Source organism: Paracoccus aestuariivivens (genome assembly GCF_009711225.1).
GTDB lineage: Bacteria > Pseudomonadota > Alphaproteobacteria > Rhodobacterales > Rhodobacteraceae > Paracoccus > Paracoccus aestuariivivens.
Map to the genome: position 1 here is coordinate 1 of NZ_WMIE01000018.1, position 57,671 is coordinate 57,671.

The following is a 57,671-nucleotide window of genomic DNA, read 5'->3' on the forward strand; positions in this document are numbered from 1 at the left end:
GATCGAACGGCTGTGGCGATCGCTCAAATACGAATGGGTCTACCTGAACGCCTTCGAGGCCGGCTCGGAGGCACGCAAGGGGATCGGCGCCCGGATCAGCGATTACAACGGAAAACGCCCGCACTCATCACACGGGTTGCTGACCCCGGCCGAAGCTTATGATACCTCCAACCAGAACCTGAAAGCCGCCGCCTGACATGAACCCCATGCTGAAGCTGAGCCGAGCGGCAAACCCGTCCAAATTCCCGGAACATCTCTGACATCGGGGAAGATGAGGCGGGGGTCGTGACCTACAACCGCGCGCTTGTCGCGCTGCCGAACCATTACGGTGCGGTGCCACGCGCGTGCCGCCCCTACCGGGCCTACAGCAAGGGCAAGATCGAGCCCTCCTTCCGCTACATTCGGAAGGACTTTTTCTTAGTGCGGTTCTTCCGTAACCTCGACGATCTCAATCGGTAGTTCGAGACCTGGCGCAGCACGATCGCCAATACCCGCAACCATACCACGACACTGAGGATCGTCGGCGAGGCATTCACCGAAAAGGCCTGCCCTTCGACCGCATCCCGCCGCCCTTCACTATGCGGCGGTCTTGTCGGTGGAGCGCCGTGTGTTAACCGCCACGGAATGGTCGCGGTGGGCGGCAATCTCTACAGTGTCACGAACACCGCGTGGCCCCGGATACTGAAGATCCAGCACACCCCAACCGGTTGCTGATCTTCGAGGATAGCCAACTCGACGCCCACCCTCCAATCCTTGAGGGCGAAGATCCGCCGCGGGTCGCCCCCGGCCCATGGGAAGGCGTCACCGCCGCAACTCTCGCGGCGGCTTCCGATATCGGGATTGCGACCTCCTTTAGAGTTCTACCATGCCGTCGGGCGACGTATGGCAGAGGAATGGGGCAGCAGATGAGCAAGCTTCTTGACTGCATTCGCGGGCGCTGATCGGCTTGCTAATACCCCGGGTGCTCGAATTTTACATATCTTCCGGACAGGTCAGCAACTACACCGGCGCGGCGGCATTTCTGAGCGGTCTGCCCAAACCTGAGGACTGTCGGCCGACAGAGGCGATGATGCTGATTGGTTCCGGGAAGCGCTGAAAGACAAAAGGATAAAGGTCTGCATCCCAAGCCATAAGAACCGCATGTGGCCCATCAAACACGACAAGCAGCGATATTAGCGACGCAACTGCATCGGGATCATGTTCGGTCGCTCAAGGACTGGCGACGGGTCGCCACAGGGTACGACAGATGACCAGAAAATCTCTTCACAGCCATCGCCCTCACCGCAGCGATGATGATCTAGCTATGAACAGAAAGGGGTCCTGAGCCTAAGAACTCACACCCCAAAATAATACAACTTCCATCTTTTCAATTGATCACAAGACACAGAATGCCTTCAACGATTCAATAACAGAAACAAAACTCACCTCAGAAGCAACACTAAAGCAACCGCAAATAGAATATATACATAGATCAATATACCTATCCGCGACAATCAATCACGGCGCGATGATAAATATATACCAAAATGGCATTCTGCCACATTGCTCAGCGGAAGTTTGCCGTAATTTTTAGGGCAAGACGCAAAATGTCGCCTGCGAACCTGCATCGACATTGAGGAGAGTATCATTCGTCAAAAATGCCTGCATATACGCATTGACGACTTCCTCCCCTCAGCCTGACTGGAGTTCAGCATGGCAATCATCAACGGAACAAACAGTAGTAACACGCTACGAGGTACAGCCTCGAATGACGTAATTTCTGGCCTTGGCGGCGCCGATATCTTCTATTGGAGGAGTGGAATAGGCAACGATACAATCCACGGAGGAAATGCGGGCGATAATTACGACGCAAACCCTTATACGCCGGGAAACCCCGGAGGGGATCGCCTCATACTGGAAGGTAATGTCGGGGCTAAGATCACCTTCTCGACGACCGAGGCCGGGACCGTCCAGATCGGCAGTAACAGACTGACGTTCGATGGAATCGAGAGACTAGAGGGCACTTCTGCAAACGACATCGTTCGCGGCGGCAACGCTAAACTGACCGCGGCACATGACGGCACGCCTCAGCATGGCCTCACGCTTTATACCTATGGCGGGAATGACGATATTGTCGCTTCAAATTTTGACGACATCATCGACGCCGGAGCAGGTAATGACACCATTCGCGCTGGAGGCGGCGGTGATGTCATTCATTCAAGCACCGGTAGTGACCTGATTTATGGCGGCGCTGGCGACGAGAATATCCGCTGGGGCTCCGGATCGAATATGCATAATCCCGGAAATGATACAATTTACGGCGGAACCGGAAACGATCTGATTAATATCTGGATCAAAGACGGAGATATCGACAACGAGGCCGTCGGAATTCGCGGCGTATCCGTTACGATTAATAACGTGAGCAACGCCGGCGCTTTCGCGGGAACTGCCTCAACCAATATCGGTGGGGCTTCCAGCCTGCGATTCTCCGAGTTCGAACAGGCTTGGACTCATGAAGGGAATGACACCGTCAACGGAGCAAATGCGACAGTCGCCGCAAATAAAGCCGGTATTATTTTCAACACGCGCTGGGGTCACGATGCGCTGACCGGCACCGGTGGGCACGACATTCTGGTGACCGATGACGGACGGGACACGATCACCGGCGGCAGGGGTAATGACGAACTTTGGATCGGCGAAGACGGCCGTCAAGCCGATGGAGACCGTGACGTCGTCATCTTCCGCGCGGGTGACGGGAATGACACCATATTCGGATTCGAATCGGATCTGGACGTGCTCAATCTTGCAGGCAGAAGCTACAATGCGCGGGAGACGGGTGACGGAACATTGCTGAGCTTTGGCAATGGCGACACAATCCTGCTCTCGGATGTGTTTGATTTCGTCTAAAGCACGCGAAGATGAATCGCGCGGTGTTTGGATATCGAGCATCGCGCGGTTCACTGCGACGATCCAACGGATAGGGTCGGAATCGGATCACTTTCCTTGTAGCAGCGTCACCGGATACTATTGAACGTTGCTATACGCAGCAGCGCAACACGCCCTTGGATCGCGGAATATGGCGCGAAGCTTTATCCCTTCGATTTGCAGGAGTAGTTCGTGCCGAATAAAGCCACAGTCAAAGGCGTCCTTGTCGATGCCACCCTGTCCCCGATCGCGCAAGGGAAGATCATAGCTACCCTAAGCGGGTCGGATGTGTTCGACGACGGCCTGCGGATCGTCACGCAAAAGGTCGAGACGACGACTAATGCGCGTGGTGAATGGACGATGGAACTGATCGTCAACGGCGACGGCCACAATGCTGCAACCAGTTGGACGATCGAGGGCTATAACCAGTTTGTCTCGAAGGTATTCGAGGTCAAATCTCTGTTCATCGCCAGTCCCTTGACGATCAGTCTGGGCGATCTGGAAAAATCGAGCGGCTTGAATCTCAAGGCGGCGCGTGACGGTGGCAACTGCCGATTGCTGAGTGTCTCGGGTTTTGCCGAGTATGCCCAACTGCCCGAAAACCAGCAGCGCGAAACCGATATTGTCCTTGTGACAGGGTTCTAAGCCCGAATGGCGCGGCGAATGGGCCGCGCCTTCTGTTCATGGGATATAGGTTTTTCCAAGGGACGCGACGCCGTTCACTTTCAGCAGGCGACGGTTCGAAGAAATAATGCCCAGTACCGCGATGGTGACCAAATAGGGCAGGCACGCCAGAAGCTGCGAGTTCAGGTTCACCCCGCCCGCCTGCGCCGCAAGTTGCGCCAGCGACACGGCTCCGAACAATACGGCGCCAAAGAACACCCGTCCGGTCATCCAGGTCGCAAATACCACCAATGCCAATGCAATCCAGCCGCGACCGGCGATCATGCCATCGGCCCAAAGCGGTGTGTACACGGTCGACGCATAGGCACCGGCAAAACCGGCCATCAGCCCGCCGAACAGCACCGCACCGTAACGGATCGCGATGACCGGATAGCCCAGTGACCGTGCGGCCGCAGGGTTTTCGCCCACGGCGCGAATGACAAGACCCATCTTGGAAAAACGCAACGCGGCCCAGATCGCAAAGGTCGCAAGCAAGGCGATCCATACTACGAAATCCTGAGTGAATAGCCCTCCGACGACAGGCAGTTCCCCAAGGCCCGGAACCGATAGTTTGGGCAAACCGCTTACGGTTTTGCTTTCATAGTTCTTGCCGAAAAGCGCTGACAGCCCCTGCCCCAGAATGCCGATGGCCAAACCTGCCGCGACCTGATTTGCCCGCAGCGAGATCGAAAGCCACGCAAAGACCAGCGACAGCGCCGCACCTGCCAAACCGGCCAGCAAAAAGCCCAGAGAATGCGTTCCGAACTGATGCACGGTCAGAAAGGCAATAACCGCCCCGACCGCCATCATCCCCTCGATCCCGAGGTTCAGTACGCCTGCCCGTTCGGCGATCAACTCGCCCAAGGCGGCCAACAGAAACGGCGTAGCGGCGGCCAGCATTCCGGCCAGAACGAATGTGATCGCGTTCATGCCCGCGCCTCCGTCGTTACGACACGCACGATGCGATAGCGCACCAGCGTGATAGCCGCGAGATAGCAGACCAGCAGCGACCCCTGGAATACCCGCACCGCAGCAATCGGAAGTTCGGTCGAGACCATCGCGTTGTCGCCGCCGATATACAGGATGGCAATCAGCAGCGACGAGAACAGGATGCCAATCGGGTTGAGCCCGCCCAGATAGGCGACGATGATCGCCGAATAGCCGTAGCCTGACGCGACCGAGCGTTGCAGCTGGCCGATTGGCCCGGCAACTTCGGCAGCGCCGGCAAGCCCTGCGGCAAAGCCTCCGATCAGCAGCGAGATCCAGACCGCCCGTCCTTCGGAGAAACCGGCATAGGCCGTTGCATGTGGCGCGAGACCGCCGACGATCAACTTGTAGCCCTGAAAACTGCGCTGCATGTAGACCCAGCAACCCAACGTCCAGACCAGCGCAAGGATCAACGCGACATTGACCCGCGTCCCCGGGATGATCAGCGGTAGCGTGGCGTCCAATTGGAACATCACCGATTGCGGAAAGTTGAAACCCATCGGGTCTTTCCATGGTCCGACCAGAAGATAGGCCAGCAACTGAGTGGCAATCAGGCTCATCATCAAGGTAACAAGGATCTCGGAGGCATTCAGCCGTACGCGCCAGAAGGCCGGAACCACCGCCCATAGCGCGCCACCGATCCCGCCCAGCAGCAGCATCGCGGGCCAGATCCACCCACCGGTCGCCTGCGGTACCCAGACCGGAATCGAGGCGGCGAAGATCGCGCCCAGAATGAATTGCCCCTCGGCGCCGATGTTGATGACATTGGCGCGAAATCCGATCGCCAATCCCTGCGCGATCAGCAGCAGCGGCGTCATCTTGAGCAGGACTTCGGAAAACGAGGACCACGACACCACCGGTTCGACCAGCATCGCGTAAAAGACCGCAGCGGGAGCTTTGCCCATCGCGATATACAGCACGAAGTTGAGCACAATCGTCACCAGCAGCGCGGTAATCGGCGCAAGGATCGCGACGCGACGCGAAGCACTGCTACGGCGGACAAGTTGATAGCGGGACAGCAACATCAGATCCCTGCCCGTTCTTCCGCGCCGATCATGTACCGGCCGATATCTTCGACCCGTGTCTCGGCTACGTTCAGCGAAGGGGAAAGTCGCCCCTCTCGGATGACCTGAATGCGGTCGCAGATTTCGAACAATTCCTCGATTTCCTCCGAGATGATCAGGACAGCGACGCCATCGTTGCGCAGATCGACCATACGCCTGCGGATCGCGGTCGCAGCGCCGATATCGACCCCCCATGTGGGCTGAGAGACGAACAGAATTTTCGGGGCCAGCATGATTTCGCGACCGACAATGAACTTCTGCAGATTGCCACCGGACAGCGCGCCCGCCTCGGCTTGCGGGCCGGGGGTGCGGACGTCGTAATCCTTGATACAGCGCGCGGTAAAATCGGCCTCTCGGCTGCGGTTGATCAGGCCGCGTTGCACCAATCCGAAACGGTGCGCGGTCAGCAGGCTGTTATCGGCCAATGACATTTCCGGAACTGCACCGCGGCCAAGCCGTTCTTCGGGTACAAAGGCAAAACCGAGCTTTCGCCGCGCGGCAGCGCCAAGATGACCGACGGATTTCCCCATCATCCGGATCTCGTCCGCGGCTGCCGGTCGCGTCGTTTCACCCGAGATCAGACGGGCCAGTTCAGCCTGCCCGTTGCCGGAAACGCCCGCGATGCCCAGAATTTCACCCGCGTGCAGGCGCAGGCTGATCTTTGACAGGGATTGCGCGAACGGATCGTCGGGTCGGTAGTCCAATCCTGCCAGTTCAAGACGTATTTCACCCGGTTCGCGGGCGATGGCAGGACGCGGCGCGGGCATGTCACGACCGATCATCATCTTGGCCAGATCATGCGCATCATGTTCGCGCGGATCGATGTTTCCCGTCACTTGCCCGTCGCGCAGAATGGTCGCGCGGTCACAGATCGAGCGGATTTCTTCCAGCTTATGCGAGATGAACAGGATCGAGACCCCGCGATCACGCAAGCGAGTCAGGGTCTGGAACAACCGCGTCACCGATTGCGGCGGCAGCACCGAAGTCGGCTCGTCAAGGATCAGCAAGCGCGGATCGGTCATCAGGCACCGGATGATCTCGACCCGCTGACGCTCACCTACGGACAAGGAATGGACATGGGCGCGCGGTTCGACCTCTAGGCCGTATTCCTGACCGAGTTCGCGGATACGCGCGGCAAGCTCGGCTTTGCGGCCCGGAACGATCAGCGAGATGTTCTCGACGACCGTCAGCGTCTCGAACAGCGAAAAATGCTGGAATACCATGCCGATGCCTTGGCGTCTCGCCTCGGCCGGAGAGGTCAGCCGGACAGGGTTCCCCTGCCAGATGACCTCGCCCGCATCGGGTGTTTCGACGCCGTAGATCAGTTTCATCAGCGTCGATTTGCCCGCGCCGTTCTCGCCCAGAATTGCGTGGATCGAGCCTTGGGCAACTTCCAGGTCGATGCCGCGATTGGCGCGGACCGTGCCGTAGGTCTTGGTCAGCCCACGAAGGGATAAAAGCGGCGCGGGCATGGGATCAGTTCGGCAGCGGCGTGGTCACGCCTTCGACATGCCAATCCATCGCGACGATTTCCTCGTCTTTCAGGGCAGCCCCTGCAGCTACGCCTTCCGAGCCATCCTGACGGCTGATCGGGCCGGCAAAGACCGGTGCTTCGCCCGAAATGATGCCTGCCTCTTTGGCTTTGATCTTTTCCATCGCGTCGGCAGGAATATCGGCACTCCAGTCGATGACTTTCTCGACTTTGTCGGCCGTGCCGAGGAACGCGTTATGGCCCTTGAAGCTGCCGTCGAAATGGGCGTTCACCGCCTCAAGGAAGAACGGCGACCAATCGGTGGCAGCACAGCCCAGATACTTCGTGGCGGCATAAGCCTTCATCGAAGAGTTGAGGTTACAGACGTAAGCACCTGACTTTTCGCAAACATCAACAACCGAAGGTGTGTCCTGAGCGTTCGAGAAGATGACGTCGCAGCCCTGCGCGATCAGCGCCTTGGCGGCCTCTTGTTCCTTGGCCGGATCGAACCACGAGTTCACCCAGACCACGGCGACTTCAGCCGCCGGATTGATCGCCTGCGCACCCATGGCAAAGGCATTGATCGAGGTGATCAGTTCGGGGATCGCAAAGGCCGAAACCGAGCCCAGTTTGCCGGTTTTCGATACCGCTGCCGCAGCCATGCCCAGCAAATAGGTGCCTTCGAAATTCTTCGCGGCGAAAGGCGTGAAATTCGGAGCGACCATGAAGCCCGAGGCGTGCAGCACGCTGACATCCGCATTGCGGCGTGCGATCTGTAGCGCACCGTTCTGATAACCGAACGAACCCGCGACCAGGAACTTGTTCCCGTCCGCGACCGACTTGGTCATGATGCGGTCGGCATCGGGGCCTTCCATGATGTTCTCGAGGATTGTGACCTTGACCTTGTCGCCATAGGCCGCCTTGACCGGCTCGAGTCCGTCAGCCAACGCACGCCCCCAACCCACATCACCCAGTGGCGAGGGCAGGACCAGCGTGATGCCCAGCGGTGCGTCCTGCGCGAAGGCTAGCGACGGAGCAAGACCGGCGGCAAGGCCAGCGGCAGCGGTCGACCGCAGGAAGCTGCGGCGATTCATGGGGGAGGTCATCGGTTCATCTCCTTGTCAGATATCTATTGTGGCCAGCGCGGCTTCTGCCTCGGCGGCCATTTGGGCCTCATCAAGGCCGGGGAAGGCTTCTCCGTCCCAGACGATCCGGCCATTCACCATGGTCAGGTCAGTCGCCATTCCGATCCCCACCCTTGCGATCAAGCTGGCGGGATCGTGGCGCGTCCCGACGTAATCCATCCGACGGCTGTCGATGGCGAACAGATCCGCCGCCATCCCCGGTGCCAGTTTGCCGATATCGGGACGACCCAGCAGCGATGCACCACCCGAGGTCGCGTAGCCCAGAAAATCGGCTGGCGCAGGGACCGGATGGTTGCGGGTCGAGGCGACAAGGCATTGCAGCATGTAAGCAGAATGGACGCAGTGCATCAGGTTGGAATTGTCGTTCGACGCGGCGCCATCGCAGCCGAGCCCGACCCGCACGCCCAATGCGTGCATCGCCGGAATCGGAGTGACTTCGGCGCCGACCAGATAGACCGGCTCGGGGCAATGCGAGATACCGGTACCCGACGCCGACAACTGCGCAAGTTCCGTCTCGGACAACTCCCAGCCATGGGCGTAGAATGTGTCGGGACCGCAGAAACCCATCTCTTCAAGATAATCGACCGTGCGCATCCCGTGGCGGGCGCGGATGACCTCGCTTTCGCCCTCTCCGGCATGGGTGTGCAGGATCAGCCCGTGCTGACGCGCCAACGCCAGAGATTCCGTGAATGTTTCGCGGTAGCAATTAACCGGCTGACACGGTGCCAGCGCGATCTGGCGCATCGAGAAGCGCGACGGATCATGATATGCGCCGACCAACCGTTCGCAATCGGCCAGAAACTCGTCGGTGGTTTCCAGCATCTCGTCGGGGATGGTCGAGCCTTCGGATTTCGGCAAGGTGTTCGTGCCGCGACCGGCGTGGAAGCGCAGACCGATTTTCTCGGCGGCCTCGAATTGACGATCGACAATGCCTTTTCCTGCCTTACGCGGGAAACAATACTGATGATCGAAAGCGGTTGTGCAGCCATGCTTTGCCAGTTCGGCCAGCGCCGTCACCGAGCTATGATAGAAGCAATCCTGGCTCAGACGCGCAAAGATCGGATAGATCCGGTCCAACCATTCGATCACCGACAGCTTGGTCCAGTCCAACTCGACACGGTTGCGCACGAAGCATTGGAAAAAATGGTGATGCGTGTTCACAAGGCCGGGATAAACAAACCAGCCGCGCGCATCGATGACTTCGGTGCCAGCGGGCATTCCTGCCGCAAGGCCCGCGCCGATACCGCTGATGGCGGGACCGTCGATCAGGATGTCGACATCGCGCAGGACCTGATCTCCGGTGACGACGGCGGCGCAATCCTTGAGCAGATATCCGGACATTCAGGCAGATTCCTTGCGAACGACATCTGGTTGGGGACCGGGTTCCGGCATCAGTTCATGCAGGCGATGGATGCCCGGCATCTCGACAAATCCGGGTAGTCCGCGAACCGCCCGCATCCAGAGCCGGATCGAGGGATAAGCATCCAGCGGCAGCCCCCCATCCGGTGCCAAAGCGACATAAGGGAAGCAGGCAATGTCGGCGATGGTCGGGCGGTCTCCGGCCAGAAAAATCCGGCCGCGACGGCGGGCCGCGCTGATCGCGGCCTCGAGCTCGCGCAGGGTCCGCGTAGCTGCAAGCCGCAGCTTCACGATGTCGCCGGGCATCTGCAGCATGTCATGCAGACGGGCTGCACCGGCAGAATCGGTCAGTCGCTGTGCGAAGGCCAGCCATTGCGCAACTTGCGCCCGCATGGCTGGCTTGTCGTCCCCCAACCATTCGGGAGCGTGGGTCGCGGCGATATAGGTCAGCATCGCTGTCGACTGGGTCAGAACCAGATCGCCCTCGGTCAGAATCGGAATTGTTCCCGAAGGATTCAGCGCCAACAATTCCGGTCCACGATGCTCGGCTCCGGGATGGAAATCGACGGGCCGCAATTCCAGCTTGATCCCGGCCAGCGCCGCCATCAGGCGCACACGATAACAGGACGGCGACAGGATATAATCGTAGAGTTTCATGCCGCCACCAATTGCGCGCCGTAAGTATAGCCGTGCCGTTTCAGCCAGCGCCGATAGGCAATCGAGGTCATATCCGCACGGGTCGGAATTTCCTTGCCGGGGTCCAGCGGCAAAAGCGCCGGAATCTGGTTTTCAAGGATCGAGCGGTCCTGAACAAAGATCATCTGTTGGAAATGGATCATGTCGGTCATCGAGCTATCGTCATCGAACAGCGCCATCCAAGGCCAGACCTCGCAGGTTTCCTCGGTCAGGGGCTGGACGAACAGCGTGATGACGTCCCACTCGCCCGGTCGCGGCGGAGAAGTCTTGTAAAGGATCGAGCAGGTCGGGCTGGGCACGCGGTACATATACTCGGTGGTGATCCCGCCTTGCGCCGATTTCGCCGCTTGCGGCTGGTAGAATTTCACCTTGGTTGCCCAGACCTCATCGACATCGTCGCGGATCTCGACCTCGTAACGCTCGACTTCCGTATGCGGCTCGGACCCCAGAATATCCGTGTGAACAAAGGGGAAATGCGCGATGTCCAGAAAATTCTCGACCGCGCGAAGGGGCGAGCAGCGGACCTTGACGCTGCCCACATCGACCAGCCGGCGTCCCGGTTGATCGGCTTCGGGAATCGGGAACAGATCCTGTTCGGGTTGACCCAAACTCGTCCAGATATGGCCGTAACGCGAGATGATCGGCAGGATGCGCCCTGCCCCGTCCGTGACACGCGCGCCGCCGGTTTCATCGGTCGCGATATGGATCGGTTCGCCCAGCAGCAGGCTGTCGCGGCCCTTTTGCGGCAATTGCGCCGCGATCGCAACCGGATACCACTGGTCTCGCATTGCTCCGCCATTCATGCTGCGAACTCCTGAACTGATTCCGCCTGACGACGCAGGGCTTCGACAGCGACTGAAACCCGATCCAATTGATCCGGACCAGTCCCGTCAGCCGCAAGGACATGCAGGTTGCAACCATCGGTCAGCGGCTGGAGCAAAAGAACGACATCGGTTCCACCAAGCGTACCGCGCAGTTCAAGTCCCGTACAACCGAAAGCCGCCGCCACAATCGAAGCCGGGACCGTCGTCCGGATGGTGCGAAAGCTTGCAAAACCGGCAAATTCCATAGGAAGATCAGCCGGTTCGGCGTCTTTTTCGGCGACCCAGACAATGCCGCCGGATTCAACGACCGCGAATACCGGCACCTTGATCGCCTCGGGCGGGGTCAGTTCCGGATGAGCCGGAATGCGATGGCACTGCCCGCCATCGCCGTAGCGCCAGCCGTGATAGATGCAGGACAGAAACTCGCCGCGAACGAAGCCGTGCGACAGGCGCATGCCGCGATGGGGGCAGCGATCCGACCAGGCTGCAATCCGACCCGAGGCGCTGCGCCAGATCACGATATCCTTATCGCCCAGTTGTCCGGGCGCGGCGCTACCTGAGGGAATATCCTGGGAAAGCGCGGCAGGGGTCCAGTTCATGGCACTCTTATCGTTAATTCGTGTTGAACGGGCCGCTATCATCACAATGAAGCGACAAATGCCATGGCAAATTGCCGCACCGACGTACAAAAAGATGAAATGCCGTTACGGCGCTGCTTAATTTTTATCCAGTCGGCATGTGGCAGCTTATCGCTCAGGCCGCCTCGCGAACAATCCGCTCGACCCAGACATCGATCGGTCCCAGCAGGCAGGCCATTTCCATCGCGTCCAGAAGTGCTGGCGGCCCCTCGACCAGAACCGAGACCGAGTCCGCGCCAGATTCGCGAAATCGAGCCGCGACCCCGATCCGGTCGGCATGGCTGCGCACCCACCCCTCGAATGTCGGGGCAGACAGAACGCCTTCGATCACAAATACTTCGGACAACATCTTCCCTCGCGGTGCGGCTGTGGCGGGATGGTTTGCGCGCCTATATAAAGGCGGGCCAGCAAACGGGAACAACGGCAAGAGCCATCAGGCCCGAACCGCACAAGGCCACCAACGACCGTATCCCGATTGAATTTTCTAGGAAAGATGGTACCGCCTCCCCGGCTCGAACGGGGGACCTCTAGATCCACAATCTAGCGCTCTAACCAACTGAGCTAAGGCGGCCTTCTTGGCGGGTTACTATAACCAGATTCCGGGGGATGCAAGCCCGACTTGCCGGAAAATTTTGCGCGATGTAATGATTTTTTAACAACCCTCAACAGAAGCCGGAAGGGCCACGCATGAGCCTCAATAGTCAAAGCGATATCGCAGCAAATTTGCAGATCGGTCCGACCGACCGTGGCATGGTGCGCATCTATGTCGAAGGTGAAGGTGTCGATCTTCCGCTCGACTTCGATCCCGAAGAGGCCGAGGAAATCGCCGAGGAACTTCTGGCTGCGGCCGAAGCTGCCCGCGAAATTCAGGGCAACGGTGGCAAAGGCGGCTCGGCTAAGAAACCGAAGCGCTGACACCCATCGGATCGGTGACCGCGAGCAACCTCGCGGTCGCAACCCGCGCAATGTCGCGCAAAAGTCGTGTGCGCCGCGCTGCGGCCAGACGGGATTCGGGGGCCATCTGCTGTAGTTCGGCCCCCCAGCTGTCGGCCCGGATCAGACCGCATCCCTCGGGCAGCAGTTCATCGGGAAAGTCGGTATCGACCGCCCAGAAGAAACGGTCGCAGAACTCCAGATATCCCTGCCATTTCCGATCAGCCATGAAATCGGCACGGCTGCTTTTGCATTCGACGACCCAAAGCTCGCCTTTGGGCGAGATCGAGATCACATCAACCCGCAAGCCACCTGTCGGCACAAATTCCAACAGTGGCGCATGACCCAGCGAAGTCAGCATACGCGAAACCCCCCGCGCGAGTCGCTGGCCCGGTTTTCCGAATGCGTCCTGTTCCAAACCGTCAGCGGGCATCGACATTTCGGCAGCATGAACCAAATGGGAACATGCCGCAAGACGCCCCACGCCCGGCTTGCGCATCCACCCCATCAGCCCTATTTACGGACGTGGCGGGTTTCTGCTCTTCGCGTGTGCGGCCTTTTTTTCCACTGGCCTATAATTTCACCGAGGGGGCTGGCTCTGTCGAGGCCCTGGTCTCGTTATCTGGTCCCCACCTGGACATCCAGGCTTTCGGGGAAACCTGCGCTGCCACGGTTGCTGCGGTTCCCGCCACTTCCTTCGCCGCCCTGACTGAAAAAGGGCGGCCCGAAGGCCGCCCCAGATCAAGAGAGAGAGAAGGGAAGTTCGGGACTTAGAACCCGTAAACCAGCGACACGCCCAGCGTGTTGTCGGTGCGGATTGCACGGTCCGAAACATATTCGGTCTTGTACGAGATGCGGGTCGCGAAGGAATCCGCCATCTTGAAGTTCAGACCCAGTTCGTTGGTCGCGGTATCGTTCGCGTCCGACGTCAGATAGTCCGTGTCGTTGGTCAGGAACATCGTTTCGTTGAAGCGATGGTAGAAGCGCGACGACACCAGATAACCCACGCCGGTATCCGAGACGGTTTCCAGCGTTTCGGCAACCGGATCGATTACGTTCACGGCTTTGGTATAACGGATACCCACAGCGGCCTGCATGCGCCATGCGGTGGTCCCGTTGTTAATGATGCGGTAGCCCGGACCGAAGCCGAAATAGGCGTCCCGTTTCATGCGACCATCGAGATCATCGAAAGTGTCGCCTTCATCAAGGCTGACCGGATCGTCTGCCAGCGCATCGGTGGTCAAGCGGCCAAGTGCGAAGCCGTAGAAGCGATCATTGATGCTGTACATGCCTTCATAGATGGTCGAGGTTTTATCGGTGTCTTTCTCACCGTTATTGTCCTCGCCATATTCAAGCAAAATACCGACCGACTGCGAGAACGCGCCTTGGTTGCTTGAAATACGTCCCGAAAGGCTGAAGTCCTGATTTTCGCTGTTGCCGGTACGGCCGACATAGCTCAGCGCAACCGAACCGAACACGCCTTCGGCGCTGTCCGGAGTGCCGAAACGATACGAATCTGCCGAACGGTCGAAGTCGTCGCGAACCGCTTCCTCAACGTCTTTCATGCCTTCATTAACTTGTGAGATGCCGGTCGCGTTCGCACCCGTAGCAATCTCAGACTGGGCAAAGGCGGGCGAGCTAAGTGCCGCAGCCAAGGCGGTTGCACCAGCAAGGTAAGCAAATGCTTTCATCTTCTCAGTCCTTTTCTGAACCGTTTAGTGTCCGTGGCACCTGTATTTATCGCCACGAGCATCTCTGCTGAGACAGAATTAATGCGGCGAGAGAGTCGCTAAAACCCCGTCGAGAAATTGGATTGCGCTCGCAAAATCGTGAATATTTCGTGCGTGATTAATATCAGCGGAAAATAGCGCACTCAGAATCGTGATGAAACCAAATCTACCATTAATATTTATGTTGTGATTTTTGTTTATTGTCAGAAACTAATACGCCGTCAGATTGCTCACGAAATGCGTACCGGATGAAACAACGACGCGGACAGGAAATAAGTGACGCGAGATTAGGCACGGGTCGACCGTGGCATCCGCGCCATGATTGTTGCGCCAGATCCACAGTTTTCAGCGAATGCTGACTTTTGGTCGGGAACCGTCTGGCCAAGCGCCGAAACCGCGCGACTGCTTACCGCCGATTTCCAGCATTTGCTGGGGAAAGCACGGTTGCATTTTTGCCGATAACCAGCCGACCTCGGCCGTGCGGAGGTTGGGCGTTGCGATTACCCATCAGCATAACCGAAATCGCGAACTGCACGCCCGAGAATAAAGCTGCATGAAAAAACATCAGCATGAACAAGCCGATCAGACCCGAGCCGCTACCGGTCAGCAAGTGCCGCAGCCCTGCGACATCAAGTCCGACGAGCAAGCCGGTAAAAACAGCACCAAGTCCCGCTCCGACCAGAATACTGACAAGATAAAGGTGGATGAGCCGGGGCAAGTGATCCTCCGCGCAATGTCTTGCACAGAGGATAACCTGAAAAAGGGCAATACCCAAGCGCCTCAGAAGGCCTCGGGACGTGCCTCATGTGCCATATGGTCCAGTACCGCGTTCACAAATTTGGATTCGCGGCCTTCGGGGAAGAACGATTGCGCGATGCGGACATATTCGGTGATGACGACCCGCGGAGGTACTTTCGACGCGACCAGTTCGGAACCGGCCGCGCGGAACAATGCGCGCAGAACGGGGTCGATCCGGTCGATCGGCCATTTCGCGACAAGCCCGCGATCGGTCAGTTGGTCGATCTTGGACTGCCATGTGACGGCTTCGTCCACGACGCGCCGGAACAGGCCCTCGTCGGCTTCGACCGAGACCATGTCCTCGTCTTCGTCCATGCGGCCAATGCGCCACTGTCCAAATTCGGCCATGACGCGGTCAGCCGACTGGCCGCCCGCCTCCATCTGGAACAGGGCTTGCACGGCATAAAGTCGTGCAGCCGAGGTACGCAGCTGACGCGCTGCTTTTTCTTCCGGATTCAACCGGTTTCCGCCTTGCCCGGTCATTCGCCTCGGGGTCCTTCAAGTTCACCCGCGATGCGGATTACGTCACAATTTAGGCTGCTAGCCTCGGAAGCGGGGCGACCTTCCCAACGGCGCTGCAGCGCAATCAGGTGAAGTGCAGCGGCGGCAGCACCGCCGCCTTTGTTTTGTCCTGCGGGCTCGGCACGGACAGCAGCCTGATCGAAGTTCTCGACCGTCAGGATACCATTGCCGATGCATACACCCTGCAACCCAAGCAGCGTCAGGCCGCGCGAACTGTCATTGCAAACAGTATCGTAATGCGTTGTCTCGCCGCGGATCACACAGCCAAGCGCCACATATCCGTCGTAAAGACCACGTGCCGCCGCCAGTCCGATCGCCGTCGGGATCTCGAGCGCGCCGGGAACCTCGATCAGATCGACGCTTGCCCCTGCTTCGGTCGCGATCGCTTTCGCACCGGCAACAAGGTCATCCGCAATCTGTCGATAATAGGGCGCGACCACGACCAGCAGACGGACGCTGCCCTCGATCTTGGGCAGCGGCAGCTGATAATGTTCGATACTGGCGGCCATGGCTTACTCTTTGGGAATCGGACGCGTGGAATGGATCGAAAGGCCGTAGGCGTCAAGCCCGACAACCTTAACTGGCGCCGAATTCGTCAAAAGAACAAGCTCGGACAGCCCGAGCGAGGAAAGAATTTGCGCTCCGAGACCGTATTGGCGAAGCGTGTGGGGTGAAACCTCGCCCTGCGCCTGAAGCTTCTTCTCGAGGTCGCGGAACAGAACGATGACGCCCCTGCCCTCATTGCCGATCAGGCGCATGGCTGCGGACAGATCACCGGCATCCTCACGACCAACACCCAGCACATCATGCAGCGGGTCCAGAACGTGCATGCGGACCAGTACCGGTTCGGAGGTGGTCAGATCGCCCTTGGTCAGAACGACATGTTCCGCGCCCGTGGTTTCATCCGCGAAAAGCCGCATCATCCAGTCGCCACCGTGAATAGAGCGGACCGGACGCTGCGCCGTTTCGGCGATCAGATTGTCATGCCTGCGACGGTAGGCGATCAGATCGCTGATCGTGCCGATCTTCAGACCATGCTTCTGCGCAAACGCCACCAGATCAGGCAGGCGCGCCATGCTGCCGTCCTCGTTCATGATCTCGCAGATCACGCCCGAGGGGCTAAGTCCGGCCAGACGCGGCACGTCGATGGCAGCTTCGGTATGGCCTGCCCGAACCAACACGCCGCCATCTCGCGCGCGCAGCGGGAAGACATGGCCGGGCGAGGCGATATCGGCCGCACCTTTGCTGGGATCGATCGCGACTGCGACAGTATGGGCGCGGTCGTGGGCGGAAATGCCGGTCGTCACACCTTCACGCGCCTCGATCGACATGGTGAAGGCGGTTTCATGGCGGCTGGAGTTCTTGGGGCTCATCAATGGCAGACCAAGCGCGTCGATGCGCTCGCCGGTCAGGGCCAGACAGATCAGGCCGCGGCCATGCATGGCCATGAAGTTGATCGCCTCGGGCGTGGCCATCTGGGCGGGGATGATCAGATCACCCTCGTTCTCGCGATCCTCGTGATCGACCAGAATGAACATGCGGCCATTGCGGGCCTCTTCGATGATTTCCTCGGTGGTCGAGATCGCATCCGACCAGTCACGTTCGACGGGTCCGGGATTGTCATATTGCATCCGCAACTCCTGCAAAGAAGGCCTGCCCGCTTACGAAACCCGCAAGCCCGCCCGCCGTCATCATCTCGCGCTCATGCGCGGTTTCGCCGATCATCAGAACGGCATCTCCCGGCAGGCCCTGAGCCTTGAGCCAGACTTTCATCTCGTCACGCATCATGCTCCAGCTGCTTCCGAACGGCGCAAGGGCACGACCCGAGACAGCACCGATCTGACGCGCCAACACTTCTGGCGCAAGCCCCGGCGCGCATCCCAGATGGGGTGACGCGGCGATATCTGCAATGCGCGTGGTCAGGACAGGCGGAACGGCCTGGTCGCGCCGGAAGACACCAAGTGCATTCGACGAGTAAAGAAAGGCGACCAGATCCCGCCCCGTCGTGGCCCGAACGCCCGCATAGGTCTTGTATTCAAGGCCCAGTTGCATGGCGCGACGCACCTGCATCCGGACAACTTCGACCGGCAAGCGCGCGCCCAGAAGCTCGCGTCTCGCAACTGTCCAGCAATGGGTGCGGAACCCGCTGCCCAGACCCGGACCGCCGTTGTGTCCGATGCCTGCCATCAGCCCGCCTCGGCCAAACGAGCGACGTAGCGGGCCAGAGTGTCGATTTCGAGGTTCACGGCATCACCCGTCTTGGCGTTGCCCCAGGTCGTGACCTCTTGCGTATGCGGAATGACATTGATCCCGAAGGTCGCGCCCGCGACCTCGTTCACCGTCAGAGATGTGCCGTTCAACGCGACCGAACCTTTGGGCGCGATGAAACGGGCCAGTGCATCGGGCGCGCGGAAGGTGATGCGGGTGCTGTCGCCCTCGGTATGCATTTCCTCGATGGTGGCGACACCGTCGACATGCCCCGAGACGATATGTCCGCCCAGTTCGTCACCGACTTTCAGGGCGCGTTCAAGATTCAATCGCTTTCCAGCGGCCCAACCATTCGCGCCGATATTGGTCTTGGACAGAGTTTCAGCCGAGATATCGACATCGAACCAGTCCGGACCTTTGTCCACGACTGTCAGGCAAACTCCATCGCATGAAATCGAAGCGCCCAGATCAACGCCGCTCATTTCATAGTGGCAAACAACGCGGGCTCGCATATCGCCCCGAATTTCTACGCTGCTGACCGTGCCGATATCGGTTATAATCCCCGTAAACATTGTGCCCCCAATGCGTATATCTGGGCCGAGACGTAGAGCTTTGCTGCGCAATCTTCAAGCGAAGCTGAGCCGAATGCTGCCGGTGCGAAATGAAAGCCCGTGACAGACTCGCTTCTTTGGTGCATTCAAATTTTACATCTTAAATCTTATTTGCGACCGATTAGCACTTCACGACGACCAAAGCTGCCAGAACGATGTCCGGCGCAATGAGGGCGATGACTTGACGATACTGACGCGACCCCCCCAGCAGATCCAGCCGACCGTGCTGGCTGTCCGTGCGCCGGAGCATCGCGTCTTCCTGATGCTTCAAGGCCCGCACGGGCCGTTTTTCAACCGGCTTGCGGGACAGCTTCGGCAAGCAGGCTCAACCGTCTGGCGCGTCAGCTTCAACGCTGGCGACGAATTCTTCTGGCAAGATCCCGAGCATCTGATCCGCCACACCGGCACCCCCGAGGAATGGCCCGAGCATCTTGAACAGATCATCCGCGAGAAAGGCGTGACCGATCTTGTCCTTTACGGCGATGTCCGCCCCGTTCACGCCACCGCCCGCGAGGCCTGTCATCGCAACGGGCTTGTCCTGCATGTCTTCGAAGAGGGGTATCTGCGCCCCTACTGGATCACCTATGAACGCGGCGGCTCGAACGGTCACTCGGCGCTGATCGATATCCCGCTGCGCGACATGCGGCGCGCGATGTATGGTCGCGGCGGAGAGCTCAGCCGACCGCCAGCGCATTGGGGCGATATGCGCCAGCACAAATTCTATGGCGCACTTTACCATTTCTTCGTTCTGGTCGCCAACCAGCGCTACAAGGGTTACCGTACCCACCGAAAAATCGGTGTGTTCCACGAATTCCGGCTGAACCTTCGCAAGTTCCTGCTCACGCCGGTCGATATGCTCGCGCAGATGCGCGAAACGTCACAGATCCAGCGTGGCGGATTCCCCTATGCCATCGTGCTGATGCAGCTCGAACACGATTCGAACTTCGTGGCCCATTCCGATTATTCCACGTTATCGGACTTCACCAATGAAGTGCTTGAAGCATATAGCAAATTCGCACCGCGCCATCACCATCTGGTCTTCAAGGCCCATCCTCTGGAAGACGGACGCGGCGGCATTCGGGGCGCGATCGAACGCAAAGCAACCGAGTTGGGGATCACCGACCGCGTCCATTATGTGCGGGGCGGCAAATTGGCGCGGTTGCTGAACCAGGCCCGGGCCGCAGTCACCGTGAACTCGACGGCCGCACAACAGGCCCTATGGCGCGGCCTGCCCGTCAAGGCAATGGGACGCGCGGTATATTGCAAGCCCGGACTGGTTTCAGGGCAAAAACTGGCGCAATTTTTCGCCGATCCCACGCCTCCGAACGCCGCTTCGTATCGGCGGTATCGCGACTTTCTGCTGGAAAGCAGCCAAGTCCCCGGCGGCTTTTATGCCAATTGGTCGCGCGCACATACTTTACGCTTTGTTGTCGATATGATCCTTGCTGCCGAGGATCCCTATCAGGCTTTGGTAGCCGGACGTGGGAAATATCGGCAACAGATGGAGCGGAATGCTCAGTGATCGAGCGCTAAATCATGGAAAAGCCGAAAAAGCTGCTTTAGGCTGGCCACAAATAAATCTGGGCGAAACCCAGCAGGGGACGAGAGACAGGAGTAACAACTTGACCACATTGAATTTTTCGCGCACCGCCGGTGACGCAGCTTTACGCTCGCGCCGCTCGTGGGCCGGTAGAATGGGTCAAATCGCGGTGATCGGAGCGGTCGTTTTCGTCTCGGCTTGCGGTCTGCCGCGCTCGGGACCGACCCGCGGTCAGATTCTTGACGGGTCCATCGAAAAAGGTGGTTCCTCGCATGTCGTCATGGTGGATGACCGCGTTAACCGCGCGGCAAGCTATTCGCCAGCCTATGGCTTCGGTTCGGATTTCCAGGCCGCCGGACAGGTCGGAGCCGACGAAGTCCGCCCCGGCGACGTTCTGGGTCTGTCGATCTGGGAAAACGTCGATGACGGGCTTCTGGCCTCAATGGGTTCCAGTTCTACGCAATTGCAGCAACTGCAAGTCGACAGCCAAGGCTATATCTTCGTGCCCTATGCCGGTCGCATCCGCGCCGCTGGCAACAGTCCCGATGAATTGCGCCGCATCATCACGCAAAAACTGGAAACCCAGACACCGGACCCGCAAGTCACGGTCACCCGCATCGCCGGAGACGGCGCGACAGTTTCCGTCATGGGCAAGGTGAACGGTCAGGGCGTCTTCCCGATCGAGCGTCCGACCCGGACCCTGTCGGCCATGTTGTCGAAGGCAGGTGGCGTCTCGATCGAGCCCGAAGTTGCCGTTGTCACCGTCAAACGCGGTGGTGCAACCGGCAAGGTCTGGCTGCGTGACCTGTACTCCAGCTCGCGCAACGACATCGCGCTGCGTCCGGGCGACATCATTCTGGTCGAAGAAGACCAGCGCAGCTTCACCGCACTCGGTGCGCTTGGCGGGCAGACAAAGGTTCCGCTGGGCAACGAGCAGATCAGCGCGATCGAGGCCGTGGCGATGGTCGGCGGCCTACTGACCGCGCTGGCTGACCCCAAGGGCGTATTCGTCCTGCGCGACGAACCTCAATCGGTGGCGCGCGCCGTTCTTGGCCGCAGCGATGTCTACGGTACCCAGCGCATCGCTTATGTGCTTGACCTGACCAAGCCCGACGGCATGTTCATGGCACGCGACTTCACGATCCGCGATGGCGACACGGTCTATGTAACCGAGGCCCCGATGGTTCAGTGGACCAAAACGCTCAACGTCATCCTTGCTCCGGTCAACCAGATCCGCACGACCGAAAGCGGGTTCTAAGAGCGTGAGGATAGACAATAAGGCCGCCGGAGATTTCCGGCGGCTTTTCGTATTCAACGGCGGTTTTTTCAAACAACCACGCCTGCGTCGCATTCTGACGCTGTCGGGCTACAGACCGGTGATCGGGCTACCCGCGTCCGACGATCTCGTTGGCGTCTGGGGCGCAAGCCCGACTGCATGGCGCGGCGAGGCCGTTGCACATCGCACCGGCTCGCACATCATCCGGATCGAGGACGCTTTCCTGCGTTCGATCCTGCCCGGGCGGGCAAAGGGTTCCGTGGCACGGCGCGGCCCGATCGGATTGATTCTGGATGATGTCGGCCTGCATTTCAGACCCGACACACCGTCATTGATCGAAAAGACCATCGTCTCGACAGATGCCATCTCGAGGCAAGCTGACGCGGCCAGTGCCATCCAGCGTTTGATCGCGGCAGATGTGTCGAAATACAACGCCCATCTCGAACGCGTCCCGCCGCCCAAGGCCGGTTACGTTCTGGTCATCGACCAGACACGCGGGGATGCCTCATTGCTCGGGCAAGATCGAGACGCCTTCCTGACCATGCTCGCGGCCGCGCGGGATGAAAATCCGGGCTGCCACATTGTCATCCGCAGCCATCCCGAAACGGCGTCTGGGCTGCGACCGGGGCACTTCACTGCATCCGACCTGCGGAAAGGCGACGAGTTCTGCGACACGCCCGTCTCGCCCTGGGCCCTGCTTCGCGGTGCCGAACGGGTCTATGTCATGTCCTCGCAGCTTGGCTATGAAGCCATGCTCGCGGGTCATGTGCCACGCGTCTTTGGCCAGCCTTTTTATGCCGGTTGGGGGCTTTCGTCGGACCAGCACCGCTTTGCCCGCCGAAACCCAGCCAGCATCGAACAACTGTTCGCAGCAAGCCATCTGATCGCTCCGGTCTGGTACGATCCCTGCGGCGACCGCCTGACCGACTTCGAGGGCGCCCTGCGCCAGATCGAGGCCGAGGCAAAGGCATGGCGACAGGATCACAATGGCCATCTGGCCTTCGGGATGCGGCTCTGGAAACGCCCCTCGCTTGCGCGGGTGTTCGGCGGCGGCAAGGGCGTGCGGTTCACAAATACCGCGTCGGAACAGGTTACGCTGGCTTGGGCAGGCAAGGCCGATCAGGTTCCGCAGGCCATTCGGGTCGAGGACGGATTCCTGCGCTCTCGCGGTCTTGGCGCGGCACTGGTCCCGCCGCTATCGCTGGTCGCGGATGATCTGGGGATCTATTACGACCCCACCCGCGAAAGTCGCTTCGAGCGGACCATGGACAGCGATCTTCCCCCACAGGGAGCGGTCCGTGCCGCAAACCTGGCGCAAGCCCTGACCGCATCCGGAGTGACAAAATACAATCTGACCGGAGATTTGCCGCGCCTTCCCAACGGCCATCGCATCCTTGTGCCGGGTCAGGTCGAGGACGACGCCTCGATCCGTCTGGGCGCCGGAACAGAGCGCACGAATCTGGCCTTGCTGGAACGGGTTCGGGCCGAAAATCCCGATGCTGTGCTGATCTACAAACCGCATCCCGACGTCGAGGCCGGCCTTCGCCCCGGGCTTATCACGAATTCCGATTTGCAACGCTTGGCTGATGTCGTGGCCCGTCACAGCAGCGCCGCCAGCCTGATGGCCGAGGTTGACGAAGTCTGGACGATCACATCGACCCTTGGTTTCGAGGCGCTTTTGCGGGGCCTCAAGGTCACTACCCTCGGGGCTCCGTTCTACGCCGGTTGGGGGCTGACCCGTGATCTTGGTCCGGTGCCCGCCCGCCGCAAGGCCAAGGCCGACCTGAACCGTTTGGTCCATGCCGCACTAATCAGCTATCCGCGCTATCATGATCCGATCAGCGACCTGCCCTGCCCGCCCGAGATCGCGGTCGAACGTCTGGCAAATCCCGACCAGAATCTTCGTGGCAGTCCGGCTTTGCGGATTCTGGCCAAGGCTCAGGGCGCGCTCAGCAGCTATGCATGGCTTTGGCGGCGCTAGTCGCGCAGCCAGCGATGCATCACATCCGCGCCGATCCGTCGGTGTTCGACCAGCCGGAAGCGGCGTGCCTCTGCCAGACGACCAAGCTCCATCGCCGCAATCGCGGGGCGGGCATCGCCCCCCAATACCACGCCAGCCGTGTAGCCGATCAACTGGTCAACCAGCCCCGCGCGCATCAGACTGGCGGCAAGGACTCCGCCGCCTTCACAAAAGACGCGCGTCAGGCCCTTGGCACCAAGTTCGGCCATGAAGACGGCAGGCTCGCCACCGACCTGCCATAACGGCCCAAAGTCGCGACCCTCGGCGGGAAGTTCGGGCAGGTCTTGCGAGGAGACGACGATCCGCACCGGCTGCCGCACCGATCCCATTCCCCGCACATTCAACGCGGGCAAATCGGCCCTCGCAGTGCCGCCGCCTACCATAACGGCATCATGGGCCAGCCGCAGCGCGTGGACGTGACGCCGCGCTTCGGGTCCGGTGATCCATTGGCTGTCCCCCGATGCCGTGGCGATCCGGCCATCAAAGCTGTTCGCCAGCTTCAGGGTCAGCATCGGCCGACCTTGGGTGATGCGCGTCAAGAAGCCGCGCTGCTGCTCGCGCGCCTGCGCCGCGCGCACGCCTTGAATGACCGAAATCCCCGCCGATTCCAGCATCGCAATGCCGCGGCCCGAGACTCGCGGATCAGGATCGGTGATCGCGACGACAACCTTCGCTATCCCTGACCTGATCAGCGCCTCGGCACAGGGCGGTGTCTTGCCGTAATGCGCGCATGGCTCAAGCGTCACATGGGCGGTAGCACCTCGGGCCGCATCGCCCGCCTGCGCCAAGGCCATCACTTCCGCATGGGGTCTGCCGCCGGGTTGAGTCCAACCGCGACCCAGCACCCTGCCATCGCGTTCGATCACGCAGCCGACAGCGGGATTGGGCCATGTATTGCCCAAACCACGCGCCGCCAGGGTCAGCGCGTGATCCATATGACGCGGGTCGTTCACTCTTCCAACGGGCCGGGCCGCAGTTCCGAGACAAACTTGTCGAAATCGTCCGCCGCCTGGAAGTTTTTGTAAACGCTGGCAAAACGGACATACGACACCGTGTCGATACGGGCGAGCGTCTCCATGACAATCTCGCCGATCACCTTCGACGGGATATCCGTGTCGCCCATGCTTTCCAGCCGCCGCACGATCCCCGAGATCATCTGGTCGATGCGCTCGGGATCGATCGGTCGTTTCTGCATCGCGATGCGAATCGAACGCTCGAGTTTGGTGCGATCGAAATCCTCGCGCCTGCCGCTGGTCTTGACGACCACCAGATCGCGAAGCTGGACGCGCTCATAGGTGGTGAAGCGCCCGCCACAGGCCGGACAAAACCGGCGGCGACGAATGGCGACATTGTCTTCGGCAGGACGCGAATCCTTAACCTGGGTGTCCACATTTCCGCAGAACGGACAGCGCATCCCTTGTCCTCAATTTAGCCCGAACCTCAGCCACTATAGGCATACCATAACAGCTTGGGTAGCCCACAGATCGAGCTACAAGATAAGCCAAGGCTCATTTGTGAATGTCGCGCAATTTACTTGCGCAGCATCTCGACACAACGGTCCGCCCCGTGCAACATGCCGACGTCAGCCGCCAGGAGAGGCTGACCAACGCGGAGGAAACTATGAACAAAAACAGCAAATTCGACCGGCGCAGCTTTCTGACTCGCGCAGCGGTCGGCGGTGCGACCGCCGCAGCCGGCGCAGCCCTTGCCGCTCCTGCGATCGCGCAGGAAATGCCGGAAGTGAAATGGCGTCTGGCCTCGTCGTTCCCGAAGTCTCTGGACACGATCTATGGCGGCGCGGAAGTCCTGTCGAAATACCTGTCGGAAGCGACGGGCGGCAAATTCCAGATCCAGGTGTTCGCAGCGGGCGAACTGGTCCCCGGCCTGCAGGCGCAAGACGCCGTGACGGATGGCACCGTCGAGGCCTGCCACACCGTCGGCTATTACAGCTGGGGCAAAGACCCGACCTTCGCGCTGGGTGCTGCCGTTCCGTTCGCCATGTCGGCTCGCGCGCATAACGCGTGGCAGTACCACGGTGGCGGCATTGACCTGTATAACGAATTCCTTGCCAAATATAACATCTTCGGCCTTCCGGGCGGTAATACCGGCGCTCAGATGGGTGGCTGGTTCCGCAAGGAAATCAACACCGTAGACGACATCAAGGGTCTGAAGATCCGCGTCGGCGGCTTCGCTGGCAAAGTGCTTGAGCGTCTTGGTGCGGTTCCACAACAGATCGCTGGCGGCGACATCTATCCGGCGCTGGAAAAAGGCACCATCGACGCTTCCGAATGGGTTGGCCCCTATGACGACCAGAAGCTGGGCTTCTACAAGGTCGCGCCCTATTACTACTACCCCGGCTGGTGGGAAGGCGGCCCGACCGTCCACTTCTTCTTCGGCAAGGACAAATACGAGGCGCTGCCCGAACACTACAAGTCGCTGCTGCACACCGCCGCGCAGGCCACCGACGCGAACATGCTTCAGAAATACGATCACCTGAACCCGATCGCGCTGAAGGAACTGGTCGCCGCAGGTGCACAACTGCGTCCGTTCAGCCAGGAGATTCTGGACGCCTGCTACAAGGCCGCAAACGAGGTCTATACCGAGCTCGACGCCTCGAACCCTGGCTTCAAGAAGATCTGGGACTCGATCAAGGAATCGCGCGCGAACTGGTATCTGTACAACCAGACCGCCGAATACACCTATGATACGTTCATGATGATCCAACAGCGCAACAACATGCTGTAATCGCCTGAATATACTACATTAACGCCGCCGTGGCCTTGGCCTTCGGCGGCGTTTTCATGTCTTCCCCACCTGCATGGCCGCCGCTATTCTCGGCCCGTTCCAGAGGAGGAGACAAATGGACAGACGTTCTTTCCTGCGCGCCAGCGCAGTAGGCTCGGTTGCGGCGGGCACCCTTGCAGCACCCGCCATCGCGCAAACCGCACCGAAGGTGCAGTGGCGCATGACATCGAGCTATCCGAAATCGCTCGATACTATCCATCAGGGCGCAGTCACGCTGGCCGAATATGTGCGCGGCATGACCGACGGCAACTTCGAGATTCAGGTCTTCGCCCCCGGCGAGATCGTCGGCGGATTGCAGGCGGCGGATGCCGTGGCCGAAGGCACGGTCGAGGCGGCGCATACATCTTCCTATTACTACTGGGGCAAGGATCCCGTCTGGGCGCTGCCGACCGCCATTCCCTTTGGTCTGAACCCCCGCCAGCAGAACGCATGGTTCTATTACGGCGGCGGCAATGACATGATGAACGAATTCTATGCCACGCAGAACCTGTATGGCCTGCCGCTGGGCAATACCGGCGCGCAGATGGGCGGCTGGTATCGCAAGGAAATCAACACCGCCGAGGATCTCAAGGGCCTCAAGATGCGGATCGGCGGCTTTGCCGGCAAGATCATGGAGAAGCTGGGCGTTGTGCCCCAGAACATCCCCGGCGGCGACATCTATGCCGCGCTGGAGAAGGGCACGATCGACGCGGTGGAATGGGTCGGTCCCTATGACGACGACAAACTGGGCTTCGTCAAGGTCGCGCCCTATTACTATTATCCCGGCTGGTGGGAAGGCGGCGCGACGCTTCATGCGATGTTCAACCTCAAGGCATGGAACGACCTGCCCGAGTCCTATCGCGTGGCCCTGAAGGTGGCCTCGCAGGCTGTGACTTGCGACATGATGGCGAATTACGACTGGAAAAACCCTGACGCACTGCTGCGGCTGGTCGGTGCGGGTGCGCAGCTTCGCCCCATGTCCGAGGCGATCATGGATGCCGGTCTGAAAGCCAGCAACGAGGTCTATGCCGAAATCAGCGCCCAGAACCCGACCTTCAAGAAGATCCTTGATACGATGATCGGGTTCCGCGGCAAATCATTCCAGTACCAGCAGATCTCGGATTACACCTACGACACCTACATGATGATCCAGAAACAGAAGGGCAGCATCTGAGCCAGCCCCGCGAGCGTTGCAAAAAGAAAGGCGGCCCGAGAGCCGCCTTTTTCAGTTCTAGTTTGCAGGCTGGGCCGGCGGGGCCGTAAGCCCCGGAGGCGGACCACCCAGCGGACCACCCAGCGGATCAAGTCCACCGGCCGCGGGCGCTGCCGGAGCGGGCGTCGGTGCAGGTGCAGGTGCAGGTGCAGGTGCGCCGAAATTCGGCACTCCGCCCAGACCACCAAGACCACCCGGAGCCGTTCCGGGGGCTGCTCCCGGCGCGCCGAACGGATTGCCAAGGCCTCCGCCCAAGCCACCCAGACCGCCACCTGCGGGGATCTCGATCTTGACGTTCGAGGTGTCGATCGGCGGGCCTTTATAGTGCATGACCAATCCGGGGAAGATCATCACAACCGCGACCATCACCAACTGGATACAGACATAGGGAACCGCGCCCCAGTAGATCTGGCCCGTGGTCACCGGCTCCATCATCTTGCCCGTGACCTTATCCTGATACGGGGCCTTGGGGGCAACCGAACGCAGGAAAAACAACGAGAATCCGAAGGGCGGATGCATGAAGCTGGTCTGCATGTTCACGCCCAGAAGGACGCCGAACCAGATCAGGTCGATCCCCATCGCCTCGGCCGCGGGGGCCAGAAGCGGGACGATGATGAAGGCCAGCTCGAAGAAGTCGAGGAAGAAGGCCAGCAGGAAGACCAGAACCGACACCGCGATCAGGAAGCCATATTCGCCACCCGGCAGCGAGGTCAGCAGATGCTCGACCCAGATATGCCCGTTCACGCCGTAGAAGGTCAGCGAGAAGACTCGCGCCCCGATCAGGATGAACATGACAAAGGCCGATAGCCGCGTCGTGGCCAGCAAAGCCTGACGGACCACGTCATAGTTCAGACGGCCTTTGATGGCCGCCAGGAGCAGCGCACCGACGGCACCCATCGCGCCACCCTCGGTAGGGGTTGCAATGCCAAGGAAGATCGTGCCCAGCACAAGGAAGATCAGCGCCAGCGGCGGGATCAGCACGATGATGACCTGCTGCGCCAGACGCGACATCACGTTGATTTTCAGGGACTTGTCCAGCAACGCCACGACATAGATCGCGATGATAGCCAGCGCGGGGGCCAGAATGTCGGCATCCTTGCCATGCGTCGGATAAAGCCATTTGAAAGCCAGATATCCGCCAGCCGCTGTCGCCGCCAAAGCAACAAACAACGATGTGACGCCGGAACCCAGCGTGCGGGCCTCTTTCGGCAGCGCAGGCATCAGCTTGGGCCGGAAGATCGACATGACGAAGATATAGCCGATATACATCGCCGTCAGCACAAGGCCCGGCAACATCGCGCCCTTGTACATGTCACCGACCGAACGGCCCAGCTGGTCGGCCAGAACGATCAGCACCAGCGAGGGCGGGATGATCTGCGCCAATGTCCCCGAGGCCGCGATGGTCCCCGAAGCAATGCGCCGGTCATAGCCGTAACGCAGCATGATCGGCAGCGAGATCAGACCCATCGCGATAACGGATGCCGCGACGACGCCGGTTGTTGCCGCAAGCAGCGCGCCCACGATGATCACGGCATAAGCCAGACCGCCGCGGATCGGGCCGAAAAGCTGGCCGATCGTGTCCAGAAGGTCCTCGGCCATGCCGGATTTCTCTAGGACGATGCCCATGAAGGTGAAGAACGGAATGGCTAGCAATGTCTCGTTCGACATCACCCCCCATAGCCTTTCGGGCATGGCGTTCAGCAGCGGCCAGCTAAGGTTGATCGAGCCGCCGGACAGCGGCGCAAGCTCGACCCCGATGACAAAGAACAGCAAGCCGTTCGCAGCCAACGCGAAAGCGACCGGATAGCCGAACAGCAGGAATACGATGAGCGATGCGAACATGATCGGCGCCATGTTCAGCGCGATAAGTTCCATCATTTGCGGTTCTCCCCGCTGGCATCGTCGTCCAGAGCGGCTTCCATGTCGCGAGCCATGGCCTCGCCCTCAAGGGCGGCTGCGGCGTGATGCGAGACGAAGGGGTTGGGATCGGGAATATCGCCACGCATGACGGCGATTTTCTTGATGATTTCCGAGATGCCCTGGAAAAACAGCAGGATGAAACCCGCCAGCAACATCGCCTTGGCCGGCCACAGGATCAGACCGCCCGAGTTGGTCGAGACCTCGCCGCTGCGGAAGCTGCGCATGACCCAAGGGGTCAGGAAATAGATCATCAAGGTGACGAAGGGCATCAGGAACAGGCAATGGCCGATCAGGTCGATCCAGTGCTGACGGCGGCGGCTCCACATCCCGTAGATGATGTCGATGCGGATATGTTCATTCTCTTTAAGGGTATAGGCGGCTGCGCCCAGAAAGGCGGCGCCATAAAGATACCATTGCAATTCAAGCCACGAATTCGAGGACGTGTTCATCACCTTGCGGATGATGGCGTTCCCGGCGCTGACCAAAACGGCTACCAAGATCAGCCAGGTCACTCCTCGGCCAATGATGGTGTTAACGCGATCTATACCGCGTGACAGGCCCAAAAGGGCACCCATGCGTCAAACCTCCCCTTTTCTCCTCCCGCCACCTTCCTCAAGGCGCGGCCGCCGGTCTACCCGGTCGTTGTGTGTTTTCGTATGACGGAACGGCAAATGCCGGTCAAGCGGCTGGACCCAAGGCTTTGGCCGACAGAAATGCCAGAACGGTTGCCTCTCCGATCTGCTGGATTGCGCCAAGCACATCGCCAGTCTGCCCGCCCAGCCTGCGCTGTGCGCCACGGGCCAGCCAGACCTGCGCAGCACCGCCGAAAAAGGCGGCAATCCCCCAAAGATGTGGTATGCCGTTCGCCCATATTGACAGCAAAATGACACTTATAGCGGCGATCACCAGCGCCACCGCCGCCTGCCCGCGCGAGGCTCGGCCCGCCGCCTGCCCCAGCCCGTCGCGTCGCGCTGCGGGCATCAGCGCCAGAGCGACCGACATTCCGACACGGGAAAAAACCGCTGCGGCCATCAATGCGCAAGCCGCGATTGTCACCGAGGATTCGATCAAAGCTGCCAATGCGGCGATACGGAGACCGGTGACCAGAACAAGAGACAGCACACCGTAGCTGCCGATCCGTGAATCGCGCATGATCTCGAGGCTGCGCTCGCGGTTGGCCCCGCCGTAGCCATCGGCGTAATCGGCCAGCCCGTCCTCGTGCAGGCCACCGGTCAGCAGGATCATCGAACCGGTCGTGACAATCGCCACCACTACGGCCGGTAATCCAAGCATGTGCATAATCAGCAATGCCACGCTGGCACAGCCGCCGAGAACAAGCCCGACCAGCGGGAATGCCCAAGCCGCCTTGGATAGCGACGGCACCTGCGCGGGCAGGAATTTGCCCAAGGGCAAGCGCGTCAGCCAGACCAAAGCGGTCACGGCCTCGGCCCAGCGGTCAACCAATGCCAGCCTCGGCGAAGGTCGCCATGCCATTATGGCACTCAAGCGCCGCACGCAGGATCAGCAGCGCGACCGCCGCGCCGGAGCCCTCTCCCAGCCGCATGTCCAGCGTCACCACTGGAGACTTCTTCATCACCGCAATCAGGCGACGATGGCCCGGTTCGGCGCTTTCATGGCCGATCAGGCAATGATCCAACGCATTGGCGTCGTTGACCAACAGTACCCCCGCAGCGGCCGAACAAATGAAGCCGTCCAGAATGAGCGGAATGCCGAGTTCACGCGACCGGATCACCGCGCCGCAAATGGCGGCCTGCTCGCGCCCGCCGAACGAGCCAAGGATCGAAGCTGCTGTCGCCGCCCCTTTGTGACGCTTCAATCCCGCATTCACCGCGCGGATCTTGTTGGCGAAAATCCGGTCGTCAGCGCCGGTGCCGGGGCCGACCCAGTCCTCGGCAGTGCCACCGAAAGTCGCGGCAGCCAAGGCCGCGGCAACCGTCGAATTGCCGATGCCCATTTCTCCGAGAATGATCACATCGGCTTCCGGATCAACGGCATCCTTGCCGGTCTGGATAGCCGTAACCAGATCGGCAACCTCCATCGCCATGCCTTGGGTGAAATCTGCCGTCGGACGATCCAGTTCAAGCGGAATAACCGACAGATCCGCACCGGCAGCACGGCAAAGCTGGTTGATCGCAGCACCACCGTTCCGGAAATTCGCGACCATCTGTGCGGTAACTTCGACGGGGAACGGATTCACGCCCTGCGCGGTGACTCCGTGATTGCCGGCAAAGACTAAAGCCTGCGCGCGGTCGATTTTCGGGCGTTCACGGCCCTGCCAACCCGCCATGAAGATCGCAAGCTCCTCGAGCCTACCCAGAGACCCCGGCGGTTTCGTCAATTCCGCCTGACGCGAGCGGGCGGCAGCGGCGGCCGATTCGTCGAATATTTTCAAGACGTCTCTCTTTGCGGTTTCAAGCGAAGCGACAGGCCGCTGACGGCCATCCAGACCTCATCGGCAATACCGGCTATGGCCTGGTTCATCCAGCCATGCTGATCGCGAAATTTCCGCGCCAGTGCGTTATCGGGCACAATCCCCAAGCCCAATTCGTTGGTGACCAGAACCACGGGGCCATGCTGGGCGCGCAACTGGGCGCATAGTGCATCGACATGCGGGCCGGGATCGCCTTGCGCCATCACATTCGACAGCCACAACGTCAGGCAATCGATCAGACGCACGGTTTTTCCGTCATCGGTGCGCGCCAACGCTCCGGACAGATCGATAGGCTCTTCCAGTGTCGTCCATCCATCGGCGCGGCGATCACGATGCAGTTTGATACGCTGCGTCATTTCATCGTCCCAAGCCTCGGCGGTGGCGATGTAGATGCGGTGATCCGGAATGCGGGAAATCATTGATTCAGCAAGCGCCGACTTCCCCGAGCGGGCGCCTCCGGTGACCATGACAATGCGGGATTCGCTGTTCATAGTTCATTTCTTTCACAATGACCCTCGGTCGAAAAGTCGCAATCAGCGCTTGCTGTCAGACAGATTTCGCGCAAGCTTGGCAGATCGCGCGCGGGTGAACGCCCCGATCAACGCGCCAAGAACAACTTCAGAGAGGTCCCTCATGAAATTGAACCGCCTGTTCCTGACTACTGCACTCAGCATGGGCCTTGCCCTGCCTGCTTTGGCCGTTCAGCCCGCCGCCGGTGAAAAACTGGCCGCAGATCAAAGCTATACTTTCTGGCTGCTCGACGCGATCAAGACCGCCGACCCGCACAAGAACTCGGACGTCGAAGGCTCGGACGTGATCCGCCAGCTGTTCGAGGGCCTGTTGAACGAGGACGCCAAGGGCGCCCCGGTTCCGGGCGTCGCGACCAAGTTCGATCTGTCGGATGACAAGCTGACCTATACCTTCCACCTGCGCCCCGAGGCGAAATGGTCGAATGGCGATCCGGTCACCGCGAATGACTTCGTCTACAGCTGGCGTCGTCTGGCCGATCCGGCCACCGCCTCGGAATATGCCTGGTTCATGGAACTGATGAACGTCGAAAACGCCCCCGCCGTCGTCAAGGGCGAGAAGAAGCCCGAAGAACTGGGCATCAAGGCTGTCGACGACCACACGCTGGAAGTCAAACTGACCGCGCCAACCCCCTATTTCCCGAAAATGGTCACGCATAGCTCGACCTTCCCGGTGCCGCAAAAGGTCGTCGAGGCCGAGGGCGACAACTGGACCCAAGCGGGCAAGCTGGTCGGCAACGGTGCCTTCACCCTGACCAGCCACGATCTGGGCGTCCAGATCAGCATGGACAAGAACCCGAATTACTGGGACGCCGCCAATGTCGTCATGGAGCATATCAAAGGCCTGACGGTGAACGACAACAACGTCGCCCTGACCCGCTACAAGGCCGGCGAGCTTGACCGTGTGCAGATCCCGGCGGGCCAATATCCGTCGCTGGAAAAGGAATTCCCAGATCAGGCGATCTCGATCCCCTATTCCTGCTCCTATGGCTATCTGTTCAACCTCTCGGACAAAGGCCCCGAGGCACTGAAAGACGTGCGCGTCCGCAAGGCCCTGTCCTATGCGATGCAGCGCGACGTGGTTGTCGACAAGATCCTGCAAGGTGGCCAGAAGCCGTCCTATAACTGGACCCATTGGGCGATCGAAGGCTTCCAGATGCCGGAAATCGACTATGCCGCATGGTCGCAGGCCGAGCGTCTGGAGAAAGCCAAGGCCCTGCTGGCCGAGGCGGGCTACGGCCCCGACAAGCCGCTGAAGCTGGTGCTGCAATATAATACCGACGAGAACCACAAGAAGATCGCCGTCGCCGCCCAGCAGTTCTACAAGCAGCTTGGCGTCCAGATCGAGCTGAACAACGTCGAATGGAAGGTCCATACCGACCGCCTGCAATCGCAGGATTTCGAAATGGCCCGCTACGCATGGTGTGCGGATTATAACGAGGCCTCGACCTTCCTCGATTACTTCCGCTCGACCGGGATGAACTACGGCAAGTTCAAGAATGCCGAGTTCGACAAGTTGCTGGACGAGTCGAAGACCGCAGCGGACCCGAATGTCCAATATACCGCGGCTGAAAAGATCATCGCCGAGGAAATGCCGCTGGTCCCGATCTATCAATATGCCAAGGTCGATATGATCAGCGATGTGATCAAGGGCCTGCCGACCGAGAACGTCATGAACGACTGGCTCGCCAAAGACATCTACCGGATCGAGAAGTAAGCTTTTGGCGGCGGCCCCCGAAACGGGGCCGCCCTGCCGAAACTGTCCGGCACCTTACGCGGGAACCTGAACATGTTCGGATTTATCCTGAGGCGACTTGCTGTCGCCATTCCGACGTTGCTTTTGCTCATCGTCCTTTCCTTCCTGCTGATGCACGCGGCCCCTGGCGGCCCCTTCACGCAGGAACGCGCCCTGCCCCCGCAGATCATCGCGAACCTGAACGCCAAATACGGTCTGGATGAGCCTTTATGGCGTCAGATCGTGAACTACGTCTGGGGCATCGTCGCGCATTTCGATTTCGGCCCCAGCTTTGTCTATCCCGACCGCACGGTGAACCAGATCATCGCGGCGGGCTTCCCGGTCACGCTGACCTATGGCGGCATCGCCTTTGTCGCGGCAGTGGTCGTCGGCGTCTCGCTGGGCGTCACAGCGGCGATCCGGCAAAACACATGGGTCGATTACCTTGCCGTCGGCACCTCGATCGGCGCGCAGGTGTTGCCGAATTTCGTGATGGCGCCGATCCTTGTGCTGGTCTTTACGCTGTGGCTGGGCTGGTTGCCCGGCGGCGGCTGGGGCGGGCCGATCTTCTGGATCATGCCGGTCGTGGCGCTTTCGACCAGCTTCATGGCCTCGATCGCGCGGATCACGCGGTCCTCGATGCTTGAAGTGCTGGGCTCGAACCATATCCGCACCGCCCGCGCCAAGGGCCTGTCGGAAAGCAAGGTCATCCTGCGCCACGCGCTGAAACCGGCGCTGCTGCCGGTGATCAGCTATCTTGGTCCGGCATTCGTGACGATGATCACTGGCTCGGTCGTGGTCGACATCTATTTCTCGACCGGCGGCATCGGGCGCAGCTTCGTCGATTCGGCGCTGAACCGCGACTATGCGGTGATGATGGGGATCACCATCCTTGTCGGTGCGCTGACCATTCTTTTCAGTCTCGTGGTGGACGTGCTTTACGCATGGATCGACCCCAAGATCAGGTACTAAACCATGATCGACACTCAACAGATGCAATCCCTCGCCGCGCGCATGACTGAGGCCGAGGTCAAGGGCCGGAGCCCATGGGCCGATGCCCGCCGCCGCTTTCGCAGGAACAAGGCCGCGATGATCAGCCTTGTCGTGCTGATCCTTGTCGCGCTGTTCGCGATCTTCGGCAATTCCATCGCCGCTTGGTCGAATGAGGAAATGGACTTCGAGGTCATGGGCAATGCCGCCACGATGGGCATGCCCAGCTTCGCCAACGGCCATTATTTCGGCACCGACGATCTGGGGCGCGACCTGTTCTCGCGCACCGTGCAGGGCACGCAGGTGTCGCTGATGGTCGGTCTGATCGGCGCAGGCATCGCGGTCATTGTCGGCACGCTTTACGGCGCAACTGCCGGATATGTCGGCGGACGCACCGATGCGATCATGATGCGCACGGTCGATATCCTGCTGGCCATTCCTTATATGTTCGTCCTGATCCTGCTGCTGGTCATCTTTGGCCGGTCCATGTCCATGCTGTTTCTGGGCATTGGCCTGATCTCATGGCTGGAAATGTCCAGAATCGTTCGAGGTCAAACCCTTAGCCTAAAGAACCGAGAATTCATCGAGGCTGCGCGTGCCACCGGCGTGCCGGGATGGAAGATCATCATCCGCCATATCGTCCCGAACCTTCTGGGCGTCGTCGCGGTCTATGCGACGCTGCTGGTGCCGCTGATGATCCTGTCGGAAAGCTTCATCAGCTTCCTTGGCCTTGGCGTGCAAGAACCGCTGACCTCATGGGGGGCGCTGATTTCCGAGGGCGCGGGCACGATGAACTATGGCACGCTTTGGCAGCTGATCTTCCCGCTGTTCTTCTTCTGCATCACGCTTTTCGCCTTCTTCTTCGTTGGCGACGGCTTGCGTGACGCCCTTGACCCGAAGGATCGCTGAGATGAGCCTGCTTCAAATCCGCGACCTGAACGTGCGCTTCGCCACCACCGATGGCGAGGTCTCGGCGGTCAATGGGATCAATCTGGACGTGGCCCGTGGTGAGACGCTGGGCATCGTCGGCGAATCCGGCTCGGGCAAATCGCAGCTGGCCTTCTCGATCATGGGACTGCTTGCGCGGAATGGCCGGGCCACTGGCTCGGTCCGTTTCGACGGGGCCGAGATCCTGAACGCCCCGGCGCCCCTTCTGAACAAGATCCGGGCCGAGCGCATTGCGATGGTCTTCCAAGACCCGATGACCAGCCTGAACCCCTATATGCGGGTCTCGGACCAGATGGCCGAGGTCCTGATGCTGCATAAGGGCATGGGCAAAACGCAGGCCGTGGCGGAATCCGCCCGGATGCTGGACGCGGTGAAGATCCCCGATGCCAAGGGTCGTATCCGGCTGTATCCGCATGAGTTTTCGGGCGGGATGCGGCAGCGGGTGATGATCGCCATGGCGCTGCTGTGCCGCCCCGATCTGCTGATCGCCGATGAGCCGACGACGGCTTTGGACGTGACCGTTCAGGCCCAGATCATGGAACTCATGGCCGATCTGCAACGCGAATTCGGCATGGCGATGATCCTGATCACCCATGATCTGGGCGTTGTTGCCGGTTCCTGCGAACGCGTCATGGTCATGTATGGCGGCCGCATCATGGAGCGCGCCCCGGTCGATCCGATCTTTGCCGATCCGGCGCACCCCTATACCCAAGGGTTGCTGGCCGCGATCCCGCGTGTGGATCAAAAGGGCGACCAGCTTTCGGCCATTCCCGGAAGCCCGCCCAATATGACCCATCCGCCGGCGGGCTGTCCCTTTGCCCCGCGCTGCGCCTATGTCATGCCGGTCTGCGGTCAGGCGATGCCGCCGCTGGACGCCTTCGCGCCTGGCCGCGAGCGGGCCTGCTATGCCTCGCTGGACGTGGTGCGCAAGGGCCATGCGCCGCAACCCGACCTGCCCGAGCCCGCCGCCGCCGATCTGGACGAGATGCAGGAGAGCGCCCATGACCACTAAGCCTCTGATCTCGGCGCGCGATCTGCGCGTGACCTTTGAACTGCCCTCGGGCGGGATGCCTTGGACGCCGCCGCGCCTTCTTCACGCGGTGGGCGGGGTCGATTTCGACCTGATGCCGGGCGAGACTTTGGGCATTGTCGGCGAATCCGGTTCCGGAAAATCGACATTGGCGCGGGCGCTGATCGGCCTCGTTCCGGCCACCGGTCAGGCGAAATGGCAAGACGGCACCAATCTGATCGGCCTGTCGCCGCGAAAGATGCTGAAATATCGCAGCGAGATCCAGATGGTCTTCCAAGACCCGCTGGCGAGCCTGAACCCGCGCATGACCGTGGGCCAGATCATCGCGGAACCGCTGACCACCCATCACAAGGGCCTGTCGCGCGACGAGGTCAAACGCCGCGTCAAGGACATGATGGACCGGGTCGGCCTGCTGCCGAACCAGATCAACCGCTATCCGCATGAGTTCAGCGGCGGGCAATGCCAACGCATCGGCATCGCGCGGGCGCTGATCGTGCAGCCGAAGCTGGTGATCTGCGATGAGCCGGTCTCGGCGCTGGACGTGTCTATTCAGGCGCAGGTCATCAACCTGCTGGCGGAATTGCAGCGCGATCTGGGGCTGGCGTTGATCTTCATCGCGCATGACCTGTCGGTGGTGAAGCATATCAGCGACCGGGTGTTGGTGATGTATCTGGGTCGCGTGATGGAACTGGCCGAGGCCGAGTCGCTTTATGCAGAGCCGCAACATCCATATACCCAAGCGTTGCTTTCTGCGGTTCCGATCCCTGATCCGCAACTTGAACGCAACAAGCGGATGATCCCGTTGCGGGGCGAGTTGCCCTCACCGATGAACCCGCCTTCGGGCTGCGTTTTCCGCACCCGCTGCCCGCGCGCGCAAGAGCTTTGCGCTTCCCATAAGCCCGAATTATTGGGCGAAGGGCATCGGACGGCCTGTCATTTCCCCGGAGCCCTGCTACCCGAGGAAGTCGCCAGAAGCGCGTGAATCACAAAGGCCCCCATTCCGCACGGGGGCCTTCGACATTTCGGGACCGGATCAGCTAGCCAGAAGCCGGTCCATCTCGGCGCGGAGTTCGGCCAATTCGAACGGCTTTGCGATGAAGCCATCGGCTCCAAGCTCTAGCCCGCGCTTGCGTTCGACCACAGATCCGCGGGCGGTCATCATCAAAACGCGGACATCGTGCAGGGCAGGATCGGCCCGCAGCTTTTCGACGATCTGGTATCCGGATACATCGGGAAGCATGACATCCAGCAGGACAAGATCCGGTCGACTGACACGGATCTCGTCCAAGGCTCCGGCCCCGCTTGCCAGCCGCTTGTGATGGTGACCCGCACGACCCAGCAGGAACTCGAGCGCGACGGCGATATTGTCCTCGTCTTCGACAATCAGGATATTCGCCATCATTCACCTTTAGACAGGAATGCCGGGCCCGGAGACCGGACCCGGCGCAACCTCGCATCAATCCGCGAAGATGTCTTTCTTATGCGTGCCGTTCGGGACGAAGATCGTTCCGATCACCACGGTGCACGCCGCGACGATGATCGCGTACCAAAGACCAGCATAGATGTTGCCGGACTGGGCCGAGATCGCGAAGGCGGTCGCCGGAAGCAGACCGCCGAACCAGCCGTTGCCGATATGATAGGGCAGCGATAGACCGGAATAGCGGATACGGGTCGGGAACAGTTCGACCAGCATGGCGGCAATCGGACCATAAACCATCGTCACCAGCAGGATCAGGTAGGTCAGGATCACGACGATCGCCAACTTCTGTCCGGTGAAGATGTCGAAGAAGTGGTTTGCCTTGGCGACGGTCAGGTTGCTTTCGGCGGTCAGCGGATAGCCGGCAGCCTTCAGCGCCTCGGCCACGGCCTTTTCGAACGTCGATTTGGCAGTCGTCAGATCCGTGCCGCTCAGTGCGGCTGCGTCATAGGACGGGATCACGGTATCGCCGATCTTGATTTCGGCTCCGCTTGACGGAGTTCCGGCAACGGTCGTGTAGTTCACCGAGGATTTCGCCAGAGTTGCCTTGGCGATATCGCAGGGCGAGGTGAATTTGGCTGTTCCCGTCGGGTTGAACTGGAACGAGCAGGTCGACAGATCGGTCGTCACGACCACCGGAGTTTGCTGCGCGGCATAAAGCGCCGGGTTGGCGGTTTTGGTCAGCGCGTGGAAAACCGGGAAGTACGTGATCGCGGCCAGAAGGCAACCACCAAGGATGATCGGCTTACGCCCGATACGATCCGACAATGAGCCGAAGAAGATGAAGCCGCCGGTACCAAGGATCAGCGACCATGCCACGAAGACGTTGGCCGAGAAGCTGTCCACCTTGATGACGTTCTGGATGAAGAACAGCGCGTAGAACTGACCCGAATACCAGACCACAGCCTGACCGGCGGTCAGACCCAGCAGGGCGATCAGGGCGATCTTGCCGTTTTTCCAGGTGCCGAAGGCCTCTTTCAGCGGGGCTTTCGACTGCGCGCCTTCTTCCTTCATCTTTTTGAAGGCCGGGCTCTCGTTCATTTGCAGCCGGATATACAACGAGATCGCCAGCAGGAAGATCGAGCCGAGGAACGGAATCCGCCAGCCCCACAGATCAAAGGCCTTGATCATCTTGGGCGTGCCATCCGCGTTCAGGACCGCCGCACCGGCCGCGTCCAGAACCGGCGTCGGCTCCCAGTTGCCGTTGACATAGCCCTGCACCAGCAGGATCACGACCAGCGACAGCAGCAGACCCAGCGTTGCCGTGGTCTGGATGAACGAGGTGAAGTAACCTCGCTGATTGGCGGGCGCATGTTCGGCCACATAGACCGCTGCGCCGCCGTATTCGCCGCCCAAGGCCAGACCCTGCGCCATGCGCAGCACGATCAGGATGATCGGCGCGGCAACGCCCCAGCTGGCATAACCGGGAAGCAGACCGACCAGAAAGGTCGAGAAGCCCATGATCAGGATCGTGGCGAGGAAGGTGTATTTCCGGCCGATCAGGTCGCCCATCGCGCCGAAGACCAGCGCGCCGAAAGGACGAACGATGAAGCCCGCGGCAAATGCCAGCAGCGCGAAAACGTTCCGGGTCGCTTCCGGGAACGAGGTGAAGAACTGCGCGCCGATGATCGCCGCGAGCGAGCCGTACAGGTAGAAATCATACCATTCGAAGATGGTGCCAGCCGATGAGGCCAGGATCACCTTCTTCTCTTCCGACGTCATGGGACGTGAGCGAACACCCGCCACATCCGTTTGGTTATATGCCATAAGGCCCCTCCCCTGTAGCCAGTTCGTGACTGGCAGTTTTCAGGCAAAGCGCATCCGCCCTTCGCATGCGAAGGCTGCAAAGTTAACGGACAGTCGTCCTTACCCGATGTTTGTATTCCGTCCTGTCGAACGGTCCTTAGCTACGTGTCCGAAAACCTCCCTATCCGGGCACGGCATTCTGGTCGGGCCGGCCTTCTGACCGGCGGGCGCACCAAGCGTTTCCGCCCGATGCGCCGTTGTAATCAAGCCCGGTTCATCCGGTTCTCGATCAGTTCCTCGACGACGGCCGGTTCGGCCAGCGTCGAGATATCGCCCAAGCTGCCATAGTCGTTCTCGGCGATCTTGCGCAGGATACGGCGCATGATCTTGCCCGAACGGGTCTTGGGCAAACCGGGCGCCCATTGGATCAGGTCCGGTTTGGCTATGGGACCGATCTCGGTACGAACCCAAGTCTCAAGCTCGCGCTTCAGGTCGTCGCTGGGGGCGATGCCGTTCATCAGCGTGACATAGGCATAGATGCCCTGCCCTTTCAGCTGGTGCGGATAGCCAACGACGGCGGCTTCGGCGACTTTCTCATGCGCGACAAGGGCGGATTCGACCTCGGCCGTGCCCATGCGATGCCCCGAGACGTTGATTACGTCATCGACGCGGCCCGTAATCCAGAAATAGCCGTCCTCGTCGCGGCGGCAGCCGTCGCCCGTGAAGTAATAGCCCGGATATTGCTGGAAATAGGCCTCCATGAAGCGCTGGTGATCGCCCCAAAGCGTACGCATCTGTCCCGGCCAGCTGTCGGAAATCGCCAGCACGCCCTCGACCCCGTTGCCTTTCTGGACTTCGCCACTAGCAGCATCTAGCACGTCAAGCTTCACGCCAAAGAACGGCAAGGTGGCCGAACCCGGTTTCGTCTCGATCGCGCCGGGAAGCGAGGTGATCATGTGGCCGCCGGTCTCGGTCTGCCACCATGTATCGACAATCGGGCAGCGCCCCTTGCCGACATGCTTGTCATACCAGACCCAGGCCTCGGGGTTGATCGGCTCACCCACGGTGCCAAGGACGCGCAGGCTGGACAGATCGTGTTTGTCGACCCATTCCGGACCCTGCCCCATCAGCGAGCGGATCGCGGTCGGCGCGGTGTAGAATTGCGTGACCTTGTGCTTGTCGCAGACTTCCCAGAAACGGCCCGCATCCGGCCAGGTCGGGATGCCTTCGAACATCAGCGTGATCGCGCCATTCGCAAGCGGGCCATAGACAATGTAGCTGTGTCCGGTCACCCAACCGACATCCGCCGTACACCAGAACACGTCTCCGTCCTTGTAGTCGAAGACGTATTGATGCGTCATCGAAGCATAAACCAGGTAACCGCCGGTCGTGTGCACGACGCCCTTGGGTTTGCCGGTCGAGCCCGAGGTATACAGGATGAACAGCGGATCTTCGGCCCCCATCGGGCGCGGAGGGCAGTCCGGACTGACCTCGTCCATCAGCTTCAGGACATCGACATCGCGGCCATCGATCCAAGTCGTCTGGTCGCCGGTATGCTTGACGACAAGGCAGCGCACCCGATCCGAGCAATGCAGCAAAGCCGCGTCGGTATTCGATTTCAGCGCCGTGCGACGCCCGCCACGCGGAGCGGTGTCGGCGGTGATGACCAGCTTGGCACCACAGTCATTGATCCGGTTGGCCAATGCATCCGGCGAGAAGCCGGCAAAGACGATGGAATGCACCGCCCCGATCCGCGCGCAGGCCAGCATGGCATAGGCGGCCTCAGGGATCATCGGCATATAGATCACGACGCGGTCGCCACGCATCACGCCTTGGCTCAGCAGCACATTGGCGAAGCGGTTCACCTTTTCGGACAGCTGCGCATAGGTAATGTGCCGCGCCGGAGCCTTGGGGTCATCGGGCTCAAAAATTATCGCGGTCTGGTTTGCACGAGTCGGCAGATGGCGGTCGATGCAGTTAACCGAGGCGTTCAGGATTCCGTCCTCGAACCACTTGATCGAGACTTTTCCCATGCTGAAATCGGTGTTTTTCACCACGCTATAGGGATGAATCCAGTCGATCCGCTTGCCTTCACGGCCCCAGAAGCCAGCGGGATCGGAAATCGATTCGTCGTAAAGCCGCTGATAATCGGCGGGTTTCAGCAAAGCATTCTCGAAACCCGCAGGAATCGGATGTTTGGCTGTATTTTCAACGGACATTCGGGCCTCCTCTATTCCCTTCACCGGACCGAACCTGCGCGCTTCTCCCCTCGCGCAGATCGGCCATGACCGGTTGGTTGATCGATACGTTAATACAAGCAAGCCAAGTCGGTAAACTATTTTCTTTACAGGGAAAATTTGTAAATAATTTCACCGAAACTGCGGTGAAACTGTAAATGCTTCACAACGCGGGGGCGTGTCTCACAGGCCCGACGCCATCAGCGCAGAAAGCCCCGGCAGCATCGCGCTACCGGGGCGTTCCTGAGGGGATGTGCAGTTATCTACTCCGGAGCATCCATCCTGACCCGCAGCGAAATCGAGCCCTTGGCTGCCTTGCTCCAATTGATGCCGACCTGCCTTTTGTTCGTGCCCTGCATGGGCTGGACCCAAGGCATCTCGGTTACGCGCGCATTGGCAGAGGTCGTGATCGCCGAGGTCGGAACCACGGACTCGATCTTCTTCGCGAAGCCGCCAAACGGCAAAGCGACATTCACCGGAACCACCCAACGGGTCGCAGCAGTGCCTTGACTGAAATCGATATCCACCGGGTTCGCGACATAGTTCAGGACGCCGTTGAACATGTTGCCCTGAAACACGATATTCCGCATCCTTGTGTAATCCAGATCGGCAATGCTGGTGTCGACCTTCTCGATCCGGTTCACCTTGTTATTCAGAGACTTGAATACGTTACCAAGAACGGCCAGACCATGGATGAACTGTCCGGTGCCATATGGTTTCACGACAAGCCAGTTGAATCCCGCCGTCGTATCTGACGCCAGAAACGTGTTTCCGGTGATCGTCAATGCGCCGAACGAGTACTCGTTGCCTTCGAAATTCGGCTTGGCATCATGTTCGTTCGTCCACTCGATCGAGCAGTTATCGACATAATTGCCGGTGATCGTCACCTGCAGGTTGGTCTGCGTCAGGATCAGTCCACCAAAGCGGACGCCATTCTGCGCCGAGTCCCCTTGGAACCAATGGTTACCCTCGATCATATGCCCGCCGCCTGCGGCAACCATGAAATGACCAAAGCGGATAAACCGGCTATGCCGGATCTTGGTGTCGTTGTTGTTGACGTTGATCGCGATCGTTGAGCGGTTCTGTGCCAATTCGCCCATCTCGTTCGATAGAAACTCGCAGCGATCGACCAGCATCCCTTGGCAAGCCGAGCCGATCGACGTGATCCCGCGATCTTTCGGTTTGGTAAAGTAGCAATCGCGAAAGCAGTTCATCGAGCCGGTCTGGGCCAACATCACACCACTGGCGTTGCCGTCCAACAAGAATTCGACATCGTCGAAATTCAGCCGGCTCAACTGCTCCATGTCCGAGAAGTCGAACGCATAGCGATAGCGCGAGAACGTATAATTGCGCGTCGCGGCTCCGCCATAAAGCGGTTGCGACAATGTCAGCGTGCCTGCCGCGACGTTCTTGGCGTTCACATAGACCTCGCGACCGACGCCGTTGCCGCTGATCCGCGAGCCGATCTCGATATTCGCGATATTGGCGACACCGCTGAGAACCAGAGAGTTGTTCGGGTTATAGGTCGCCACCGAGTTGACCGCCCGCGTATCCCATGCACTGCCCGAGACAATCGAGATCTGGCCGTTGGTAATCACGCGCCGGTTCGAGAAACTGGTTACACCCGGTGCAAAATCGGCAACCTTCAACGGCTCGGTCAAATGGACATTCCGGCCACACAGATCCAGTGAGCCGTGATCGGTAAAGCCCAGCATGGCCTGAAGCGCGCGTTTCATGCCTTCGGTTTCGTCCCCGAATGCCGCAGCATAGGTCGGGTAATCAAACTTGCCCGTAAGCGCCAGACGCGCCGATCTCGGCATCGTCAGTCTGCCGACAAAGCGCACTGGAGCACTGATGCTCAGATCCGAGCCGATATAATAGGTGCCTTCGGGAACCAGAATCTGGTTCTTGCCCGCCGCTTGGTTGGCCGCGACAAACGCCGAACGATCATCAACCACACCATTGCCGACCGCGCCGAAATCGCGCACATCGACCCAGTCGAGCATGCCCGGAACAAAGGCCGAAGTCACATCTTCGATGACCAGATTTTCGATCCGGATGGCGCCGTTATTGTCGCCCAGAAGGTCGATACCCAGATAACCGAAAGTCGCCGCGCGTCCCCATGGCATATCCACGCCGTCACGGCTACCTGTGCCCACAATGGCCGAGACCTCGACCACGCTGCCATAGCCCGACACCTTGACCGTCGGCCCGACCTGCAAAACGCCAGTGACGTTTCCGTTGGAATTTCCTGCATATCCGGCAATCCGGACCTGCGGAATATTGCCCGCAATCGCCTTGACGCGGGTTGATACGCGCAGATAACAGCCGGGACTGATCGGCGTTTGCCGCATATAGCGCAGCGAGGTCACGTTCTCTTGCTTAAGGATCTCAAGGCACGTGCCGAAATCCTCGTCAGCAGGAACGATGGCAGCATTGGCCTGCCCCGCCCAGGTTGGCGAACCCGCCGTGCCATTCGTCCGTGACCAAAGATTCAGACCCAGCCGAAACTCGCGCGGCATCAGTGCCTTGCTACCAACGACGGCAATTGCCATGCCATTTTCTCCCATGATTGCGAGCCGTCAAGGCCGCGCGGATATGGACAGAATTTGACAATCCGGCGTTAACCGGGCGTTAACCATGCGCGCGCGGCAACAGAACCGCGCGCAACAGGTCTGATGCGATCAGACGGCTTGCGAGACCAACTCGCCCGCCAAAGCACGCTCGATCAGCTTGCGGGTTTCCTCGACGCCGTAGAGCGCGATGAACCCACCAAAGCGAGGACCTTGATCGGCACCCAGCAGCACCTGATAAAGCGCCTGGAACCAATCCTTCATCGGCTCGAAGCCATGCTCGCGACCGATGGCAAAAACCATCGTTTGCAGCGTTTCAGCATCAACCGGCTGCTCCCAAGCGGCCAGACGTCCGGCCAGATCCTCAAGCGCACGACGCTCGACATCGGTCGGGGCACGGAATACCCGCGTCGGCGCAACGAAGTCGTTGAAGTACCGCACTGCGAACTCGGCAGCGGCATCCATCGCCGGGTTGGTTTCGGGGCTGGCTTCGGGCGCGTAACGCTGGATAAAGCCCCAAAGCGGACCCTTTTCCTTGGCGCCTGCAACCGAGGCAAGGTTCAGCAACATCTGGAACGGCACGACCATATCCGAGGCGGGAACATTCCCACCATGAATATGCCAGACCGGGTTAGCCGCCTGCTGATCCGGCGTCTGATCCGGATAGGCACGCAACTGTTGATGATACTCGTCGACCGCTTTCGGGATCACATCGAAATGCATCCGCTTCGCGGTCTTCGGTTTCTGATACATGAAATAGGACAGGCTCTCGGTCGAGGCATAGGTCAGCCATTCGTCGATCGACAGACCGTTGCCCTTGGATTTCGAGATCTTCTGCCCGTCCTGATCAAGGAACAACTCATAGGTGAAATGCTCGGGCTTCTTGCCGCCAAGGATCTCACAGATGCGGTCATAGATCGGCGTATTGGTCGAATGATCCTTGCCGTACATCTCGAAGTCGACGTCCAGCGCCGCCCAGCGAGCACCGAAATCGGGCTTCCACTGCAGTTTCACATTGCCGCCGGTAACCGGCAGGGTCAGTTCCTGACCGTCCTCGTCGTCAAAGGTGATCGTACCGTTCTTGGCATCGACATGCTTGATCGGGACATAAAGCACCTTGCCGGTCTTGGGGCTGATCGGCAGGAAGCAGGAATAGCTTTGCTGGCGCTCCTCGCGCAGGCTGGCCAACATCACATCCATGATCGCATCATAGCGTTCAGCGGCCAGCAGCAGCGTCTGGTCGAACTGGCCCGACTTATAGAACTCGGTCGCGCTGATGAATTCGTATTCGAAGCCGAATGTATCAAGAAAACGCCGCAGCATGGCGTTGTTATGATCGCCGAAGCTCGGGTACTCGCCGAACGGGTCAGGGACAGTGGTCAGCGGTTCCTGAAGGTGCTCGCGCAACATCTCGGTCTGGGGCACGTTCTCGGGAACCTTGCGCATCCCGTCCATGTCGTCCGAGAAGCAGAACAGACGCGTCGGAATATCCGAGATCATCTCGAAGGCGCGCCGGATCATCGTGGTCCGCGCCACTTCGCCGAAGGTACCGATATGCGGCAGACCCGAAGGACCGTAGCCCGTCTCGAACAGGACATAGCCCTTTTCGGGGTCCTTCTTCTCGTAGCGCTTCAGAACGCGACGCGCCTCCTCGAAAGGCCATGCCTTGGATTTCATCGCGGCGTCACGCAGAGCGGTCATTTCGGGTCTCCATTGCTGAACCTTCCCCGTATTGAAACGGCACGAAATGGTCAATAATTACCGGGAAACCCAACGGAGATTTAACAATGGCCGAAAACCTTCCCTCGTTCTCACCTTGCGATGCGCTTGTCGCGGTCATGGTGGGCGTCTCGGCCTCGGACCAGAACCTGCGTACCGCGGAACTGGTGGCAATCGAACGTGCGGTTAACCACACGCCGGTCTTTGCAAATTACGACATCGACCGCATCCGGGCCGTGTCGCAAACCGTGATGACACTGTTCGAAGAAGAGGACGGTCTGGATGCACTGTTCGGGCTGGTGCGCTCGGCGCTGCCCGAACAGCTTTTCGATACGGCCTACCTGCTGGCCTGCGACGTTGCGGCCTCGGACGGTCGTCTGGGCGAAATCGAAACCGCCATGCTGGCCGAAATCCGCGATCAGCTGGAAATCGACCGGTTGCATTCCGCCGCGATCGAACTGGCCGCCCGCGCCCGTCACCGCGTGCTGTAAGCTTGGTCTAGCGCAGGACGCTGGCCGGCTGGGTCACACCCGCCGGTGCAGCGATCTGCGCAGGCAAAGCCTCAATCCAGCCCTCGATCAGCGCCTGCTGCAAAACCTTCGAGCGACGGGTCCATGTCGAGACACCATCCGGCATTTCCTTGCCTTCACTCGCCGAACGACGGGCTTCATCTCCGGTCAGAATGGCAAATGCAACCGCGCGGCCATCCGGAGTCTGCGCATAACCCGACAGGTTCGATACGAAATTCAAGGTTCCGGTCTTGGCCAGCACCTCGATCGGACTTTGCTTGCTTTTGCCCTTCTCGTCACGCAGGGGAATGTGCTTGAGAACCTCTTGCAAGCCGCGCCGGCGCCCCTGATCCGCGACCAGACGGGCCAGACTCATCGCCGTTAACCGGTTCTCGGCCGAAAGGCCCGAGTGATCGTGGAATACGAACTGCTCGTTCGGAAGCAGGCCGCGCAGCCATTCCTGCATGGCTTTCGCCGAGCTTTCTGGCGTGCTGGCACCACTGGCCGCGATCCCGATCACCTCGGCGGTCAGGTTCGTCGAATATTTCAACATGCCCCGCACGATCGTGGTCAGGGACTCGCTTTCCAGCTTTGTGATTTCCGTCCCGCTGGGCGCAACGGTCGCAACTTCAGCCGACGGCAAGATAAGGCCTTTGGCGCGGCACAAGGTCTGGAACACATCCCCCGCGTAAAGCTCGGGATGACGGACAGGCAGCCAACGCGACCCCGATTTCGCGATTGCGCCGCGCGAGATCGTCCAAGCTTCTTTCTTACCGGATCCGTCATAGGTAAACAGCGGCGCGCGACGGTCCGCTGCCCCAATGGTCACTGTATAAGCACGCGGCGACTGTTTCGCGCCCCGCGCCTCGAGTGACATCTTGCCCTGCCGCCATCCCAGATGAACTCGATTGAAGTTCAATATCATGCCGGAAAGACTTGGATTGTAAGGCAAATGTTCGTCTTGCGTAGCAGATAACCGATCGATCTGCGGCAATGCGCCACCCCAGACCTGAAACTTCGTGGGCGCTGGCCCCTGCCAGTTTTCAGCGGTCGCCGCGGCCAGTTTCGCCAAGCCGTCGGTATCCAGCAACGGATCACCGCCACCCGCCAGAATCAAAGTATCACCCGACCGCCAGACCCGTGTGACGAAGCGATGATCCGCCCCCAACTTCTCCAAGGCGTAAAGCGAGGTTACGATCTTGAGCGTGCTGGCAGGAGCCATCGCACTGTTTTCATGCCGCGAGGCAATCACCTGACCGCTCGCCGGATCGATCACGGCAAAAGAAACCTCTGCTCCCAGCTTGGCAGCCGTAATCGCGGCCTCGGCGTCAAACACCAACGGCGGTGCTGCCGGGGCTATTGCGATGGCGCTACTTTCTGCCAAAGTCACGGATGGCACCATCATTGCACCAAGCGCGGCAAGGATTTCTCGTCTCGAGAGGTTCATGCTGTCACTCCCGCAGAACGCGCCCGGATGGCGGTTGAGGATAGTTTGCTCATGGGCACGTTTATTATGGCCCATGCAGGCGGAGGACAATCGGCAAGCTGGCTGACCCGTGTCTCGGGCAGACGAAAGCGCCATAATCCGCGTGCGGTACGCGAGAAACGCGCGGGCATCCGCCAACCCGGCCGTGCAATCACACCAATGGGAACACGGGCTGCGATCTCGGCCCAGCGATCCCAACGGTCAAACTGCACCAGATTGTCAGCCCCCATCAGCCATGCAAAACGCACAAATGGATAGAGTCTCTGGATCTCGGCAATGGTGTCTGCTGTCATCCGTGTCCCCAACCGGGATTCAAGCGCCGTCACCTCGACCCGCGGATTATGCATCAGCTTGCGCGCAATCCGCAAACGCTCATCCAACGGCGCTGGTCCGCGCGTTTTCAGCGGATTGCCGGGACTGACCAGCCACCAGACCCGATCCAGCCCGAAACGGCGCATGGCCTGTTCGGTGATATGGACATGCCCCTCATGCGCAGGATCGAAGGAACCGCCAAGCAGGCCGATCCGCATGCCCGGCAACGCAAGTGGCAATCCGGCCCGCATGGCTTAGAACAGCCCCTCGATCCGGCCTTTGGCGTCCAACCCGATCCGCAGCGCCGCAGGTTCCCGCGGCAAGCCGGGCATGGTCATGACTTCGCCGCAAATCGCCACGACAAACCCCGCCCCTGCCGACAAACGAACTTCGCGAAGCGGGATCGTGAAGCCGGTCGGAGCGCCGCGCAGATTGGGATCGGCCGAGAACGAATACTGCGTCTTGGCCATGCAAACCGGAAGATGGCCATGTCCAGCGGATTGCCATTCGGCCAGTTTCTCGTGGATGGCAGGTGCGGCCTCGACATGATCGGCGCGATAGATGCGTTTGCAGACTGTCTCGATCTTTTGCCAAAGCGTCATGTCATCGGGGTAAAGCGTCTGGAATTCGGCGGAATCCGCTTCGGCCAACGCAGCGACCGTGCGGGCAAGCTCGGCCGCGCCAGCGCTACCTTCGGCCCAGTGGCGGCAAAGGACGGCTTTGACGCCGTGTTCCGCGCAGTATTCCTTTACGGCGGCAACTTCGGCATCGGTATCCGAAGTGAAATGATTGATGGCCACGACGACCGGCAGGCCATAGCCGCGCAGGTTTTCGATATGTCGCCCTAGATTGGCGCAGCCCTCGCGCAGGGCAGGTACATTCTCGACCGCCAGATCGGCGCGCGCCACTCCACCATTCATCTTGAGCGCGCGCACCGTCGCGACCAGCACCACCGCATCCGGAGAAAGACCAGACAAGCGGCATTTGATGTCGAGAAACTTCTCGGCCCCCAGATCGGCGCCGAATCCTGCCTCGGTAACAACGTAGTCGGAAAGCGCCAATGCCGTCCGCGTCGCCATGACCGAGTTGCAGCCATGCGCGATATTCGCAAACGGCCCGCCATGCACCAGCGCGGGGTTATTTTCCAGTGTTTGGACAAGGTTCGGTTGCAAGGCATCGCGCAGCAGGACGGTCATCGAGCCATCAGCGCCAATATCTCGTGCTGTCACAGGCACCTTGTCAAAGGTCTGGCCAATCACGATCCGACCCAACCGTTCCTGCAGATCCTGCAGATCGGACGCCAGACACAGGATCGCCATCACTTCAGAGGCGACAGTGATATCGAAGCCACTTTCGCGTGGATGCCCGTTCGCGGGCCCACCAAGGCCGATCGTTGTCTCGCGGAGCGCACGGTCATTCATGTCCAGAACACGCCGCCACGTTACCCGCCTCGGGTCTATGCGCAACGCGTTGCCCCAATGGATATGGTTGTCGATCATCGCGGACAAAAGATTATGCGCGCTGGTGATGGCGTGGAAATCCCCGGTGAAATGCAGGTTCATTTCCTCCATCGGGACGATCTGGGCCATGCCACCCCCCGCGGCCCCGCCCTTCATGCCGAAGTTCGGACCAAGGCTCGCCTCGCGGATACAGATCGTCGCGCGACGACCGATATGGTTCAGTGCGTCGCCCAAACCAACGGTGGTCGTCGTCTTGCCCTCACCCGCCGGAGTCGGGTTGATGGCGGTCACCAGGATCAGGCGCCCCTGCTTGCGGCCACTTAGTCCGGCGATGAACTCATGGGTGATTTTTGCCTTGTCATGGCCATAGGGCAGAAAATCCCGCGGCCCCATGCCAAGTTTGGCGGCGATTTCCGCAATCGGACGTTTTTTCGCTTCACGGGCGATCTCGATATCGGATTTCATGGGGGTCCCTTGCCTTATAGCGTCATATCCAGTGGGGCAGTTTCGCGCGAATCCGCCCGAGCCATTCCTCGCGCCGCAACCAAAGCGCTGCCGAGATCCAAAGCGCAAGGATCACCCAGACATCGATGGCAAGCCTCAGCAAAAACCCGTTCAGTCCGGCGGGAGCGGTCATATCCAAAGCGTCCCCCCACATCGAGAGCAGCACGCAGGAAACAAACGACCACAGACCGCCGCGCCCGATCTCGGCCAGATCGCGTCCCAACACCGTCCGCGACATCCAACCGAATGCCGGTGCCAGCGGAACCGCCACCATCCAAGTCGCCGCGAGGATCGAGATATAGCGCAGCCCATCCAGCGACCATTTGTCGATCGAGCCATAGACCTGCTTCAATATATCGGCGACCGGTTTCGCGGGCTCGCCGATGCGCCAGCAAATGATGATAGCAAGACCGAACAACAGGATCGAGATGCTGATGCCGTTCAGCACTCCGGTCCGCGGGCGCAGGACCGGCATGATCTTGTCCCGGAATGCTCCGATGGCGACGCCGGTAAAGAATAAAAGCTGCCAGCCAAACGGGTTGAACAACAGCCCCTGCCCCTCTCGCTGGTTGGGTATCATCGCATTCAGCGGCTCGGACAGCCACCAGATCCCAAGCGAGACCGCCATCGCCGTGAACGGCATGCGCAGCAGGAAAGGAACGGTGACGGGCGCAGTCGCAATCAACAGCACGTAAAGCGCCAGCACATCCAGCAGGTTCGGCTGCATCCACATCAGTGCGACCGTCGCGATATAGCCGAAGGGGTTTTCCACGATCCAGCGCGAATACTGGAACCACACGGCGGTATGGTTCATCTTCAGCTGGTAAAGCAAGTGAGAGAACAGCGCGAGCAGCACCGCTCCGATCACCAGCGCCTGCCAGACCTTGAACGCCCGCTTCAGGAACCGCCACTGCGCCGCCCGACGTCCCTGCCTTTCCTCGACCTTGACCCAGACCATCCCGACAAGAAAACCCGAGAGCAGGACGAACAACTCGGCCGCATCAAAAACCGTGAAGTTGGACAGAGTCAGGTTCCGGATCACGCCAAGCGGCATGTGGTCCAACATGATACAGACCAGCGCGTAACCGCGCAGCATGTCGAGCGCTTCGATCCGCTTCATTTCGGCAACTTTGCAAAGACTTCCACCAGCATGCGGTTTTCCAGCATGGCCAGCTTTTCGGATTCGGTCAGAAAACTCAGCGCCTCGGCTTGGGTTGCGGCATGGGCAAGCTTCGCCTCGGCCGAGATCGCGTCCAACCGCGACGCAGCCGGACCTACCGGAGCACCCGCCCGCAGCAGCGAGGCCACACGCGCCTGCATGGCGGGGTCGCGGCCGACCGCCGCCAAGCCGTCGCGCGGCAGACTACCTGCGATGCGGTAATCCAGCGCATTGGCAGCGGTCAGGATTTCGGGGGCATCGCGTTCCTCGGGGGTGACCAGCAAGCCGTGTCGACGGGCCCAGCGACCGAAGACCGGACTGGCCGACCAGCGTGAGGTCAGCGGCGACAGGATCAATCCGGCAAGGATCGGAGACAGCCAGACAAGCTGCCCCGGAGAGAAAATCGCCAGAACAAGCAATGTCCCGATACCCAAGGACACATGCAGCGCGTGCCGGCGCAGGACGATGCCCCAGGGCGGCATCTGCCCCGCGCGCACCTGCGCCTCCCATCCGGAATCGCGCCCTCGCAAGATGTCGAAAATCTGGCGGGTCTGGATCAGCATCTGGACCGGCGCGATCAGTGCGGACAGCGTGATCTCGAACAAGGCCGAGCCAAGCAGCCTTGCCCCCCCGCCCGAGTTTCGCGCCAGAGGACGCATCCACGCCCGCAAGATGCCGATAAACTTGGGGATCAGCAGGAACGACATGGCGGCGATGAACAGCCACAGCATCCGCACCGGATCGAAGGTCGGCCAATCAGGAAACAGTTGATAAGTCTGCGGGAAATAATCAGGACGCGACAGCAGAACATTCACCGACAGCGCCAATCCGACAAGGATCATCGCCAGCCAGATCGGCGACATCAGGAACCCGAAAATACCGATCACGAAATGCGCCCGACTGATCCAAGCAAATCCGCGCGAGAAAATCAGTCGCGAGTGCTGCAAATTGCCCTGCGCCCAGCGGCGCTCGCGCACCGCCATGTCAAGAAGTGTCGGAGGGCTGCCCTCGAAGCTTTCCCTCAGGTCGTGATCCAGCCGGACCTTCCACCCCGCACGACGCAACAAAGCCGCCTCGACGAAGTCATGGCTCAGGATCGTGCCGCCGAACGGCGGCTTGCCGGGCAGATCGGGCAGACCACAGCATTGGGCGAAGGCCTTGACGCGGATGATCGCGTTGTGACCCCAGAAGTTCCCACTGTCGCCCGACCACGCGGCGACACCCCTTGCGATGGCCGGCCCGTAAATGCGCCCTGCAAATTGTGTCAGGCGGGCAAAAATCGTCTGTCCGCCAACAAGCATCGGCATGGTCTGGATCAAACCGACGGCAGGATCGGCATTCATGCGCGCAGAAAGTGCCTTGATCGTCGTGCCACCCATGACGCTGTCAGCGTCCAGAACGACCATCTGATCGTAACGTCCACCCCAGCGCATGACGAATTCGGCGACGTTGCCGGCTTTCCGGCCCTTGTTGCTGCGCCGCCTCCGATACCAGATCGGAACCGGAGATATGTCGCGCAAGCGACTGATCGCAATCATTTCCTCGAAAACAGCGCCTGGCTGGCGGCTGTCGGACAGAACGAAGATTTCGGTCCGGTCCGACATGCCGACACGATAGAGGTCACGCGCCAACGCAGCCAGCAGGCCAGCGGTTGCCGCGGCATCCTCGTGATAGACCGGCATGATGACCGCGACTTTCGCGTCATTCGGACCGGTCGGGGTTTTCAGGTTCGGCGCCAGAAATCCCGCGATCATCGAGGTGAATGAAAATCCGACCCAAGTGAATGTGATCGCGAACAGGACCAGCAGCACCATCTGCAGGAAGGTGACATTGTCGCCAAAGACCTTGTCCATTTCGAGAAGACCGAACCAAGCAATCGCACCAGCCCCGCCAAAGGCGATCAGCCGCGCCGCGATGGTCCGCAAACCGGGCCAGCCGCTATCCGGTCCGTGCGGAGGACGGGCGCGAAAGTTCTGCTCGGGCATGTCCAGATGGGCCTCGGGCGGTGTGGCGGGACCACCCGGCAGTTCAAGGTCAAGCGCTTCCCACTCTGCCTCTTCGGACAGCGGCAGATCAAACCCGCCGTCGGCGGGCGCATGCGGCGGGTTCGTGTCTTCGATCCTGGTCACAGCGTCACTCGCGGGTCCAACGAGCGATCCACGTCTCGCTCAACGGGCCTTCCGGCCCATTCAGAACCGCCGAAAGATCGGCAAGTTTCGCACCTTCGGGAATATATTCGAAAGCCAGACGCATCCGGCCCTGCTCGGGCAAGCGAAGCAGATAGCTATGGCCGATGCTGCCCGATGAGGTCCGGATTTGCGGCACGGGATCGTCCGCGCCGAACAGATCCAGATCATAGTCGATGACATAGCTTCTTGCGGCCGGATTGTTGACCGATTGGCCGGACATCGTTTCAAGCACCCGCGCAATCGGTGCGCTGTCGGGCGGTTCGGGCGAGAAGCTGAGAAGGTAGTTGAAATCGTACCGCTCGCCTGCTTTCAGCACATCGACCGGCTGCCAGAACGACACGATATTGTCGTTGAATTCGTTCTGGACCGGAATCTCGACCAGGGTAACCGTACCTTTGCCCCAACCGTCCTGCGGGGCGATCCATGCCGAGGGCCGCTTTTCGTATCGCGCTTCGGCGTCCTGATAGGCATCAAAACTGCGCGCGCGTTGGGCAAGACCAAAGCCGAGCGGATCCTGATCCATGAAGGCCGAGATCTGCAAGGTGTTGTGTCCGGACAGGACGCGCCACAGGCGCTGCTCGCCGCCCGTCAGCATCTGCAAACCATCGCTGTCATGCACGGCCGGACGGTAGTCATCGACCCGCGTGCGATCGGTCGGTCCGAACCAATACATCGAGGTCAGCGGCGCGATGCCCGCATTGCTCATGTCCTGACGCGGGAACAAGGCGACGCGCGTGTCAAAGACGGTTTCGGCCCCTGGGGTTACGCGGAATTCAAAGGCGCCAGCGACCGAGCGACTATCCAGCAGGGCATGGATCAGAACCGAGCGGTCCTGTTCACTGGGCTTGTGGATCCAGAAGCCGCGGAACAGGGGAAACTCCTCGCCCTCGGGACTGCCGGTGCCGATCGCCAGACCGCGCGCCGAGATACCGTATAGCGTGCCGCGCGCGACTGCGCGGAAATAGCTGGCGCCCTGGAAAACGCAGAATTCGTCCATGACGTCGGGACGGTTCAGCGGAGCCCGCAGCCGGAAACCGGAAAAGCCCATATTGCCGATGGCTTCATAATCGACGCCATCGGGGAATAGCGCCGGATCGAATTCGAACATATGGGGATCGAACTTCACGGGGATGACGACGCCCTCATCGACAAGGCTCACATCCACCGGCTCATGGAAGATCGCGCCCGGAGGAAGCAGATCCAGCGCGAAATCCCGACTGCCCAACCACGGATCGCGGTCGCGGCGGAAGCGAATGCCGCGATATTGGTCATATGTCAGGTTGGCAAAGCTGCCAACAAGGTCGGAATCGCGGTAGGCATAAGGCTTTGCGGCAAGCTCATTTGCCATGACCGCTACGTCTTCGAAGCCGAATGGCTTCGCGGTTGCAGGCTCGACCGGCTCGGTTGCGGCGGACGGGTCCACCGGCGCTTCCTGCGCGTTGGCCGGGCCAAAACCCGTTGAAAGCGCGCTGACAGCGGCAAATGCCGCACCAGCAGAGATGACGAATTCACGACGATGCATCGAATGGTCCCAGTAATCGGCCCCAAGAGGCCGGAATTTTGGTGCGATTTGGCATTGCAGCAACAATCAGGCAAGCCCTTTCCCCCGAAACGGCAAGCCCTTGCCAATTCTTGGATCGAATTAGTTAAAATAAAAAGAGCGCGGGAAAGTTCCCGCGCTCCGCATAGTTGATTTTACGCCATGAGTGGCTATCGGGTCACCGGTTCAGTTCACGAACCACCCGACCCTTGGGACCAAGCTCGACCAGAACGGCCTCGCCTTCGGGATTCGTGGCTTGCGCGATGGTCACCCGACCCTGTTGCAGGATCTGGCCGATATCGGTGTAACCGGCATCCTCCAGACCCGCACGAACCTCGTCGGGGGTCGGCGGTGTCGCGTCGGCCCCATCCTGACGGTCATGCCGCTTGTGGTCGCGATCTCCGTGATCCTTGTCCTTGTGATCACGGTCACCATGTCCCTTGCCGTGACCTTTCGGGCCATGATCCGGTCCCATATCCATGCCGCGCTCGTCGCCACGACCAAAGCGCATCAGGGTGCCATCTTCGGCGAATGCCGCGCGGACAGGCTTGGACTGGGCATCGCGGCCCGACAGCATCACACCCTTGTCACCCAGAAAGATTGCGTTGATCTTGCCGAGTTCGCCATAGATCGGCTGGTTGCGCACGGGTTGCGGCACCAGACGCTCGATCAGGTTCGCGGGAAGGACGCTGCCACGGCCGGCGCGCAGGCCACGCAATTCACCTTTGTCATCCAGAAGCGCGTTGATGTCGCTTCCATCGGGCAGCTTGGCCGAAACGCGTTGGCCGTGGCGCGTGGCCTTGCTCTTGACGTCGGTCAGACCGATATCGCGCAGCACTTGCGGCAACTCGACCGGCGCCTTGGCCTCGGACTGCCCCGCCTCGGTCGCATGGGCCGGCGCGGCTTCCTGCGCGACAGCCGACCCCGCCAGAAGGGCCATCAAAGCGGTCGCTGCGACCGACGAGGTGAAAAATCTGCTCATTTCATAGTTCCTAGTTCTAACTGAACGATCGGGGCGGCGGCCCCATGAGAATCATCATTACCCGCCCCGTCACCAACCAATCTCCAACAAGCCGTTTGGGTTTCATTTGGAAATGCGGCATTATGCTGATTGCATGATGAGGTCCGGTTTGAAATCCCTGCTCTTGCGCGCCACCATCGTTCTGGCTCTTGCCGGAACGGTCGTGGTGGGGCTTCACCACCATCCCAAAGCTGGTCCCAGAGACGAGGAATTCTTGGCCCAGCCTGACGAACTGGACCGCGAATTCGAGATGCTGGCCCAGCCCGAGTTCCGCGTCATCCCGCTGCAAGAGGCCACAAAACTTGCCACGGATCGGTTTCGGGGTCGGCTGATTGCCGCCAGATTGCGCCCGCCGACACCCGAGGAACGTGCACGGGGCGTCGAACTGGTGCATGAGCTACGCCTGCTGACGCGGCGTCGTGATGTGTTGATGATCCGTTTGGACGCCCGCACCGGTGCATTTCTTGAAGTCAGGGGCTCGGGCATGACCGAGGCCAGACGCCGAAACGAGGACCACGAATGAGATGCCTGATCGTCGAGGACGACCCCGTCCTTGCCGCACAGCTGGACACCGCCATGACCGAAGGGGGTTTCTCCTGCGATATCGCGCATGATGGCGCGCAGGGCGAATATCTTGGCGCGACCGAAAGCTATGACCTTTCCATCCTCGACCTTGGCCTACCCGGCATGCCCGGTATCGAAGTCTTGACCCATTGGCGGGAAGGTGGGGTCACAATGCCGGTTCTGATCC

54 protein-coding genes, 1 tRNA gene and 1 pseudogene (1 of these 56 running past the window's edge) are annotated in these 57,671 nt (G+C 60.2%); 19 read left to right on the top strand and 37 right to left on the bottom strand.

All coding sequences use genetic code 11. The features are described from left to right. From GL286_RS18065 to GL286_RS18080, 5 genes and pseudogenes are all read left to right on the top strand, one after another. On the top strand, positions 1 to 196 hold a 196-nt coding region (locus tag GL286_RS18065), incomplete at its 5' end, for an integrase core domain-containing protein (protein ID WP_155096976.1). A gap of 89 nt (positions 197 to 285) precedes the next feature. Further along, the gene (locus GL286_RS18070) at positions 286 to 459 is read left to right on the top strand and encodes a hypothetical protein (protein WP_155096977.1); all 174 of its coding nucleotides are present in this window, start codon (positions 286 to 288) and stop codon (positions 457 to 459) included. A gap of 517 nt (positions 460 to 976) precedes the next feature. Further along, positions 977 to 1,250, top strand: a pseudogene (locus GL286_RS22650) (transposase family protein); the annotation flags it as partial. A gap of 442 nt (positions 1,251 to 1,692) precedes the next feature. Next, positions 1,693 to 2,886 (top strand): calcium-binding protein, encoded by a 1,194-nt coding sequence (locus GL286_RS18075; RefSeq protein ID WP_155096978.1) that lies wholly within the window; start codon positions 1,693 to 1,695, stop codon positions 2,884 to 2,886. Positions 2,887 to 3,096: 210 nt separating this feature from the next. Then, positions 3,097 to 3,549 (top strand): hypothetical protein, encoded by a 453-nt coding sequence (locus tag GL286_RS18080; RefSeq protein WP_170295287.1) that lies wholly within the window; start codon positions 3,097 to 3,099, stop codon positions 3,547 to 3,549. A gap of 36 nt (positions 3,550 to 3,585) precedes the next feature. Here GL286_RS18080 and GL286_RS18085 read toward each other — a convergent pair whose 3' ends face one another. The 10 genes from GL286_RS18085 to GL286_RS18130 form a co-directional block, all read right to left on the bottom strand. Then, positions 3,586 to 4,497 carry an ABC transporter permease gene (locus GL286_RS18085; RefSeq protein WP_155096979.1) on the bottom strand — a complete coding sequence of 304 codons (912 nt, stop codon included), beginning with the start codon at positions 4,495 to 4,497 and terminating at the stop codon, positions 3,586 to 3,588. Further along, entirely contained in the window at positions 4,494 to 5,579 is a 1,086-nt protein-coding gene (locus GL286_RS18090; protein WP_155096980.1) for an ABC transporter permease, read from the bottom strand. Before GL286_RS18090 ends, GL286_RS18085 begins: the two co-directional genes overlap by 4 nt. Continuing rightward, positions 5,579 to 7,090, bottom strand: a complete 1,512-nt coding sequence (locus GL286_RS18095; RefSeq protein WP_155096981.1) for an ABC transporter ATP-binding protein — start codon at positions 7,088 to 7,090, stop codon at positions 5,579 to 5,581. The genes GL286_RS18090 and GL286_RS18095 overlap by 1 nt, the downstream gene beginning before the upstream one ends. A 4-nt stretch (positions 7,091 to 7,094) precedes the next feature. Further along, the gene (locus GL286_RS18100; protein ID WP_155096982.1) at positions 7,095 to 8,195 is read right to left on the bottom strand and encodes a BMP family ABC transporter substrate-binding protein; all 1,101 of its coding nucleotides are present in this window, start codon (positions 8,193 to 8,195) and stop codon (positions 7,095 to 7,097) included. A 15-nt stretch (positions 8,196 to 8,210) separates the two neighbouring features. Further along, a complete protein-coding gene (locus tag GL286_RS18105) occupies positions 8,211 to 9,575 on the bottom strand; it encodes an amidohydrolase (protein ID WP_155096983.1) in 1,365 nt (454 codons plus the stop codon). Next, on the bottom strand, positions 9,576 to 10,250 hold the full coding sequence (locus tag GL286_RS18110) for a glutathione S-transferase family protein (protein ID WP_155096984.1): 675 nt from the start codon (positions 10,248 to 10,250) through the stop codon (positions 9,576 to 9,578). Next, positions 10,247 to 11,092, bottom strand: coding sequence for an aromatic ring-hydroxylating oxygenase subunit alpha (locus GL286_RS18115; protein WP_155096985.1), 846 nt, complete (start codon positions 11,090 to 11,092; stop codon positions 10,247 to 10,249). The genes GL286_RS18110 and GL286_RS18115 overlap by 4 nt, the downstream gene beginning before the upstream one ends. Continuing rightward, positions 11,089 to 11,712: a Rieske 2Fe-2S domain-containing protein gene (locus GL286_RS18120; RefSeq protein WP_155096986.1), complete on the bottom strand. Its 624-nt coding sequence runs from the start codon at positions 11,710 to 11,712 to the stop codon at positions 11,089 to 11,091. The genes GL286_RS18115 and GL286_RS18120 overlap by 4 nt, the downstream gene beginning before the upstream one ends. Before the next feature lie 154 nt (positions 11,713 to 11,866). Beyond that, on the bottom strand, positions 11,867 to 12,100 hold the full coding sequence (locus GL286_RS18125; RefSeq protein ID WP_155096987.1) for an acylphosphatase: 234 nt from the start codon (positions 12,098 to 12,100) through the stop codon (positions 11,867 to 11,869). Between the two features lie 145 nt (positions 12,101 to 12,245). Continuing rightward, positions 12,246 to 12,322: transfer RNA gene (locus GL286_RS18130), tRNA-His, on the bottom strand. 116 nt (positions 12,323 to 12,438) lie between these two features. On the opposite strand from GL286_RS18130, the gene GL286_RS18135 reads away from it, so the two are divergent. Next, entirely contained in the window at positions 12,439 to 12,666 is a 228-nt protein-coding gene (locus GL286_RS18135; RefSeq protein WP_155096988.1) for a DUF6324 family protein, read from the top strand. On the opposite strand, the gene GL286_RS18140 is transcribed toward GL286_RS18135, so the two are convergent. The 8 genes from GL286_RS18140 to GL286_RS18175 all read right to left on the bottom strand — a co-directional run bounded on the left by GL286_RS18140 (position 12,647) and on the right by GL286_RS18175 (position 18,514). Further along, complete coding sequence (locus GL286_RS18140; protein ID WP_155097031.1) at positions 12,647 to 13,117, bottom strand: MmcB family DNA repair protein; 471 nt, start codon at positions 13,115 to 13,117, stop codon at positions 12,647 to 12,649. The two genes, GL286_RS18135 and GL286_RS18140, sit on opposite strands and share 20 nt — an antisense overlap. Before the next feature lie 337 nt (positions 13,118 to 13,454). Further along, complete coding sequence (locus tag GL286_RS18145; protein WP_155096989.1) at positions 13,455 to 14,375, bottom strand: DUF481 domain-containing protein; 921 nt, start codon at positions 14,373 to 14,375, stop codon at positions 13,455 to 13,457. 445 nt (positions 14,376 to 14,820) lie between these two features. Beyond that, the gene (locus GL286_RS18150) at positions 14,821 to 15,132 is read right to left on the bottom strand and encodes a hypothetical protein (RefSeq protein ID WP_155096990.1); all 312 of its coding nucleotides are present in this window, start codon (positions 15,130 to 15,132) and stop codon (positions 14,821 to 14,823) included. A 62-nt stretch (positions 15,133 to 15,194) separates the two neighbouring features. Further along, entirely contained in the window at positions 15,195 to 15,695 is a 501-nt protein-coding gene (nusB, locus tag GL286_RS18155) for a transcription antitermination factor NusB (RefSeq protein ID WP_155096991.1), read from the bottom strand. After that, complete coding sequence (locus GL286_RS18160) at positions 15,692 to 16,243, bottom strand: 6,7-dimethyl-8-ribityllumazine synthase (RefSeq protein ID WP_155096992.1); 552 nt, start codon at positions 16,241 to 16,243, stop codon at positions 15,692 to 15,694. Before GL286_RS18160 ends, nusB begins: the two co-directional genes overlap by 4 nt. Before the next feature lie 3 nt (positions 16,244 to 16,246). Then, a complete protein-coding gene (gene ribB / locus GL286_RS18165; protein WP_155096993.1) occupies positions 16,247 to 17,365 on the bottom strand; it encodes a 3,4-dihydroxy-2-butanone-4-phosphate synthase in 1,119 nt (372 codons plus the stop codon). Beyond that, on the bottom strand, positions 17,355 to 17,921 hold the full coding sequence (locus GL286_RS18170; protein ID WP_155096994.1) for a hypothetical protein: 567 nt from the start codon (positions 17,919 to 17,921) through the stop codon (positions 17,355 to 17,357). The genes ribB and GL286_RS18170 overlap by 11 nt, the downstream gene beginning before the upstream one ends. After that, positions 17,921 to 18,514, bottom strand: coding sequence for a riboflavin synthase (locus GL286_RS18175; RefSeq protein WP_155096995.1), 594 nt, complete (start codon positions 18,512 to 18,514; stop codon positions 17,921 to 17,923). Before GL286_RS18175 ends, GL286_RS18170 begins: the two co-directional genes overlap by 1 nt. Before the next feature lie 301 nt (positions 18,515 to 18,815). On the opposite strand from GL286_RS18175, the gene GL286_RS18180 reads away from it, so the two are divergent. The 3 genes from GL286_RS18180 to GL286_RS18190 all read left to right on the top strand — a co-directional run bounded on the left by GL286_RS18180 (position 18,816) and on the right by GL286_RS18190 (position 23,350). Beyond that, positions 18,816 to 20,075, top strand: a complete 1,260-nt coding sequence (locus GL286_RS18180) for a capsule biosynthesis protein (RefSeq protein ID WP_155097032.1) — start codon at positions 18,816 to 18,818, stop codon at positions 20,073 to 20,075. Between the two features lie 172 nt (positions 20,076 to 20,247). Then, complete coding sequence (locus tag GL286_RS18185; RefSeq protein WP_155097033.1) at positions 20,248 to 21,351, top strand: polysaccharide biosynthesis/export family protein; 1,104 nt, start codon at positions 20,248 to 20,250, stop codon at positions 21,349 to 21,351. A gap of 4 nt (positions 21,352 to 21,355) precedes the next feature. Further along, positions 21,356 to 23,350 carry a capsular polysaccharide biosynthesis protein gene (locus GL286_RS18190; protein ID WP_170295290.1) on the top strand — a complete coding sequence of 665 codons (1,995 nt, stop codon included), beginning with the start codon at positions 21,356 to 21,358 and terminating at the stop codon, positions 23,348 to 23,350. Here GL286_RS18190 and ribD read toward each other — a convergent pair. Then, the gene (gene ribD, locus GL286_RS18195; protein ID WP_155097034.1) at positions 23,347 to 24,324 is read right to left on the bottom strand and encodes a bifunctional diaminohydroxyphosphoribosylaminopyrimidine deaminase/5-amino-6-(5-phosphoribosylamino)uracil reductase RibD; all 978 of its coding nucleotides are present in this window, start codon (positions 24,322 to 24,324) and stop codon (positions 23,347 to 23,349) included. The two genes, GL286_RS18190 and ribD, sit on opposite strands and share 4 nt — an antisense overlap. 14 nt (positions 24,325 to 24,338) lie before the next feature. Next, a complete protein-coding gene (gene nrdR / locus GL286_RS18200) occupies positions 24,339 to 24,803 on the bottom strand; it encodes a transcriptional regulator NrdR (protein ID WP_155096997.1) in 465 nt (154 codons plus the stop codon). A gap of 206 nt (positions 24,804 to 25,009) precedes the next feature. On the opposite strand from nrdR, the gene GL286_RS18205 reads away from it, so the two are divergent. Together GL286_RS18205 and GL286_RS18210 are read left to right on the top strand one after the other, a co-directional pair. Then, complete coding sequence (locus GL286_RS18205) at positions 25,010 to 26,134, top strand: TRAP transporter substrate-binding protein (protein ID WP_155096998.1); 1,125 nt, start codon at positions 25,010 to 25,012, stop codon at positions 26,132 to 26,134. Positions 26,135 to 26,249: 115 nt separating this feature from the next. Next, entirely contained in the window at positions 26,250 to 27,347 is a 1,098-nt protein-coding gene (locus GL286_RS18210; RefSeq protein ID WP_155096999.1) for a TRAP transporter substrate-binding protein, read from the top strand. 57 nt (positions 27,348 to 27,404) lie between these two features. Here GL286_RS18210 and GL286_RS18215 read toward each other — a convergent pair whose 3' ends face one another. The 5 genes from GL286_RS18215 to cobU all read right to left on the bottom strand — a co-directional run bounded on the left by GL286_RS18215 (position 27,405) and on the right by cobU (position 32,249). Next, positions 27,405 to 29,264 carry a TRAP transporter large permease gene (locus tag GL286_RS18215; protein ID WP_155097000.1) on the bottom strand — a complete coding sequence of 620 codons (1,860 nt, stop codon included), beginning with the start codon at positions 29,262 to 29,264 and terminating at the stop codon, positions 27,405 to 27,407. Then, entirely contained in the window at positions 29,261 to 29,881 is a 621-nt protein-coding gene (locus tag GL286_RS18220) for a TRAP transporter small permease subunit (RefSeq protein ID WP_155097001.1), read from the bottom strand. Before GL286_RS18220 ends, GL286_RS18215 begins: the two co-directional genes overlap by 4 nt. 103 nt (positions 29,882 to 29,984) lie before the next feature. After that, positions 29,985 to 30,770, bottom strand: a complete 786-nt coding sequence (gene cobS / locus GL286_RS18225; protein WP_246185019.1) for an adenosylcobinamide-GDP ribazoletransferase — start codon at positions 30,768 to 30,770, stop codon at positions 29,985 to 29,987. Next, positions 30,763 to 31,719, bottom strand: coding sequence for a nicotinate-nucleotide--dimethylbenzimidazole phosphoribosyltransferase (gene cobT / locus GL286_RS18230; protein WP_155097003.1), 957 nt, complete (start codon positions 31,717 to 31,719; stop codon positions 30,763 to 30,765). The genes cobS and cobT overlap by 8 nt, the downstream gene beginning before the upstream one ends. Next, a complete protein-coding gene (cobU, locus tag GL286_RS18235) occupies positions 31,716 to 32,249 on the bottom strand; it encodes a bifunctional adenosylcobinamide kinase/adenosylcobinamide-phosphate guanylyltransferase (RefSeq protein ID WP_155097004.1) in 534 nt (177 codons plus the stop codon). Before cobU ends, cobT begins: the two co-directional genes overlap by 4 nt. 142 nt (positions 32,250 to 32,391) lie before the next feature. On the opposite strand from cobU, the gene GL286_RS18240 reads away from it, so the two are divergent. The 5 genes from GL286_RS18240 (at position 32,392) to GL286_RS18260 (ending at position 37,970) form a co-directional block, all read left to right on the top strand. After that, on the top strand, positions 32,392 to 34,002 hold the full coding sequence (locus GL286_RS18240; RefSeq protein ID WP_246185020.1) for a peptide ABC transporter substrate-binding protein: 1,611 nt from the start codon (positions 32,392 to 32,394) through the stop codon (positions 34,000 to 34,002). Positions 34,003 to 34,074: 72 nt separating this feature from the next. Beyond that, positions 34,075 to 34,992, top strand: coding sequence for an oligopeptide ABC transporter permease OppB (oppB, locus tag GL286_RS18245; protein WP_155097005.1), 918 nt, complete (start codon positions 34,075 to 34,077; stop codon positions 34,990 to 34,992). A gap of 3 nt (positions 34,993 to 34,995) precedes the next feature. After that, positions 34,996 to 35,919 carry an ABC transporter permease subunit gene (locus tag GL286_RS18250; protein WP_155097006.1) on the top strand — a complete coding sequence of 308 codons (924 nt, stop codon included), beginning with the start codon at positions 34,996 to 34,998 and terminating at the stop codon, positions 35,917 to 35,919. 1 nt (position 35,920) lies between these two features. Continuing rightward, entirely contained in the window at positions 35,921 to 36,970 is a 1,050-nt protein-coding gene (locus tag GL286_RS18255) for an oligopeptide/dipeptide ABC transporter ATP-binding protein (protein WP_155097007.1), read from the top strand. Beyond that, entirely contained in the window at positions 36,960 to 37,970 is a 1,011-nt protein-coding gene (locus GL286_RS18260) for an oligopeptide/dipeptide ABC transporter ATP-binding protein (RefSeq protein ID WP_155097008.1), read from the top strand. The genes GL286_RS18255 and GL286_RS18260 overlap by 11 nt, the downstream gene beginning before the upstream one ends. A gap of 51 nt (positions 37,971 to 38,021) precedes the next feature. On the opposite strand, the gene GL286_RS18265 is transcribed toward GL286_RS18260, so the two are convergent. The 5 genes from GL286_RS18265 to GL286_RS18285 form a co-directional block, all read right to left on the bottom strand. Beyond that, entirely contained in the window at positions 38,022 to 38,387 is a 366-nt protein-coding gene (locus GL286_RS18265) for a response regulator transcription factor (protein ID WP_155097009.1), read from the bottom strand. A 57-nt stretch (positions 38,388 to 38,444) separates the two neighbouring features. After that, a complete protein-coding gene (locus tag GL286_RS18270) occupies positions 38,445 to 40,166 on the bottom strand; it encodes an MFS transporter (RefSeq protein ID WP_343038934.1) in 1,722 nt (573 codons plus the stop codon). A gap of 308 nt (positions 40,167 to 40,474) precedes the next feature. Then, entirely contained in the window at positions 40,475 to 42,430 is a 1,956-nt protein-coding gene (gene acs, locus GL286_RS18275) for an acetate--CoA ligase (RefSeq protein ID WP_155097010.1), read from the bottom strand. Positions 42,431 to 42,711: 281 nt separating this feature from the next. Next, positions 42,712 to 45,003: a glycosyl hydrolase family 28-related protein gene (locus GL286_RS18280; protein WP_155097011.1), complete on the bottom strand. Its 2,292-nt coding sequence runs from the start codon at positions 45,001 to 45,003 to the stop codon at positions 42,712 to 42,714. Positions 45,004 to 45,132: 129 nt separating this feature from the next. After that, the gene (locus tag GL286_RS18285; protein WP_155097012.1) at positions 45,133 to 46,722 is read right to left on the bottom strand and encodes a lysine--tRNA ligase; all 1,590 of its coding nucleotides are present in this window, start codon (positions 46,720 to 46,722) and stop codon (positions 45,133 to 45,135) included. Positions 46,723 to 46,808: 86 nt separating this feature from the next. Here GL286_RS18285 and GL286_RS18290 point away from each other — a divergent pair, with 86 nt between their 5' ends. Then, complete coding sequence (locus GL286_RS18290) at positions 46,809 to 47,231, top strand: tellurite resistance TerB family protein (protein ID WP_155097013.1); 423 nt, start codon at positions 46,809 to 46,811, stop codon at positions 47,229 to 47,231. Between the two features lie 7 nt (positions 47,232 to 47,238). On the opposite strand, the gene dacB is transcribed toward GL286_RS18290, so the two are convergent. The 7 genes from dacB to GL286_RS18325 form a co-directional block, all read right to left on the bottom strand. Further along, on the bottom strand, positions 47,239 to 48,696 hold the full coding sequence (dacB, locus tag GL286_RS18295) for a D-alanyl-D-alanine carboxypeptidase/D-alanyl-D-alanine endopeptidase (protein ID WP_155097014.1): 1,458 nt from the start codon (positions 48,694 to 48,696) through the stop codon (positions 47,239 to 47,241). Then, positions 48,693 to 49,298, bottom strand: a complete 606-nt coding sequence (locus tag GL286_RS18300) for a nicotinate-nucleotide adenylyltransferase (protein ID WP_155097015.1) — start codon at positions 49,296 to 49,298, stop codon at positions 48,693 to 48,695. Before GL286_RS18300 ends, dacB begins: the two co-directional genes overlap by 4 nt. Positions 49,299 to 49,301: 3 nt before the next feature. After that, positions 49,302 to 50,972, bottom strand: a complete 1,671-nt coding sequence (locus GL286_RS18305) for a formate--tetrahydrofolate ligase (protein WP_155097016.1) — start codon at positions 50,970 to 50,972, stop codon at positions 49,302 to 49,304. 22 nt (positions 50,973 to 50,994) lie between these two features. Beyond that, on the bottom strand, positions 50,995 to 52,131 hold the full coding sequence (locus GL286_RS18310) for an OpgC domain-containing protein (RefSeq protein WP_155097017.1): 1,137 nt from the start codon (positions 52,129 to 52,131) through the stop codon (positions 50,995 to 50,997). After that, the gene (gene mdoH / locus GL286_RS18315; protein WP_170295291.1) at positions 52,128 to 54,299 is read right to left on the bottom strand and encodes a glucans biosynthesis glucosyltransferase MdoH; all 2,172 of its coding nucleotides are present in this window, start codon (positions 54,297 to 54,299) and stop codon (positions 52,128 to 52,130) included. Before mdoH ends, GL286_RS18310 begins: the two co-directional genes overlap by 4 nt. Before the next feature lie 4 nt (positions 54,300 to 54,303). Then, entirely contained in the window at positions 54,304 to 55,881 is a 1,578-nt protein-coding gene (locus GL286_RS18320) for an OpgD/OpgG family glucan biosynthesis protein (RefSeq protein WP_155097018.1), read from the bottom strand. Between the two features lie 196 nt (positions 55,882 to 56,077). Continuing rightward, complete coding sequence (locus tag GL286_RS18325) at positions 56,078 to 56,881, bottom strand: hypothetical protein (RefSeq protein ID WP_155097019.1); 804 nt, start codon at positions 56,879 to 56,881, stop codon at positions 56,078 to 56,080. 148 nt (positions 56,882 to 57,029) lie between these two features. Between GL286_RS18325 and GL286_RS18330 the strand changes: the two genes are divergently transcribed. Continuing rightward, entirely contained in the window at positions 57,030 to 57,443 is a 414-nt protein-coding gene (locus tag GL286_RS18330; RefSeq protein ID WP_246185021.1) for a PepSY domain-containing protein, read from the top strand. Beyond that, positions 57,440 to 57,671: the 5' portion of a response regulator transcription factor gene (locus GL286_RS18335; RefSeq protein ID WP_155097021.1), read on the top strand. Its footprint extends 431 nt past the window's final position; only the first 232 of its 663 coding nucleotides appear in the window; its start codon is at positions 57,440 to 57,442; the stop codon falls past the right edge of the window. Before GL286_RS18330 ends, GL286_RS18335 begins: the two co-directional genes overlap by 4 nt.

Coding starts and splice junctions, on each gene's coding strand:
- GL286_RS18205 (WP_155096998.1), top strand. CDS start 25,010: ATGAACAAAAACAGCAAATTCGACCGGCGCAGCTTTCTGACTCGCGCA.
- acs (WP_155097010.1), bottom strand. CDS start 42,430: ATGTCCGTTGAAAATACAGCCAAACATCCGATTCCTGCGGGTTTCGAG.
- GL286_RS18105 (WP_155096983.1), bottom strand. CDS start 9,575: ATGTCCGGATATCTGCTCAAGGATTGCGCCGCCGTCGTCACCGGAGAT.
- cobU (WP_155097004.1), bottom strand. CDS start 32,249: ATGAACAGCGAATCCCGCATTGTCATGGTCACCGGAGGCGCCCGCTCG.
- GL286_RS18240 (WP_246185020.1), top strand. CDS start 32,392: ATGAAATTGAACCGCCTGTTCCTGACTACTGCACTCAGCATGGGCCTT.
- GL286_RS18320 (WP_155097018.1), bottom strand. CDS start 55,881: ATGCATCGTCGTGAATTCGTCATCTCTGCTGGTGCGGCATTTGCCGCT.
- nusB (WP_155096991.1), bottom strand. CDS start 15,695: ATGACCGGGCAAGGCGGAAACCGGTTGAATCCGGAAGAAAAAGCAGCG.
- GL286_RS18290 (WP_155097013.1), top strand. CDS start 46,809: ATGGCCGAAAACCTTCCCTCGTTCTCACCTTGCGATGCGCTTGTCGCG.
- GL286_RS18280 (WP_155097011.1), bottom strand. CDS start 45,003: ATGGCAATTGCCGTCGTTGGTAGCAAGGCACTGATGCCGCGCGAGTTT.
- GL286_RS18170 (WP_155096994.1), bottom strand. CDS start 17,921: ATGGCAGGCATCGGACACAACGGCGGTCCGGGTCTGGGCAGCGGGTTC.
- GL286_RS18135 (WP_155096988.1), top strand. CDS start 12,439: ATGAGCCTCAATAGTCAAAGCGATATCGCAGCAAATTTGCAGATCGGT.
- GL286_RS18300 (WP_155097015.1), bottom strand. CDS start 49,298: ATGCGGGCCGGATTGCCACTTGCGTTGCCGGGCATGCGGATCGGCCTG.
- GL286_RS18180 (WP_155097032.1), top strand. CDS start 18,816: ATGCTTCAAGGCCCGCACGGGCCGTTTTTCAACCGGCTTGCGGGACAG.
- GL286_RS18255 (WP_155097007.1), top strand. CDS start 35,921: ATGAGCCTGCTTCAAATCCGCGACCTGAACGTGCGCTTCGCCACCACC.
- oppB (WP_155097005.1), top strand. CDS start 34,075: ATGTTCGGATTTATCCTGAGGCGACTTGCTGTCGCCATTCCGACGTTG.
- GL286_RS18115 (WP_155096985.1), bottom strand. CDS start 11,092: ATGAATGGCGGAGCAATGCGAGACCAGTGGTATCCGGTTGCGATCGCG.
- GL286_RS18075 (WP_155096978.1), top strand. CDS start 1,693: ATGGCAATCATCAACGGAACAAACAGTAGTAACACGCTACGAGGTACA.
- dacB (WP_155097014.1), bottom strand. CDS start 48,696: ATGAACCTCTCGAGACGAGAAATCCTTGCCGCGCTTGGTGCAATGATG.
- GL286_RS18305 (WP_155097016.1), bottom strand. CDS start 50,972: ATGAAATCCGATATCGAGATCGCCCGTGAAGCGAAAAAACGTCCGATT.
- GL286_RS18085 (WP_155096979.1), bottom strand. CDS start 4,497: ATGAACGCGATCACATTCGTTCTGGCCGGAATGCTGGCCGCCGCTACG.
- GL286_RS18125 (WP_155096987.1), bottom strand. CDS start 12,100: ATGTTGTCCGAAGTATTTGTGATCGAAGGCGTTCTGTCTGCCCCGACA.
- ribD (WP_155097034.1), bottom strand. CDS start 24,324: ATGGATCACGCGCTGACCCTGGCGGCGCGTGGTTTGGGCAATACATGG.
- GL286_RS18220 (WP_155097001.1), bottom strand. CDS start 29,881: ATGGGTGCCCTTTTGGGCCTGTCACGCGGTATAGATCGCGTTAACACC.
- nrdR (WP_155096997.1), bottom strand. CDS start 24,803: ATGCGCTGTCCGTTCTGCGGAAATGTGGACACCCAGGTTAAGGATTCG.
- GL286_RS18175 (WP_155096995.1), bottom strand. CDS start 18,514: ATGTTTACGGGGATTATAACCGATATCGGCACGGTCAGCAGCGTAGAA.
- GL286_RS18325 (WP_155097019.1), bottom strand. CDS start 56,881: ATGAGCAGATTTTTCACCTCGTCGGTCGCAGCGACCGCTTTGATGGCC.
- ribB (WP_155096993.1), bottom strand. CDS start 17,365: ATGCAATATGACAATCCCGGACCCGTCGAACGTGACTGGTCGGATGCG.
- GL286_RS18095 (WP_155096981.1), bottom strand. CDS start 7,090: ATGCCCGCGCCGCTTTTATCCCTTCGTGGGCTGACCAAGACCTACGGC.
- GL286_RS18145 (WP_155096989.1), bottom strand. CDS start 14,375: ATGAAAGCATTTGCTTACCTTGCTGGTGCAACCGCCTTGGCTGCGGCA.
- GL286_RS18210 (WP_155096999.1), top strand. CDS start 26,250: ATGGACAGACGTTCTTTCCTGCGCGCCAGCGCAGTAGGCTCGGTTGCG.
- GL286_RS18185 (WP_155097033.1), top strand. CDS start 20,248: ATGGGTCAAATCGCGGTGATCGGAGCGGTCGTTTTCGTCTCGGCTTGC.
- GL286_RS18120 (WP_155096986.1), bottom strand. CDS start 11,712: ATGAACTGGACCCCTGCCGCGCTTTCCCAGGATATTCCCTCAGGTAGC.
- GL286_RS18250 (WP_155097006.1), top strand. CDS start 34,996: ATGATCGACACTCAACAGATGCAATCCCTCGCCGCGCGCATGACTGAG.
- GL286_RS18310 (WP_155097017.1), bottom strand. CDS start 52,131: ATGAAGCGGATCGAAGCGCTCGACATGCTGCGCGGTTACGCGCTGGTC.
- GL286_RS18265 (WP_155097009.1), bottom strand. CDS start 38,387: ATGGCGAATATCCTGATTGTCGAAGACGAGGACAATATCGCCGTCGCG.
- GL286_RS18090 (WP_155096980.1), bottom strand. CDS start 5,579: ATGTTGCTGTCCCGCTATCAACTTGTCCGCCGTAGCAGTGCTTCGCGT.
- GL286_RS18140 (WP_155097031.1), bottom strand. CDS start 13,117: ATGCCCGCTGACGGTTTGGAACAGGACGCATTCGGAAAACCGGGCCAG.
- GL286_RS18215 (WP_155097000.1), bottom strand. CDS start 29,264: ATGATGGAACTTATCGCGCTGAACATGGCGCCGATCATGTTCGCATCG.
- GL286_RS18110 (WP_155096984.1), bottom strand. CDS start 10,250: ATGAAACTCTACGATTATATCCTGTCGCCGTCCTGTTATCGTGTGCGC.
- GL286_RS18260 (WP_155097008.1), top strand. CDS start 36,960: ATGACCACTAAGCCTCTGATCTCGGCGCGCGATCTGCGCGTGACCTTT.
- GL286_RS18160 (WP_155096992.1), bottom strand. CDS start 16,243: ATGGCCGCCAGTATCGAACATTATCAGCTGCCGCTGCCCAAGATCGAG.
- GL286_RS18285 (WP_155097012.1), bottom strand. CDS start 46,722: ATGACCGCTCTGCGTGACGCCGCGATGAAATCCAAGGCATGGCCTTTC.
- GL286_RS18100 (WP_155096982.1), bottom strand. CDS start 8,195: ATGACCTCCCCCATGAATCGCCGCAGCTTCCTGCGGTCGACCGCTGCC.